Annotated in this window: 48 protein-coding genes, 1 tRNA gene and 3 pseudogenes (1 of these 52 running past the window's edge); 29 read left to right on the top strand and 23 right to left on the bottom strand. The window is 63.8% G+C overall.

Going from position 1 to position 56,450, the window contains the following annotated elements; all coding sequences use genetic code 11:
* Positions 1–231 carry the 3' portion of an acetoacetate--CoA ligase gene (locus tag NKH29_RS19675; protein ID WP_023719391.1) on the top strand. The gene continues 1,728 nt to the left of window position 1, outside the view, so the window shows 231 of its 1,959 coding nt (coding positions 1,729–1,959); its start codon lies off the left edge, out of view; it ends in the stop codon at positions 229–231.
* Positions 232–503: 272 nt separating this feature from the next.
* On the opposite strand, the gene NKH29_RS19670 is transcribed toward NKH29_RS19675, so the two are convergent.
* Complete coding sequence (locus NKH29_RS19670) at positions 504–4,307, bottom strand: PAS domain S-box protein (protein WP_023719390.1); 3,804 nt, start codon at positions 4,305–4,307, stop codon at positions 504–506.
* Between the two features lie 253 nt (positions 4,308–4,560).
* Between NKH29_RS19670 and NKH29_RS19665 the strand changes: the two genes are divergently transcribed.
* Both NKH29_RS19665 and NKH29_RS19660 read left to right on the top strand, forming a co-directional pair.
* Entirely contained in the window at positions 4,561–5,019 is a 459-nt protein-coding gene (locus tag NKH29_RS19665; protein WP_023719389.1) for a phasin, read from the top strand.
* 345 nt (positions 5,020–5,364) lie between these two features.
* Positions 5,365–5,441 (top strand) — tRNA-His (locus tag NKH29_RS19660).
* Between the two features lie 44 nt (positions 5,442–5,485).
* Here NKH29_RS19660 and NKH29_RS19655 read toward each other — a convergent pair.
* Complete coding sequence (locus NKH29_RS19655; protein ID WP_023719388.1) at positions 5,486–6,409, bottom strand: LysR family transcriptional regulator; 924 nt, start codon at positions 6,407–6,409, stop codon at positions 5,486–5,488.
* Positions 6,410–6,546: 137 nt separating this feature from the next.
* On the opposite strand from NKH29_RS19655, the gene NKH29_RS19650 reads away from it, so the two are divergent.
* The 4 genes from NKH29_RS19650 to NKH29_RS19635 all read left to right on the top strand — a co-directional run bounded on the left by NKH29_RS19650 (position 6,547) and on the right by NKH29_RS19635 (position 9,227).
* Positions 6,547–7,299: an SDR family NAD(P)-dependent oxidoreductase gene (locus tag NKH29_RS19650; RefSeq protein WP_023719387.1), complete on the top strand. Its 753-nt coding sequence runs from the start codon at positions 6,547–6,549 to the stop codon at positions 7,297–7,299.
* Positions 7,300–7,389: 90 nt separating this feature from the next.
* Positions 7,390–8,118, top strand: coding sequence for an SDR family oxidoreductase (locus NKH29_RS19645; protein ID WP_023719386.1), 729 nt, complete (start codon positions 7,390–7,392; stop codon positions 8,116–8,118).
* A complete protein-coding gene (locus NKH29_RS19640; RefSeq protein WP_084642712.1) occupies positions 8,118–8,462 on the top strand; it encodes an Atu4866 domain-containing protein in 345 nt (114 codons plus the stop codon). The genes NKH29_RS19645 and NKH29_RS19640 overlap by 1 nt, the downstream gene beginning before the upstream one ends.
* Positions 8,463–8,972: 510 nt before the next feature.
* Positions 8,973–9,227, top strand: a complete 255-nt coding sequence (locus tag NKH29_RS19635) for a DUF768 domain-containing protein (RefSeq protein ID WP_023719384.1) — start codon at positions 8,973–8,975, stop codon at positions 9,225–9,227.
* 61 nt (positions 9,228–9,288) lie between these two features.
* On the opposite strand, the gene NKH29_RS19630 is transcribed toward NKH29_RS19635, so the two are convergent.
* The 3 genes from NKH29_RS19630 to NKH29_RS19620 all read right to left on the bottom strand — a co-directional run bounded on the left by NKH29_RS19630 (position 9,289) and on the right by NKH29_RS19620 (position 12,965).
* The gene (locus NKH29_RS19630; protein WP_023719383.1) at positions 9,289–10,416 is read right to left on the bottom strand and encodes a DmpA family aminopeptidase; all 1,128 of its coding nucleotides are present in this window, start codon (positions 10,414–10,416) and stop codon (positions 9,289–9,291) included.
* Positions 10,417–10,423: 7 nt separating this feature from the next.
* The gene (xseA, locus tag NKH29_RS19625) at positions 10,424–11,989 is read right to left on the bottom strand and encodes an exodeoxyribonuclease VII large subunit (RefSeq protein ID WP_352682817.1); all 1,566 of its coding nucleotides are present in this window, start codon (positions 11,987–11,989) and stop codon (positions 10,424–10,426) included.
* 73 nt (positions 11,990–12,062) lie between these two features.
* A complete protein-coding gene (locus tag NKH29_RS19620) occupies positions 12,063–12,965 on the bottom strand; it encodes a LysR substrate-binding domain-containing protein (RefSeq protein WP_023716457.1) in 903 nt (300 codons plus the stop codon).
* A 133-nt stretch (positions 12,966–13,098) separates the two neighbouring features.
* Between NKH29_RS19620 and NKH29_RS19615 the strand changes: the two genes are divergently transcribed.
* Positions 13,099–14,526 (top strand): MFS transporter, encoded by a 1,428-nt coding sequence (locus tag NKH29_RS19615; RefSeq protein WP_198030444.1) that lies wholly within the window; start codon positions 13,099–13,101, stop codon positions 14,524–14,526.
* A 59-nt stretch (positions 14,527–14,585) separates the two neighbouring features.
* Here NKH29_RS19615 and NKH29_RS19610 read toward each other — a convergent pair whose 3' ends face one another.
* Positions 14,586–15,542 (bottom strand): LysR substrate-binding domain-containing protein, encoded by a 957-nt coding sequence (locus tag NKH29_RS19610; RefSeq protein WP_023716458.1) that lies wholly within the window; start codon positions 15,540–15,542, stop codon positions 14,586–14,588.
* Between the two features lie 178 nt (positions 15,543–15,720).
* On the opposite strand from NKH29_RS19610, the gene NKH29_RS19605 reads away from it, so the two are divergent.
* On the top strand, positions 15,721–16,011 hold the full coding sequence (locus NKH29_RS19605; RefSeq protein ID WP_023716459.1) for a DUF1127 domain-containing protein: 291 nt from the start codon (positions 15,721–15,723) through the stop codon (positions 16,009–16,011).
* Positions 16,012–16,187: 176 nt separating this feature from the next.
* Here NKH29_RS19605 and NKH29_RS19600 read toward each other — a convergent pair whose 3' ends face one another.
* The 4 genes from NKH29_RS19600 to NKH29_RS19585 form a co-directional block, all read right to left on the bottom strand.
* The gene (locus NKH29_RS19600) at positions 16,188–17,237 is read right to left on the bottom strand and encodes a DUF937 domain-containing protein (protein WP_352914708.1); all 1,050 of its coding nucleotides are present in this window, start codon (positions 17,235–17,237) and stop codon (positions 16,188–16,190) included.
* Between the two features lie 103 nt (positions 17,238–17,340).
* A complete protein-coding gene (locus tag NKH29_RS19595; RefSeq protein WP_023716461.1) occupies positions 17,341–18,714 on the bottom strand; it encodes a glutamate--cysteine ligase in 1,374 nt (457 codons plus the stop codon).
* Positions 18,715–18,918: 204 nt separating this feature from the next.
* Positions 18,919–19,653 (bottom strand): 16S rRNA (uracil(1498)-N(3))-methyltransferase, encoded by a 735-nt coding sequence (locus NKH29_RS19590; RefSeq protein ID WP_023716462.1) that lies wholly within the window; start codon positions 19,651–19,653, stop codon positions 18,919–18,921.
* Between the two features lie 31 nt (positions 19,654–19,684).
* Positions 19,685–20,347: a hypothetical protein gene (locus tag NKH29_RS19585; protein WP_023716463.1), complete on the bottom strand. Its 663-nt coding sequence runs from the start codon at positions 20,345–20,347 to the stop codon at positions 19,685–19,687.
* A gap of 74 nt (positions 20,348–20,421) precedes the next feature.
* Here NKH29_RS19585 and NKH29_RS19580 point away from each other — a divergent pair, with 74 nt between their 5' ends.
* Positions 20,422–21,120 carry a type 1 glutamine amidotransferase gene (locus NKH29_RS19580; protein WP_023716464.1) on the top strand — a complete coding sequence of 233 codons (699 nt, stop codon included), beginning with the start codon at positions 20,422–20,424 and terminating at the stop codon, positions 21,118–21,120.
* Positions 21,121–21,411: 291 nt separating this feature from the next.
* Complete coding sequence (locus tag NKH29_RS19575) at positions 21,412–21,552, top strand: hypothetical protein (protein WP_023716466.1); 141 nt, start codon at positions 21,412–21,414, stop codon at positions 21,550–21,552.
* 28 nt (positions 21,553–21,580) lie between these two features.
* Here NKH29_RS19575 and NKH29_RS19570 read toward each other — a convergent pair whose 3' ends face one another.
* Genes NKH29_RS19570 through NKH29_RS19560 form a run of 3 tightly spaced genes read right to left on the bottom strand, consistent with a single transcriptional unit; the run spans position 21,581 to position 24,385 of the window.
* Positions 21,581–22,351, bottom strand: a complete 771-nt coding sequence (locus NKH29_RS19570; protein WP_353000458.1) for a metallophosphoesterase family protein — start codon at positions 22,349–22,351, stop codon at positions 21,581–21,583.
* Between the two features lie 38 nt (positions 22,352–22,389).
* A complete protein-coding gene (locus NKH29_RS19565; RefSeq protein WP_023716468.1) occupies positions 22,390–23,526 on the bottom strand; it encodes an alpha-hydroxy acid oxidase in 1,137 nt (378 codons plus the stop codon).
* Positions 23,527–23,581: 55 nt separating this feature from the next.
* Positions 23,582–24,385 (bottom strand): FadR/GntR family transcriptional regulator, encoded by an 804-nt coding sequence (locus NKH29_RS19560; RefSeq protein WP_023716469.1) that lies wholly within the window; start codon positions 24,383–24,385, stop codon positions 23,582–23,584.
* A 364-nt stretch (positions 24,386–24,749) separates the two neighbouring features.
* Here NKH29_RS19560 and NKH29_RS19555 point away from each other — a divergent pair, with 364 nt between their 5' ends.
* From NKH29_RS19555 to glcF, 5 genes are all read left to right on the top strand, one after another.
* On the top strand, positions 24,750–26,033 hold the full coding sequence (locus NKH29_RS19555) for a DUF3422 family protein (protein ID WP_023716470.1): 1,284 nt from the start codon (positions 24,750–24,752) through the stop codon (positions 26,031–26,033).
* A 138-nt stretch (positions 26,034–26,171) separates the two neighbouring features.
* Entirely contained in the window at positions 26,172–27,668 is a 1,497-nt protein-coding gene (locus NKH29_RS19550) for an FAD-linked oxidase C-terminal domain-containing protein (RefSeq protein WP_352493848.1), read from the top strand.
* A 222-nt stretch (positions 27,669–27,890) separates the two neighbouring features.
* Entirely contained in the window at positions 27,891–29,147 is a 1,257-nt protein-coding gene (locus NKH29_RS19545) for an FAD-binding protein (RefSeq protein WP_023716472.1), read from the top strand.
* On the top strand, positions 29,144–29,527 hold the full coding sequence (locus NKH29_RS19540; protein ID WP_023716473.1) for a DUF4870 family protein: 384 nt from the start codon (positions 29,144–29,146) through the stop codon (positions 29,525–29,527). The genes NKH29_RS19545 and NKH29_RS19540 overlap by 4 nt, the downstream gene beginning before the upstream one ends.
* A gap of 68 nt (positions 29,528–29,595) precedes the next feature.
* Positions 29,596–30,927: a glycolate oxidase subunit GlcF gene (glcF, locus tag NKH29_RS19535; protein WP_023716474.1), complete on the top strand. Its 1,332-nt coding sequence runs from the start codon at positions 29,596–29,598 to the stop codon at positions 30,925–30,927.
* Positions 30,928–30,939: 12 nt separating this feature from the next.
* Here glcF and NKH29_RS19530 read toward each other — a convergent pair.
* Positions 30,940–31,859 (bottom strand): annotated as a pseudogene (locus NKH29_RS19530) (bifunctional 5,10-methylenetetrahydrofolate dehydrogenase/5,10-methenyltetrahydrofolate cyclohydrolase).
* 274 nt (positions 31,860–32,133) lie between these two features.
* Positions 32,134–32,868: a L,D-transpeptidase gene (locus tag NKH29_RS19525; RefSeq protein WP_023716476.1), complete on the bottom strand. Its 735-nt coding sequence runs from the start codon at positions 32,866–32,868 to the stop codon at positions 32,134–32,136.
* Positions 32,869–33,090: 222 nt separating this feature from the next.
* On the opposite strand from NKH29_RS19525, the gene NKH29_RS19520 reads away from it, so the two are divergent.
* Positions 33,091–33,726 carry a DNA-3-methyladenine glycosylase I gene (locus tag NKH29_RS19520; RefSeq protein WP_023716477.1) on the top strand — a complete coding sequence of 212 codons (636 nt, stop codon included), beginning with the start codon at positions 33,091–33,093 and terminating at the stop codon, positions 33,724–33,726.
* Positions 33,727–33,895: 169 nt separating this feature from the next.
* Here NKH29_RS19520 and NKH29_RS19515 read toward each other — a convergent pair whose 3' ends face one another.
* Entirely contained in the window at positions 33,896–34,150 is a 255-nt protein-coding gene (locus tag NKH29_RS19515; RefSeq protein ID WP_023716478.1) for a hypothetical protein, read from the bottom strand.
* Positions 34,151–34,360: 210 nt separating this feature from the next.
* Here NKH29_RS19515 and hisS point away from each other — a divergent pair, with 210 nt between their 5' ends.
* The 5 genes from hisS to NKH29_RS19490 all read left to right on the top strand — a co-directional run bounded on the left by hisS (position 34,361) and on the right by NKH29_RS19490 (position 41,356).
* Positions 34,361–35,920 carry a histidine--tRNA ligase gene (gene hisS / locus NKH29_RS19510; protein WP_352817632.1) on the top strand — a complete coding sequence of 520 codons (1,560 nt, stop codon included), beginning with the start codon at positions 34,361–34,363 and terminating at the stop codon, positions 35,918–35,920.
* Positions 35,921–36,091: 171 nt separating this feature from the next.
* On the top strand, positions 36,092–37,207 hold the full coding sequence (locus NKH29_RS19505; RefSeq protein ID WP_352817634.1) for an ATP phosphoribosyltransferase regulatory subunit: 1,116 nt from the start codon (positions 36,092–36,094) through the stop codon (positions 37,205–37,207).
* Positions 37,204–37,905: an ATP phosphoribosyltransferase gene (gene hisG / locus NKH29_RS19500; protein ID WP_352592594.1), complete on the top strand. Its 702-nt coding sequence runs from the start codon at positions 37,204–37,206 to the stop codon at positions 37,903–37,905. The genes NKH29_RS19505 and hisG overlap by 4 nt, the downstream gene beginning before the upstream one ends.
* Positions 37,906–38,403: 498 nt before the next feature.
* On the top strand, positions 38,404–40,170 hold the full coding sequence (locus NKH29_RS19495) for an AMP-binding protein (RefSeq protein ID WP_352852443.1): 1,767 nt from the start codon (positions 38,404–38,406) through the stop codon (positions 40,168–40,170).
* Between the two features lie 82 nt (positions 40,171–40,252).
* The gene (locus tag NKH29_RS19490; protein WP_352852444.1) at positions 40,253–41,356 is read left to right on the top strand and encodes a calcium:cation antiporter; all 1,104 of its coding nucleotides are present in this window, start codon (positions 40,253–40,255) and stop codon (positions 41,354–41,356) included.
* A 93-nt stretch (positions 41,357–41,449) separates the two neighbouring features.
* Here NKH29_RS19490 and NKH29_RS19485 read toward each other — a convergent pair whose 3' ends face one another.
* The 3 genes and pseudogenes from NKH29_RS19485 to NKH29_RS19475 all read right to left on the bottom strand — a co-directional run bounded on the left by NKH29_RS19485 (position 41,450) and on the right by NKH29_RS19475 (position 43,221).
* Positions 41,450–41,611, bottom strand: coding sequence for a hypothetical protein (locus NKH29_RS19485; RefSeq protein WP_352852445.1), 162 nt, complete (start codon positions 41,609–41,611; stop codon positions 41,450–41,452).
* Positions 41,612–41,833: 222 nt separating this feature from the next.
* Positions 41,834–42,306 (bottom strand): annotated as a pseudogene (locus NKH29_RS19480) (methyltransferase family protein).
* Between the two features lie 21 nt (positions 42,307–42,327).
* Positions 42,328–43,221, bottom strand: coding sequence for an NAD(P)/FAD-dependent oxidoreductase (locus NKH29_RS19475; RefSeq protein WP_023716485.1), 894 nt, complete (start codon positions 43,219–43,221; stop codon positions 42,328–42,330).
* 114 nt (positions 43,222–43,335) lie between these two features.
* Between NKH29_RS19475 and NKH29_RS19470 the strand changes: the two genes are divergently transcribed.
* Both NKH29_RS19470 and NKH29_RS19465 read left to right on the top strand, forming a co-directional pair.
* Positions 43,336–43,983, top strand: a complete 648-nt coding sequence (locus NKH29_RS19470) for a TetR/AcrR family transcriptional regulator (RefSeq protein WP_023716486.1) — start codon at positions 43,336–43,338, stop codon at positions 43,981–43,983.
* Between the two features lie 321 nt (positions 43,984–44,304).
* Positions 44,305–44,907 carry a cupin domain-containing protein gene (locus NKH29_RS19465; protein WP_352592609.1) on the top strand — a complete coding sequence of 201 codons (603 nt, stop codon included), beginning with the start codon at positions 44,305–44,307 and terminating at the stop codon, positions 44,905–44,907.
* 897 nt (positions 44,908–45,804) lie between these two features.
* Here NKH29_RS19465 and NKH29_RS19455 read toward each other — a convergent pair.
* Together NKH29_RS19455 and NKH29_RS19450 are read right to left on the bottom strand one after the other, a co-directional pair.
* The gene (locus tag NKH29_RS19455; RefSeq protein WP_353000433.1) at positions 45,805–46,770 is read right to left on the bottom strand and encodes a coiled-coil domain-containing protein; all 966 of its coding nucleotides are present in this window, start codon (positions 46,768–46,770) and stop codon (positions 45,805–45,807) included.
* Between the two features lie 670 nt (positions 46,771–47,440).
* A complete protein-coding gene (locus NKH29_RS19450; RefSeq protein WP_023716489.1) occupies positions 47,441–48,349 on the bottom strand; it encodes a hydrogen peroxide-inducible genes activator in 909 nt (302 codons plus the stop codon).
* A 148-nt stretch (positions 48,350–48,497) separates the two neighbouring features.
* Here NKH29_RS19450 and katG point away from each other — a divergent pair, with 148 nt between their 5' ends.
* Entirely contained in the window at positions 48,498–50,696 is a 2,199-nt protein-coding gene (gene katG, locus NKH29_RS19445) for a catalase/peroxidase HPI (RefSeq protein ID WP_023716490.1), read from the top strand.
* Positions 50,697–50,773: 77 nt separating this feature from the next.
* Here katG and NKH29_RS19440 read toward each other — a convergent pair whose 3' ends face one another.
* Complete coding sequence (locus NKH29_RS19440) at positions 50,774–51,451, bottom strand: MIP/aquaporin family protein (protein ID WP_023716491.1); 678 nt, start codon at positions 51,449–51,451, stop codon at positions 50,774–50,776.
* A gap of 348 nt (positions 51,452–51,799) precedes the next feature.
* Here NKH29_RS19440 and NKH29_RS19435 point away from each other — a divergent pair, with 348 nt between their 5' ends.
* The 4 genes from NKH29_RS19435 to guaA all read left to right on the top strand — a co-directional run bounded on the left by NKH29_RS19435 (position 51,800) and on the right by guaA (position 56,020).
* Positions 51,800–53,089 (top strand): RsmB/NOP family class I SAM-dependent RNA methyltransferase, encoded by a 1,290-nt coding sequence (locus tag NKH29_RS19435; RefSeq protein ID WP_023716492.1) that lies wholly within the window; start codon positions 51,800–51,802, stop codon positions 53,087–53,089.
* 145 nt (positions 53,090–53,234) lie between these two features.
* The gene (locus NKH29_RS19430) at positions 53,235–53,693 is read left to right on the top strand and encodes a PaaI family thioesterase (protein WP_023716493.1); all 459 of its coding nucleotides are present in this window, start codon (positions 53,235–53,237) and stop codon (positions 53,691–53,693) included.
* Positions 53,694–53,720: 27 nt separating this feature from the next.
* Positions 53,721–54,371 (top strand): 5'-methylthioadenosine/S-adenosylhomocysteine nucleosidase, encoded by a 651-nt coding sequence (locus NKH29_RS19425; RefSeq protein ID WP_023716494.1) that lies wholly within the window; start codon positions 53,721–53,723, stop codon positions 54,369–54,371.
* A gap of 86 nt (positions 54,372–54,457) precedes the next feature.
* Positions 54,458–56,020: a glutamine-hydrolyzing GMP synthase gene (guaA, locus tag NKH29_RS19420; RefSeq protein WP_353000431.1), complete on the top strand. Its 1,563-nt coding sequence runs from the start codon at positions 54,458–54,460 to the stop codon at positions 56,018–56,020.
* A gap of 262 nt (positions 56,021–56,282) precedes the next feature.
* On the opposite strand, the pseudogene NKH29_RS19415 reads toward guaA, so the two are convergent.
* Positions 56,283–56,450, bottom strand: a pseudogene (locus tag NKH29_RS19415) (NADP oxidoreductase coenzyme); the annotation flags it as partial.

Below are 56,450 nucleotides of genomic sequence, written 5' to 3'. Positions count from 1 at the left end.
GATGCCGAGCTGGAAAAACGCATCCGCGCGAAAATCCGCACCGGGGCGAGCCCGCGCCATGTGCCGGCCAAGATCGTCGCCGTCAGCGATATTCCGCGCACCAAATCGGGCAAGATCACCGAGCTCGCGGTCCGCGACATGGTGCATGGCCGCGCCATCAAGAACAAGGAAGCGCTCGCCAATCCCGAAGCGCTCGAGCTGTTCCGCAATCTGCCGCAGCTTGCCGACTGAGCATGAAGCCCGGGCTGGAACCGGGTCATGGTTAACGAAATGTCTCCGCGGAATTTACCTAGATTTCATGAGTGGTACACATTGGTAAATTTTCCGGCGTGCCGGTAAGGATTTGTTAAGGCCCGGCATCGATAGTCGTGCGTAACTTGAGGGAGAAATCCCGTTCCTCTTAGCCCCCAGAGGATCTGATTCGCTCAAGCCCCCGTTGTGACAGCAATTCTATCATTCAAGGCGTCCCATTGGACGCCTTTTTTCTTTGCGCAGCCATAGACCTAACCGGCCAGCACGCGGGTCGAGGGGAAGGCGACTTCGACCAGGGTTCCCTCGCCGGGCGTCGAGTTGATGGTGAACCGGGCACGGTTCGCTTCGACCATCGCCTTCGTCAGCGGCAGCCCGAGACCGGTGCCGTCGCCGCGGCCGCGCTTCAGCGCGTTGATCTGCTTGAACGGCTTCAGCGCCTGCTCGATCTCGGACTGGCTCATGCCGATGCCGGTATCGCGCACGCGCATGACGACGTCGCCGGAGAGCTCATAGGCGGTCGACACGATCACCTGGCCGCCGGCCTGCGTGTAGCGGACGGCGTTCGACAAGATGTTGAGCGCGATCTGCCGCACGCTGCGCAGATCGGCCACCACTTCCGGCAGTCGCGAGGCGAAGCTGGAGCGGATGATGACGCGTTCCCGGTTGGCTTGCGGCTGCATCATCGCCACGGTCTCGGCCAGCGTGTCGTTCAGCGACACCGCCTCATAAGCCATCTCCTGCTGACCGGCCTCGATTTTCGAAATGTCGAGCAGGTCGTTGACCAGATCGAGCACGTGGTTGCCCGAACGGTTGATGTCGCGCAGATAGTCGCGATAGCGGTCATTGGCCACCGGCCCGAATTTCTCGTCCACCATCAGCTCGGAAAAGCCGATGATGGCGTTGAGCGGCGTGCGGATCTCGTGGCTGATGCGGGCCAGGAAATCCGTCTTCTGCGACGAGGCGCGTTCGGCGACCGCGCGCGCCTGGGTCAGGTCCTCTTCGGCGCGCTTCCACTGGGTAATGTCGCGCACCACCGCGCAGAAGCCGCTGTCGTTGGGCAGTCTGCCGATGGTCATGAACAGTGGGATGAAGCGCCCCTGCGCCTCGCGTCCGATCACCTCGCGGCCATCGTTCATCACGCTTGCAACGCCAGGCTCCGACAGCCCCTCGAGATAGTCACGCGCCGCGCGCTGGCTTTCGATCGCAAACAGCGAGATGAACGGTTTGCCGGTCACCTCGTCGCTGTCGAAGCCGAAGAGCGCTTCCGCCGGACGGCTAATTGAACGGATCGTTCCGTTACGGCCGATCAGCACGACGCCGTCGGTGGCGGTATCGATGATGGTGCGCATTTCGGCGATGCGCGCCTTGAGCTCGGAAACATCCGGCCGCGTTTGATCGTCGGCGGCGCCATGTGGAATGGCTGTTGCTTCGTCGTCGCCGGAACGGCGTACGACCAGCATCAGCGTCTTGCCGTTCCCCCAGGGGACGGAGCGTAAAATCGCGTCGATCGGAAATTCCTGACCGTCGCGCGTCTTCAGCCGCAATGCACGATCGCTGCCGTCCGAACTGCCGTCGTCGGCGTAAGGATCGGCAAACAGCGCGCCGAGCCCGCCGGCCTCGTCCAGCGCGTCGAGCGTCGCATAACCGGTCAGGCCGAGGAATTCCTCGTTCGCGTAGTGCAGCTGGTCGCCGGAATGGATAAGCACCGGCACTGGCAGCTTGCCGAGGATCGAGGTGTCCGGACCCTTGTTGCCCTCTCCGGCAAACGCCGACGGCACGAAGCCGTTTAGTTTGAGCGGTGGTGCCTGCGGCCGCCCGATGGGCGGCGCCGAGCCGGCATCGCCGGCTGCGGCTTCGCTGTCATCGGACCAATCTTCGCTGTCCTCGGCGTCGCGGAAATCCTCCGCTGTCATGCTGTCGTCGTCTTCGCCATCCCGCGGCGCTTCGGCGCCGATCGTTCGACGGTTCGTGCTGGGCTCGATGCCTTCCTGGGCTTCGTCGCTGGGTTCGCGGTCGGCATAGTCGAGCAGCGACCCGGAGGCAGGGCGTGCGACGGGTTCGCCGGCTTGCGTCTCTTCTGCCGTCTCGTCGCGCTGCTCGCCGTCGAGCCGGGCGAGGTCCTTCTGGTCCTCGGCATCGGCCTCGGGCGGTTCGGCCGCCTCGCTTTCCGGACCTGGCGCCGGCATTTCACCCTTGTCCGTCGGACCGGCTTTTTTCAGCTTTGGCTCGCCGGCCTTGCCGGCTGCGTCGACTTTGGTCGCGGTCTCCGCAGCCGGCTTCGGCTTTCCGACGCTGGGCTGTTCGTCTACCGGCTTTTCGACCGGGGTGCTGTCCTTCTTGAGACGCTCGCCAATCTCGCGAAACGCGCTGCGTTCCAGCGTCGACAGGCCCTTGTCGTTGGCCGGCTGCCGGTGCTCGGCCAGCCGGATCACCTTGTCGGCAAAGCGCCGCTCGGGCTTTGGCACGATGGTCAACGCCGGCACTTCGCCCCGGAACGGATCGGCGGCTTTCGGTGTCTCGGGGGCAGGTTCAACGGCTTCGGGCCCGACCGCGGCAGGCTTCTCCTCGGCGACAAGGGCCATGCCGGCCGCGTCCGGATCGACCACCGCATCGCCGCCGCGGGCGACGCCGAAACCGCGAAAACCTTCGAAAACGCGGCTGCGGCTGTAGACCGGGAGTGCCGCCAGATCGACGGGTATCTTCAGATCGGTGCCGGCGACCGGCCACAGCACGGAGCGGCCGGACCAGGTGTCGCGCCGTTCGAGCAGGCCGGCGATCTCGCCTGAAGCATCGAGGCCGTAGGCGGCCGAAACGTCGCCGAAGCGGCGGCCGATCACGTCGGCGGCGGGCTTGCCGACGAGTTCGGCAAATTCCGGCGACAGGGCACTGAACCGGCCCTCTGCGTCGGTACGCCAGACGAAACGCATGGGCGCGGCCGTACGATCGATCACGCGGCCGCGGCCCTGGGGCGGGGAAGCGGCTTTGATCGCTTGTGTGGCGCTTTCCTGCGGGGCGTCCAGACCGGCCGGCGAAGCGGCGGGGCTGGCTGGTGTCTCGACTTCGCCGGGCACACCTGCCCCGGGCGGGACCTGCGTGTCATCGCCCGCATTGAAGTACCAATGGTCATGCTGCGTCGGCGTTTCGCCAGCCGTGTGCTGATTGTCGGCCCCCGAAACCTGCTTGGCTGTGTCGGCAGGCTCGTGCTCCGTCGATGCGGAGCTGCCTTCGATCGCGGCAAGGTCGATCTCCGCCGCGCCGGTGTTGGTGATTGGCGGCTCGGCGATTGGCTGCTTGTTGTCCTGGTCCGTTGGCTGGGGAAGACCGCTCGGCGCCGCTGCTGCCTCGCTGCCGGGTTCCGCGACGGCGCGCTCGCCAACAGGGGCCCCGCCGTCAAGCCGGTCCTCGTCGATCACCACCAGCAGGTGCCGCTCGTCTGTCAGACGGGCAAGGCCTGCCGGATAGGAGCTGGATCCGCCCGGAACCAGGCGCTTGACGATGCGGTCGCTGTCGTTCGCCACGTCGGCGACAAGCGCGGCCAGCGTCTCAGGCCGGATGCCGAGCGACGAAAAGCCGTCCGACGCGGCGTCGATATTGCCCTTGGCATCGACAAAGGCGATGTAGTGGCCGTCTTCGGTAAAGCCGCTGATGGCGCGATCGGCGATCTCGGCCGCGCTGCGCGAGCCGGTCTGCGCCGCCGGCAGCGCCAGCATGACTGCTTCCTCGCCATCGGGCATGGTCACCGCGCTGGCCAGGAAACCGACCGCGCGGCTGGTCAGCCCGGTCGCCAGCCGGACCGTGATGGCACGGTCGCGGCCGATCTGCGGAAAACCGCTGGTTGCCATGATCTGGCGCCTGGCGATCAGCGGCAATCCTGCCGAAGCGCCGATGATGGCTCCGATGTCCGGATAGCCGAATACCGCTGCGCCGGGACCGTTGGCCCATATCACCTGCTCGAGATCCGCCGACAGAATGGCGATCGCGTCGCCGGCGGCGAAGCGCAGGCGGACCGCGTCGAGCACGGCAACATCGAGGAAGGAGTAGTTTTCAGCCGGCATGCGCTTGGCGACCCTCACAGAGCGGGCAATTTGCGGTTAACGCTTTGTTAATAAAAGCCGACGGCGCGAAGGTCCACAAGTCATAGCGTGCAACCAGCGGAATCTCTAGGCGCGTGGTTAACGTCGCGAAACAAATAATCAATGGTGCGATGCAACAAACATGTTGCAATGCACAAAATTTGCCTTTATATTGCCACGATAGATGAACGAGACGGCTTTCTGTCAAAGCCGCTGCCGCTGAAAAGGATGGAAAATGTCCAGGACCAAGACCGCCGACACGATCGAAAACGTTGAATTCCCGAGCTTCGACGCTTCCAAGGCCACCGATCAGATCCGCGCCTTCGCCGAAAAGGGCGTCGAGCAGTCGAAAGAGGCCTATGCCAAGCTGAAGACCGGCGCCGAGGAGACCCAGAAGGCTCTGGAGTCGACCTACGAGACCGCCAAGACCGTTTCCAGCGACCTGTCGCTCAAGACCATCGCCGCCCTGCGCGCCAATGCCGAGGCCGGCTTCTCGCATTTCGAAGCCCTGATTGGCGCCAAGTCGCTGTCGGAAGTCGTCGAGCTGCAGACTGCGTTCCTGCGCAAGCGCGTCGAAATGACCGTTGAGCAGGCCAAGGACTTCCAGGCGGTTGCTGCCAAGGCGGCTGAGGACGTATCCAAGCCGATCAAGAGCGCCTTCGAGAAGGCCGTGAAAGAAATTAAGATCGCCTAATATTTGCACACAGTTTGACGATGCATCAAAAGGTCGCATTTCGTCAGACAAATAGATGTGCGATATAGTGGTTTAAGCGAATACCCGGCGGGTGGAACCTCCTCCCTCTGCTCACCGGGATAACCAGCCAGCACCTCCTCCCGCTGGCTCGTAACAGGAAAAGGCCGGCACCTCCTCCCGCCGGCCTTTTCTTTGTCCGGCGAAAAATGACGCTATGCCGGAGCGATCTTTTGCTTTGCCAAAAGCCTTGAATTAAACTCCGATAGCCCGTATGGACGCATCGCCGAACGACAGAGCGGGTCCCGGAGAATGAACGTTCCGTCTGGATATCGCTCGGGCAAGCGTGCCGTTGTAGCTCAGATGGTTAGAGCGCCGGATTGTGGATCCGGAGGTCGCTGGTTCGATCCCAGCCAACGGTACCATTCAGCTTTCAGCCAGGTTTCTGACCAATAGCGCCAAGCGATCTCTACGACCCTGGCACGGTCACCTGCGATCCCGCCTGACGCGCACCGCGCAGGTGATCCACAAGGGCTCTCAGCTTCGGCGCGATATTCCGTCGGCTGGGAAAATAAAGATAGAAGCCCGCAAACGGCGGAAAATAGTCGTCGAGGATTGGCACAAGCTCGCCGCGGTCGATCCAGGGGCGGAATGTGTCCGCCATGCCGAACGTGATTCCGGCGCCTGCAACGGCCAGCCGGATCATCAGCCACATGTCGTTAGTGGTGATCTCGGGCGCAACCGCCACGTCGAACTCGCGCCCGTCCTCGCCAAACTCCCACCGATAGGGCGAAACTCCCGGCGCCGGCCGCCAGCCGATACAACGATGAGCCACAAGCTCGCGCGGATGGGCGGGTGCTCCGAACTTTTCGAGATAGCGCGGGGCGCAGACGGCCATCTGTCGCTGATCGCCCGATACCGGCACGGCAATCATGTCCTGCTCGATCACTTCGCCGAGCCTCACGCCCGCATCATAACCTTCGGCAACGATGTCGAATTCCTCGTCGGTGACCACGATATCCAGATGCACCTCGGGAAATCTTTCTGCAAAGGACGCCAGCAACGGCCCTGACAGAAACGTCTCCGCGATCGACGAAACCGCGATCCGCAGCCGGCCGCGTGGGCGGTCCAGAAACTCCGTGGTGGCTTCGATTGCCGCGTTCACGTCGGCGATCGCCGGTGCGACGCTCGCCAGCAGGCGCTCGCCCGCCTCGGTCAGATTTACGCTGCGTGTCGTGCGCTGCAGCAATGCGATGCCAAGGCGCTGTTCAAGCCTGAGGACGCTCTGGCTGACCGCCGAGCGCGTCACGCCCAGCCGGTCTGCCGCAGCGCGGAAATTGCGTTCCTCGGCCACTGTGACGAAGACGGCAATTGCATTGAGATCGATGTCCATTGGTTAGCTAAACTTACCATCGAGGTTACCAGCGGGCGGGTTATCGCGACAATGCCATGGCTCTATCTCTGTCGCAATGGCAAGAAAGGCTTGATCCTCCCGATCAAGCCGATGCCGGATGACCAAGGAGATAACCCATGACATCACTGCCTTCCTCCTGGAACCTGGATGGAAAAGTCGCCCTCGTGACGGGCGCGGCACGCGGCATCGGCCGCTGCACGGCGGAGCTGCTGCGTGCCAGGGGTGCCCGGATCGTGGCAAGCGATCTCAGCGACACTGTACGTGAATTGGAAGCCGAGGATGTGGCAACCCTGGTCGGTGATGTCGCTGACGAGGCTCTGGCCAGACGCTCGGTCGAACTCGCGGCGAAGCGCTTCGGACGACTGGACATCGTCGTGAACAATGCCGGTCGCACGCTCAACAAACGCCTGACGGAGACCTCGGTCGACGACTATGACCGCATCCTGCAGATCAATGCGCGCGGCAGTTTTGTCACCGCCCGGGCTGCGGTGGAGTTGATGGCCGCCGGCGGTGGTGGCGCGATCGTCAATGTCTCGTCGATCTCGGCCGTCGCGGCCTTCGAGACGCAGGCGGCCTATGCATCCTCCAAGGCGGCAGTCGCACAGCTGACCAAGGTGATAGCGATCGAATACGGGCGCATGGGCATTCGCTGCAACGCCGTTGCCCCTGGCGTGATCGAAACCGACATCATGGAAGGCGTGGTGGAGAATGGCCGGGAGATGCTGCGCAGCTTCGGCGATGCGCATCCAATCGGCCGGATCGGCCAGCCGCAAGAAGTTGCCGAGGCCATCGCCTTTCTTGCCTCGCCGGCGTCCAGCTTCATCACCGGGGCCCTGCTTCTGGTCGATGGCGGCTACACCGCCCAGTGACCCCCAATAAAGCTAGCGCACTGCGGGAGCTCACCCGCACGCCATACTTCACATCGTGAAAATAATCACAGAACCAAAAGGATTATCTCGATGGCCATGAACAAAGTTGTTCTGATCACCGGTGCCTCCAGCGGCATCGGTGCTGGCATCGCCCGCGAACTTGGCGCGGCAGGTGCAAAGCTGATGCTTGGCGCACGGCGCACCGACCGCCTTGAAGTCCTCGCAGCCGAAATCGAGGCAGCTGGTGGAATCGTTCGCGTACGAGCGCTCGACGTCACCAAAAGGGCGGATGTCGCAGCATTCGCCGATGCTGCGCGGGCCGAATGGGGCCAGGTCGACGTCATCGTCAACAATGCGGGCATCATGCCGCTCTCGGCCATGGCAGCCATGAAGGTCGACGAGTGGGAGCTGATGGTGGACGTCAACATCAAAGGTGTTCTGTACGGCGTCGCGGCGGTGCTGCCGGAGATGACGGCACGCGGCTCCGGGCATATCATCAGTATCGGTTCCATCGGCGCACTGGCCGTCTCGCCCACGGCTGCCGTTTATTGCGCAACGAAATACGCTGTCCGCGCGATTTCCGATGGGCTCCGCCAGGAGAGTGACGATATCCGCGTAACCTGCATTCATCCTGGCGTGGTGGAAAGCGAGCTGGCCAACACGATCTCCGACGAAGCCGCTGCCGCCGCCATGAAAACCTGGCGTGCTATTGCCCTGCAACCCGATTCCATCGCCAGGGCAGTGCGCTACGCAATCGAACAGCCCGACGATGTCGATGTCAACGAGATCGTCGTGCGTCCGACGAAGGCGGCGCATTGATGCGATCCACTTTGGCCGCAGTGCTTACGGGTATTGCCGTTGCTGTAGCCCCAACCGGCCTGACCCTTCCTTCAACTCCAATCCTTGCGGAGGAATCAATGACGCGCCAAGATCACCCCTATGTCGGAATGTGGGTCACCGAGGATCGCCATATCAGGCACGAACTCCTGCCGAACGGCCGTTATGACGAAGCGCGCGGTGACCGCGAGAGCGCCTATCGGGGACGCTATGAAGTGCAGGGCAACCACATAGAATACTGGGACGATACGGGCTTCACCGCGGACGGAGAGTTCGTCGAAGGCGTTCTCTATCATGCCGGCATGATCCTTTATCGCCAGCGGTAGAGAGCCACCCTGAGACAAGCAATTCAGGGTTCCACAAGACGCTATTGCATGCCTTGCATGAGGCGCTCGGCAGTTTGCACCACAAGGCCCGCCACACCACATATCTCCCAGCAAGCGCGGCGGAAAGAAGCAGGATCGCGGGCAGAGTCGACATTGCAAATGGTTGTCACTATATAGCGGCGGCTTTGACGGCTCGCCTTTTACGTGGTGCCGGCGAGTGCGCGGTAAATGTGCTAGCTATTGTGTTATCTATTGTGATCTAAAACGGCTTGAAAACCGAAAAAAAGCAAATAGAAACAATAGCGCGGGTCGAACGAGTTTCGTCGAGAGAATCAGTCCTCAAGAACCAGAACGTGCTCCTTGAACCCACCATTCCCTTCAGCTCTGTGGACCTCGGACAAGTTCGGCTTGCCGGGCGAAGCCGACTCGGCTCGAATGGCAGCACGCATCTTTTCGAAGATGCCGACGTTTATGATTACCAATCGGCATAGCCGCTAGGGAAACAGCAGTATGAGTGAACACGCGATCGAGTTCTTGCGCGGGTGGATTGGCGAAAAAGTCCATTGCCAGCCCTCGCCAGCCAGAATCGAGAAGCAGGCCGAGACCCTCGCCAGGGAATGTGCGGCCAAAGCTGCCGAAGCCGGCATACCCCTGGAGGATATCCAGGAAGAGGTCGGCGACATTCAGGAGCTCATTGCTTCGAGGCTCGAAGAGGCGGCCGAGGCCGATCAGGACGAGCAGAATTCCAACAAGCCTGCCGGCTGACGGATCGCCCCCGGCAAAACCTGCCGGGCGATTATTGCCTGTCTGATGCAGTTGCGCGGTCTTATCGCCGCGCAGCCTTGCCAAATCTCTCCTCGAGCCATGCTTTCGGCAACGCCGGCACGAAATTGCCGTCGCGCCCGGTCATGTCATCATTGGCGACCAGCGCGTTGAGGATGGCTTCCTCCACGCTCTGAACGACGGCGTCGAAGAACGGGTTGATGTCGGCATCCGGTATGTAGCCGGCGCTGACCAGCTTGCCGGCGGCGCCGCGCGCCGCATCGGCATTGGCCGTGCTGACGGCGAGAAAAATATCGCCGGATGAATTGTATCCATAGCCGCCGGTCAGCGCGACGCCGAGCGGCACGCGTTTCGCCAGTCTTTTCAACTGATGCGGCATGAATGGCGCATCGGTGGCGACGATCGCGATGATCGAGCTCTTTTCCGCTCGCGGCGTGTTGTCCCGGATCGCCGGTTCGGCGAGTTCCGCTCCGGCCCTGACGCCACGCACGACAAGGTTCCGCCGCGCACCGAAATTCGACTGGACGAAGCAGCCGATCGTGAAACGCTCTCCGTTCCAGTCGACGCTGCGCGAGGATGTGCCCGATCCCGCCTTGAAGCCAAAGGTGATCATGCCGGTGCCGCCGCCGACGCTGCCCTCTTCGATCGGCCCGCTTTCAGCCGTCTCGAGCGCCGAAAATACATGCTCGAAGCTCACATGGTGGCCGTTGATGTCGTTTAGAAAGCCGTCATAAGTCTCGCCCGCTACCGGCAGTGCCCAGGCGCTGTCGAGCGATTGCGGCAGCACCTTCTGCATCCAGCGCAGCGTTGCGTCGCGGCTGACGCCGCAGGAATGCGTGTTGGTGATGGTGATGGGAAGATTGAACGCTCCGAGTTCCTCTATCAGATGCGAGCCGGTCAGTTCGCCATTGCCATTGGCGCTGAACACGCCGGCGAACGCCGGTACGGCCAGTTCGCCCCTGGGCCGTGGCAGGATCGCGGTCACGCCGGTGCGTACTGGACCCTTGCCGACAACGAGCGGCCCGTCCCCTGAGATCAGCGTGGTATAGCCGACCGTCACGCCAGGCACATCGGTGATGGCGTTGAAGCGGCCCGGCGTGCCATCGAATGGGATCGCGAAGGCGCGGGCGCGCGGTTTGCCCGAGGGCGTCGCAAGATGAGGGTCGGTCATTTCTTCCTCAGAAAAGCGAACCTTGGCCGCCCGGCGCCTTGAGCTTGGCCGCGGGCTTGGCAACCGTCTTCGGCCGCGCCGTGCCACTGATGGCGACTGCATCCGCGGTGCCGTCGGCGAACTCCAGCGAAAGCGCCATTCCCGACACCACGTCCGCCGCATGCTTGACCACCGCGCCGTCCACATCCTTGACCAGTGCGAAGCCCCGCGCCAGCACGGCCTTGTGCGAGAGCGTCGCCAGCAACCGATCGGCCTGCGTCAGTTTTCCACGCAGACGGTCCAGTCGTCTCGAAATCGCGTGGTCCTGCCGTCGCGTCAGGGCCAGCAGGGCATCGCCTTGCAGTTTCTGCCGCCTCGCGATCGGCGCCGGTGACAGTCTGGCCGCCGTGCGCGAAAACCGCGCCCGACGCTCGCGCACGATGGCAAGGAACGCCGCTTGCGCACGGGCGAGGTCGCGGCGGATCAGCGTGCGGGCTTCGTTCATGCGCCGCGACAAGGTGGCCGGCGTCAGCCGCTGCCCCAGAAGCCTGGCCCGCTTGCGCTCGACGCTGACCGACAGCGCCCGGCCAAGCCGGCTCGTCGCCTCGTCGAAGCGCCGCCGCGGCAGCGCCAGCAACTGGTCGGGCGAGGGCAGCGCACGGGCGGCCGCGCGCGCCGCTTGCCGCTTGCGTTCGAAATTGCGCGACACCGCGGTCTTCAACCGTGCGCTGAGACCGGCAAGCGTCGCTTCGAGGTCGACCTTGACCGGCACGGCGATTTCGGCGGCGCCCGTCGGCGTCGGCGCCCGCACATCCGCCGCCAGATCGACCAGCGTCCAGTCGGTCTCGTGGCCGACGGCGGAAATCAACGGAATGGCCGAAGCGGCGACGGCCCGGGCGAGCGCTTCGTCGTTGAAGCCCCACAGATCCTCCAGGCTGCCGCCGCCGCGTGCCACGATCAACAGGTCGGGCCGCGGGATGGCGCCGTCCCATGGCAGTGCGTTGAAGCCGTTGACGGCAGCGGTCACCTCCGCTCCTGCCATTTCGCCCTGCACCCGCACCGGCCAGACGAGCACATGCAGCGGAAAGCGGTCCTTGATGCGGTGGATGATGTCGCGGATGACGGCGCCTGTCGGCGAGGTGACGACGCCGATGACGCGCGGCATGAAGGGCAGCAGGCGCTTGCGGCCGGCGTCGAACAGGCCTTCGGCCTGCAGCCGGCGCTTGCGCTCTTCCAGCAGCGCCATCAGCGCGCCGGCACCGGCCGGCTCAAGATTGTCGATGACGATCTGGTAGTTGGACTTTCCGGGATAGGTGGTCAGCCTGCCGGTGGCGATCACCTCCATGCCTTCCTCTGGACGGAATTTCAGCCGGCTCATCGTGGTCTTCCACACCACGGCGTCGAGCCGCGCGCGATCGTCCTTCAGGCAGAAATAGGCATGGCCGGAGGAATGCGGCCCGCGATAGCCGGAAATCTCGCCGCGCACCCGTACATTGCCGAAGACGTCCTCGACCGTGCGCTTCAGCGCGCCGGAAATCTCGCTCACCGTATACTCGGTGGCGTTGGTGCGTGATTCGGATGCTGTGTCGCTCATCGGCCGATTGGGGGACGGTTGTTGGCCGCCGTCAAGGCGCCTGTATCCGGCCGCGTGTCATAACGCGATCCCATCATCTCGCTACGGCCAAAAATTCGGCAGCCAGATAATCGCTGAACGCTCGAACTGCCGGCAACAGGCTGCGCCCCGAAGGCGACAGCAAAGTGATCCCAGCTTCTCCCGCCGTCCATTGCGGCAGGATGCGTTGCAATATGCCATTGCCTGTTTCGGCCTGGCAGAAATAGGCCGGCAGCGCCACGATCCCCAGGCCCGCAATGGCAGCCTGTTTCAGTGTTCCCAGATCGTCGCTGCGCAAGCGCGCCGTGAGCGGCATCAGGACAGTCTCGCCGCCGATATTGCGCAGATTCCAGACCGCCCCGCCGGTCAGCCCGTTCAGTGCGAGGCCGCCATGGTCGGCAAGGTCCTGTGGGCTTGTCGGTGTGCCTGCGCCGGCAAGATAGATGGGTGCGGCGAAAAGATGCCAGGGCGTCGGCGCGAACCGACGCTGGATCAGGCTGGAATCGGGCAGCGGCTCGACATGGCCGCGAAGCGCAAGGTCAAACCCCTCGTCGACAAGATCCACATACCTGTTGGTCGCGTGCTGGATGATGTTTACCTTGGGAAACGTTAAAAGGAACCGGGGTAGCAATTCCGCCAGGAACGACTGCGCCATGCCGATCGAGCAGGTGAAGCGGACCGTACCGCTGGGCTCGGCCAGTCGTCGCGCCGCGGCGCCTTCGGCCGATTCCGCCTCGACCAGCATTCCCACAGCAAACTGATAGACCTCCTGGCCGATATCAGTGACGGCGAAGCTGCGGGAGGTTCGCTGGATAAGACAGACGCCCAGCTGTTTCTCGAGCTCGATGATGCGCCGGCTGATGTTGGACTTTGATCGTCCAAGCGCGTGGCTTGCGGCAGTGAAGCTCTGTTTCTCGACCACCTTCGCAAAATAATAAAGATCGTTCAGATCCAGCACAGTCGCACATCGTTGCCAATAGAGGACGATGCTTCCAGTTCTATGCCATTTTGGCTGTTTCGTCCAGATATTACCTTGCCAATTGCCGCGCTGATCAGCGGGTGCTGGGCTCCATTTGGAAAAAGGAATAGGCATGACCGACCAGTTGAATATGAGCCACCACTCGAGCGTGGCTGACGTATCGGCCCGACCACGGTTTGGTCTGGTTTTGACATTGCTGGCTTTTGCCCAGCTTATTATTTCGATCGACTACAATATCGTTTTTGTCGCTTTGCCCGAGATCGGCCTGGGCCTCGGCTTCTCGGCGCAGACCCTGCAATGGGTCGTGAGTGCGTATGCGGTTGCGTTTGGCGGTTTCCTCTTGCTTGGAGGCAGGGCATCCGACCTGCTTGGGCGTCGGCGAATGTTCGTTTTCGGGCTTGTCCTCTACGCAGTGTCTTCGCTGGTCGGCGGTTTCGCCACGACGCCTCAGATCCTGATTGCCGCGCGCGCCGTGCAGGGCTTGGGCGGCGCTTTTCTTTTCCCGGCCACCCTGTCGCTGGTCAACACCACCTTCAGCGAAGGTCGCGAACGCAATATCGCTTTGTCCGTATGGGCCGGCTCTGGTGCCGGGGGCATGGTTCTGGGCTCGTTGCTTGGCGGCGTGCTGACCCAGGCATTCGGCTGGGAGGCGGTGTTCTTCGTCAACGTGCCTTTGGCCGGCATCGCGATCGTGGCGGCCTTTCCGGTGATTCTAGGAGACAGCGGGTACCAGTCAGGCGGCAAGTTCGATCTGCCGGGCGCATTGACGGCGACGGTCGGTACCACCCTGCTCGTTTTCACGCTCGTCCAGGGTCCAGAGTACGGCTGGGCCTCACAGGGTATTCTGGTCAGCGCTGCCGTTGGGATCCTGTTGCTGGCGCTCTTCGTGGCCATAGAGGCGCATAGCCGCGACCCGTTGCTGCCGCTGCGGCTGCTGGCCAACCGCAACCTCAGCACCGGCGTCGTCACCACATTCCTGTTCACCGCCACGTTCGGTTCTTTGCTCTATTTCCTGTCTTTCTACTTCCAGACAGTGCAGGGCTTCGGCGTTCTGCAGACTGGTTTCGCCTTCATGGTCCCGATGTTGGCCGTCTTGTCGGGCAATGCGCTGAGCGGTCGGATGGCGACCCGTCTGGGTACACGAAACACACTCGTCGTCAGCCTTGCGATCGGCGCGATTGGTACGGCGGGCCTGGGCATGGCCATGTCGGCGGACAGCACTTATGCCGACCTGGTCCCCGGACTGATTGTCTTCAGCCTCGGCGGCGGCATCACCTTTCCAACAATGTTCGCAGCCGCAGCCAAGGGCGTTGCCGCGCATGAGCAAGGCATCGCCTCAGGCATTGCATCCACGGGTCAGCAGGTCGGTAGCGCGGTGGGGCTGGCTGTCCTGGTAGCCGTTGCAAACGCCGGCACCGGCGGTTTGACAGGAGAAGCGCTGCGCGTCGCTACCGCTGAGGGTGTGCGGATGGCCGTCTATCTCGCCGCTGCCGGTACCGCGGCGATGATCCTCGTCGCACTGAATTTCCGTCGTCATTGAGCCCTAACTTGCATCGGCTCCGCGGTGGCAGGCCCCATGGCGCTATGAGACACGAAGCCCTACCAGCCCGGCAGGATCTGGTTCGGCTTGGTCCGCTTCATCTTCGCGAAGGCGAGGGCGGCGAAATCGAACGTGCCGGTCTCCTCGCCGAGCGGCACGGAAATATTGTCGAGGCTTTCCGAAATATGGCGGGCGAGCGCGTCGACGATCTCCGGCCGCGAGGTCTGGCCGCGCATGATGCCGATGCGGCAATCGGGCAGGGCGCCGAAACCGTCGGCCTCGCCCAGCACCCGCATGCCGGGCCGCAGCGCGCATTCCGGCAGCACCGAGATCGCCAGGCCGGAAAGCACCGCCGCGGCGATAACGGTGGCCGAGAAGCTGGTGAACAGGATGCGGTAGTCGCGGTTCTGCTGGTCGAGCACGTCGGCGGCGGCCCGCCGCCAGATGCAGTTCGGCCGGCCGAAGGCCATCGGCAGGATCGGCTGCTCATGCGTCGCATGATTGGCCGAGGTAACCCACAGCAGCGGTTCGCGCCGCACCACTTCCGATTGGCCGCGCGCGTCATTGTGCGTCACCAGCGCCAGGTCGAGATTGCCGCGCTTGATGTGTTCGACCAGTCCCGGCGTCGGTTCGCAGATAACGGTCAGTTCGACATGCGGGTTGGAACGGGCAAACCGCGCCATGATCTCGGGCAGGAAGCGATCGGCATAGTCGTCCGGCGTGCCGATGCGGATGGTGCCTTCGAGCCGGCGGTCGTCGAAGGCGGCCAGTGTTTCCTTGTTGAGATAGAGCAGCCGCCTTGCGTAGGAGAGCAGTCTGTCGCCTTCCTCGGTCAGCCGGTTGGTGCGGCCGTCTTTTTCGAACAGCGGCTTGCCGATCCGCTCTTCGAGCCGCCGCATCTGCATCGACACCGCAGACTGGGTGCGATGCACGGCTTCCGCCGCGCGGGTAAAGCTGCCGGTGTCGACAATCGAGATGAAGGTCTGCAACTGATCGAGATCGAGCGGCGCTTTCATCGGTCTAATCCATCATTGATGTTGATGCTAAAGATTAGAAACATTCGTTGGATTAATCAATCGCGCCGTGGCAAATTCCGACTGTCCACATGAAGGCATGTGAATCGAAGCCGGAACGGCCGCTGTCGCCAGCGCCCGATCGACTGGTTTCGCTCGTTCGAATGTGAAGGAGACCGACATGGCTACGTTTGATTTCGCTACCGAGACCTCGCGCATCACCTCGCGTCCGGCCGTTGCGACGCGCGTGGCCAATGCCGCTGCCAATGTTTACCGCGCCTGGAAAAACCGTCGCGCCTTTTATCGCCTCGGCGAGATGTCGGATGCCGAGCTCGCCGACATCGGTCTGACCCGCGCCGACCTGCACGTCGCTGTCGGTGTGCCCTTTGGCCGCGATCCGACCGAGAGGCTTCGCGTCATCGCGGTCGAGCGCGCCGAAACGATCGAGGATATTGCCCGCAAGGTGGCCTGATCGCACAAATTCGCGATTTTGGTCGCATTGAACCTTTTTGAGGCACGAAGCCACCAAGTTACGCAGGCTCCCCACTCCCTGCCGGATCCCCCCGGCCAGCCTGCGCGCTGCCCGGTCCTCCCAGGACCGGGCTTTCTTTTTTGGGCGGCACTGATGATTGGATGCCGGTGTCTAGTCTACCGCCGGCCCATACCCTGCTTGAACTGGTCGAAGATCGACTCCATGCCTTTCTGGTAGTCGTCGCGCTGCTGGGCACCCGTCTCGAACATCTTGCCGAACAGGTCGTCGAACGGATTTCTCGGCCTGCCGCTCGGATTGGCCTGCGGCTGCGGCGCCTGGGGCTGCGGTTGTTGCGCACCACCGCCGAACATGTCCTGCAGTACTTTGCCGAGCGGATTGTCACCATAAGGGTTCTGTGTCTGCTGGGGCTGGTTCTGCGGCTGCTGCGGCTGTTGCGCGCCGCCGCCGAACATGTCCTGCAGCACCTTGCCGAGCGGATTGTCACCATAAGGGTTCTGTGTCTGCTGCGGCTGGCTTTGCGGCTGCTGCCCGCCGCCGAACATGTCCTGCAATACCTTGCCGAGCGGGTTGTCGCCGTAAGGGCTCTGCGTCTGTTGCGGCTGCTGTGCGCCGCCGAACATATCCTGCAGCACCTTGCCGAGCGGATTGTCCGCTGGGCCTGCAGGCTGAGGGGCCGGCGCCTGGCTGCCGCCGCCCGCTTGCCGCATCATCTGCTCGATGAGTTCGCCGAGCGGATTGCCGCCGCCGGGCCCACCCCCTGCCGCATGCATCTGTCCGCCTAGCTGGTTGGTGGTCTGCTTGAACAGCCCGCCCATCATCATCGAGGCGATTGCCGGCAGCATCTGCTGCAGGACCTGCTGGCTGACACCGCTCGCTTGCGCGGCCTGGCTGGCGACGGCGCGTGACAGATCCTTCGAGCCGAACAAATGCCCCAGAATTCCGTTGCCTTCATCGAGACCCTGCGGTGAGAAGGCCCGGCTTGCATCCTCGAAATATTTGGCGTGCTGGCCGCTGGCCATCGCCGTCATGAAGGAGCCGAGCCCGTAAGGGTCCGCTGTGTTGCGCTTCAGCCCCTGCGAAAAGGCCGGCAGCAGCGCCGCGACCGCCGCCTGCGTCTGCTGCTGCGAAAGCCCGAACTGCTGGGCCAGCGCCTGCATGCCGTTGCCGTTCTGGGCCTGTGCCAGAATATCGAACAAGGAAGGCATTGTTTTCTCCTCCGGGAAAATCCTCGTTTGGAGAAGCCTAGTTCGTTTCCATCACTGATTGAAGCGAATTTGCCGGACCGTGGCTCATGCGGATAGCGAAGCGTTAATACGCGTATTCCATGAACACCGGCTCGATCGAGCCGCCCCAGCGTGTGTGGTAGGCCGACAGCATCTCTTCGGCGCTGGTCGTGCCGCGCGCGACGACCTCGTCCAGCGTGTTGAGGAACGAGGTCTCGTCATAGCCGTCGCGGTTCTTGCGGTCGCGGTTCTTCAGTCCCATGCGCGAGATGACGAGCACGTCGCGGGCGATCTCGCGCAACGTCGTGTTACGGAAGGGCGCCGAAATGCCCTGTTCCGGCACTGCGTTGCGCATTGCCAGCACTTCGTCATAGCTCCAGCTCGAGGTCAGCGCCTCGGCCGCGTCGAGCGCAGCCGCATCGTAGAGCAGCCCGACCCAGAAGGCCGGCAGCGCGCAGATGCGCCGCCACGGCCCGCCATCGGCGCCGCGCATTTCAAGAAAGCGCTTCAGCCGCACGTCGGGGAACAGCGTCGACAGATGGTTCGCCCAGTCGCCCATCGTCGGCAGCCCGTCCGGCAGTTCGTTACGGGCAGCACCTGCCATGAACTGGCGGAAGGTGATGTGCGTCATGTCATGGTACTGGCCGTCGCGGATGACGAAATACATCGGCACGTCGAGCGCCCATTCGACGTAATCGGCAAAGCCGAAATCGGGAGAGAAACAGAATTCGAGCAGGCCGGAGCGCTGGTTGTCGGTGTCTCGCCAGATCTCACCGCGCCAGCTCTGCAAGCCGTTCGGCCGGCTTTCGGTGAAGGGCGAGTTGGCAAACAGCGCCGTCGACAGTGGCTGCAGCTTCAGCGACACCTGCATCTTGCGGCGCATGTCGGCTTCGCTCTCGAAGTCGAGGTTCACCTGGATGGTGCAGGTCCGATACATCATGTCGAGACCCTTGGTGCCGACCTTGGGCATGTAGCGGGTCATGATCTCGTAGCGCGACTTCGGCATTTTCGGCGTCTCGGCCAGCGACCATTTCGGGCTGCCGCCAAGGCCGAGAAAACGAATGCCCATGGGTTCGGCGATCTCGCGTACCTGCGCCAGATGCGCATTGCCTTCCCGGCAGGTCTGGTGGATCGTCTCCAGCGGCGCGCCGGAAAGTTCGAACTGGCCGCCGGGTTCCAGCGAGATCGCGCCCTGGCCGGTCGGCTCGACCAGGCCGATGATGCGGCCGGCATCCATGATCGGGTCCCAGCCGAGTTTGTCCTGCATGCCTTCGAGGATGGCGCGGATACCGCGCTCGCCGCCATACGGCACCGGCGCATTGCCGTCGATATAGAACGGGAATTTCTCGTGCTCGGTGCCGATCCGCCATTTGTCGCGCGGCTTGTTGCCTTCGGCCAGATGCTCGACGAGTTCGTCGACGCTTTCTATCGGCCGGAAATCGGTAGTATCGCGCGCCATAACAGCCCTCCGCACATGACCCCGAAAATCGGCTTCGATTTTCGGAAAGGATCATGTGCCCAATCAATATGCTACAGCGTCCTTTGCGCGCCCGAAAGGACGCGCTGCGCTGCAGAGCGGCCGGACGACCGCCGGCGCTAGATGGACGAAATGTCAGTAGCCGATCAAGCGAAAAATCCTGAGCCAGAGGGTAACGGGAATTGATCACCAATCGCCGATTGTCGCCTGGATCAGCGCCAGTGCCGCCACCGCCGCCGTATCCGCTCGCAGGATGCGCGGCCCGAGCGGAATGGCGGTAACGAAGGGCAGCGCTCTCAGCATCCCGCGTTCCTCGTCGGAAAAGCCGCCCTCCGGCCCGACCAGCAGCGCGAGCTTGTTCTCCCGCACCGCCTGCAATGCCGGCAGGGGATTGTTGGTGGCGGCATCCTCGTCGCAGAAGATCAGCCGCCGCTCCTTGTCCCAGCCTGCCAGCAGACGCTCGAATTTCTCCGCTTCGCGCACATCAGGTACCGCCAATATGCCGCATTGTTCGGCCGCCTCGACGACATTGGCGCGGAGGCGCTCGATGCCGGGTTTTGCCACTTGCGTATGCTGGGTGATGACCGGCTGCAGGGTGCCAGCGCCCATCTCCACCGCCTTCTGCACCAGATAATCGAGCCGTCCTTGCTTCAGCGGCGCGAAGCAATAGACGAGATCGGGCAGTGGCGGCTGCGGCCGCTGCAGCGCCATCACCTTCAGGCGCAACGCCTTCTTCGATTTCGCGGCGATCGCCGCCGACCATTCGCCGTCGCGGCCGTTGAACACCAGAACCTCGGCGCCTTCGCCGAGCCGCAGCACACGCGAGAGATAATGGCTCTGCTGCGGGCCGACGTCGAACTCGGTATCCGGTCCAAGCTCGTCCGGCACGAACAGCCGCTGCATCTTGTAATTGGCGCGCATCGCCGAGGAATGCGCAACGTCACCCTCGGCGTCAAGCCTCGGCGGAAGGATGCCAGACAGGCTCGTAGCCTTGCTGCAGCACCGAAACAGTTGTCGCCGGCGTGAGCATGCGGATTGGACCGTCGGAAAAACCGCCGAACCCCACCGGTTCGCGATAGCCGCCGAAACTCCAGGGCAGCGCGGCGCCGTCAAACAGGGCGTACGCCCTGTTTCCTGACGAGATCATCGTGCCGTCCGGCAAGTCCGCAAGCGCCTCCGGTTCCAGTCTCGGCGCCGGTCCGCCCGATGCCAGGCGCTCCTTGTGCAGGCGCTTGTCGAGTTGCGGCGCGCGCGGCTCGGCAATGCCGAAGGCGTCGCCGAAGCGCTGGACAAAATCCCTGGCTCGCTCGCGCCGGCAGAAAAAGCACGGCCGGTGCCCGGCCGCCAGCGCCGTCACCTCGTCGAGGAAAAACAGTTCGGTCCAGCCGGCCTTGCCGCCCAATTGGTCGTCGCTTTGCCGGTTGCGACCCATCGGCTCGCGCCGCACATTGCGGAATTCGCAGACGCAGATGATCCAGGCTTGCAGCGCCCAGCGCTTCTTCAACAGCGTTCTCGTCTCGGCGTCGTGAATGATGCCGCGATTGCCCATGAACAGGCCGCGCTCCGGCACGGCATGGATGGCGCCGAACGGATCGACCCGGTTTTGCAGTGGCATAGGCGTTCCCTGTTGGCTGCAATGCTGGCGCCATGATATCCCTCGCCGCATCAATTTCATGTCAGCAGGTTTCGATGCGGGTCTTGGTCGTCCAGAACTTCGACAATGAGGGCCTTGGCCAGATCGGCGCGGCGCTTGTCGAGGCCGGCGCCGATATCGATCTGCGCCGGCCCTATCGCGGCGACGCGCTGCCGCAAGATAGCGGCGGGCATGACGCCATGGTGGTGCTCGGCGGCGCCCAGAATGCACTGGACGACGAGCTCTGTCCTTATTTTCCGGGCCTGCTCGACCTGACGCGCGATTTTGCCGAGAGGGATCGCGCGGTGCTCGGCATCTGCCTTGGCGGCCAGTTGGTCGCGCGCGCCTTTGGCGGCGAGAACCAGATCGGCGGTGCCTCGGAGTTCGGCTGGCACGAGGTAGCGCTCACCGCGGCCGCGAACGCCGATCCGGTGCTCGCCGCCTTGCCCGAAAAATTCCCGATCTTCGAATGGCACGACGACACCTTTGTCTTGCCTGAGAGGGCCGTGCGGCTGGCCGGCAACGCCGTCGCCGAGAACCAGGCGTTCCGCATCGGCCGCGCCGTCTATGGCTTCCAGTTCCATTTCGAGGCCGACCGGCCGATGGTTCGCGACTGGAGCACCTCCTTCGCACCGCTGATTGCCGAGCGGCATCCTGAATGGGCAGGTCGGCTCGACGATGAAATGGCCCGCAACGGACCGCAAGCCGATGCCGCCGGCCTGGCCATCGCCCGCGCCTGGGTGGCGACGATCTGACGACTCATACAGCCAACGTTGCCTATTTGGCGACGTTGCATATTTGGCACGCGGCGCCAAATCCGCCGGGGATAACGCGTTTCATCCTTGGCCTGTGTCAATCCGCTAGCCTAAAAGGCGCCGCTCTGCATCTTCCGTGCAACCGCGATGAACCTATCCTGTGACCCGCGCGACACACCGCCGATACAGAACATGCCTAGAAGCGCGAAACCGTCAGACATTTGCGACGAATTTTGCGTTTCAACGCATTGGTAACCCGCTCGTGCATAGATGCAGGAAGCTCAACAAGAGATGACGTCCGTGAAAGCAGCCTTTTTGTCCTTTGCCATGTTGTCGGCCATTGTCTTGTGCGGCCTCGGCATTTATTCCGCCGACGCAGCCAACAACCACAATGCCGTCGACGGCTACGGCGTCACCGCCGCGCTTCGCTAGACCCTCTGCTCATAACCCCACGCCTTCCCTAAGCCCGCTCACCCGTGACTGTCAGGATATGCTTGTCCGCGCCGTCCACGACGAGCGCGGTGAGGTTTCCCGACTGCCAGGCGAGGGTGTCGACATTGACGCGGTTGCCTGTGATCTCGGGCTTGGGCACCGGCGTATGGCCGTGCACCACGATCTTGGGATGAAGACCGGTGTGATCGTGGAAGACCTCGCGGATCCAGATCAGGTCCTGCGGGCTCTGGCTTTCCAGCCCAATGCCGGGCCGGATGCCGGCATGGCAGAAGAAGAAATCGCCGAACGTCACTGAAAAGGGCAGCGAGCGCAGGAATTCGACATGGTTCTGCGGCACCGCCTCGACCAGTGCGGCGTGCCCTTGCCGCAATGCCGCATCGGCGCGGCCAAACCAGGCGCTGCTCCCACCGAGTGACACACCATACGACAGCGCCGTCTGGATGCCGCCATAGCGCATGAACAGCCCGTCCTGATCGGGGACATCGAGAAAATCGAGAAAGCCGAGATCATGATTCCCGGCCAGCATCAGGTGACGCGGATCGCGTTTTTGCGCGTCGATCAGGAAATCGATGACGCCTTTGGAGTCCGGGCCGCGGTCGACATAGTCGCCGAGATGGATCACGCGCCAATCGGCCGACGGCCTTTGACCGAGCTCCGCCTCGATCCGCCGGTGCATGGCGGCCAGCAGGTCGAGCCGGCCGTGCACATCGCCGATCGCATAAAGGCGCATGCCTTGCGGTCCGCGCGCCTCGTAAAAATTGATGCCGGGCTCCGTCAATGCCTGCGTCGCCTCCGTGATCATGCTGTCACGGGACTTTAGCGCCGAAGCTGATCCTTGCCCATGTCGGTGACCAGACGCTTTCCGCACAGTGCCAGCGTTATGTCCATCTCCTTGCGGATGATTTCCAGCGCCTTGGTAACCCCTTCCTTGCCGAGTGCGCCGAGGCCGTACAAGAAAGGCCGGCCGATATAGGTGCCCTTGGCGCCGAGGCACAGTGCTTTGAGCACGTCCTGGCCGGAACGGATGCCGCCGTCCATATGCACCTCGATCGTGTCGCCGACGGCATCGGCGATCTCTTCGAGCGCCATGATCGATGACGAGGCGCCGTCGAGCTGGCGGCCGCCATGGTTGGAAACGATGATCGCATCGGCACCCGACCTGGCCGCCATCATCGCATCTTCCTTGTCGAGAATGCCTTTCAGGATCAGCTTGCCGCCCCAGCGCTCCTTGATCCAGGCGACGTCCTTCCACGACAGATGCGGATCGAACTGCTCCTTCGTCCACGACGAAAGCGAGGCGAGGTCGCCGACGCCCTTGGCATGGCCGACGATGTTGCGGAAGCTCCGGCGCTTGGTCCCGGCCATGCCGACGCACCAGCGCGGCCTTGTCGCCATCTGCCAGAGGTGCTTCGGCGTCATCCGCGGCGGCGCCGAAAGCCCGTTGCGGATATCCTTGTGGCGCTGGCCCAGGATCTGCAGGTCGAGCGTCAGCACCAGCGCCGAACATTTCGCCGCCTTTGCCCGGTCGATCAAATCGAAGACGAAATCCTTGTCGCGCAGCACATAGAGCTGGAACCAGAACGGCTTCCTGGTCACCGACGCGACATCCTCGATCGAGCAGATGCTCATCGTCGACAGCGTGAACGGCACGCCGAATTCTTCCGCCGCCTGCGCCGCCAGCATCTCGCCGTCCGGATGCTGCATGCCGGTCATGCCGGTCGGCGCCAGCGCCACCGGCATCGCCACCTTCTCGCCGATCATGGTCGATTCCAGCGAGCGGTTGTCCATGTCGACCAGCACGCGCTGGCGGAACTTGATCTTTTGGAAATCCTCTTCGTTGGCTCGGTAGGTGCTTTCGGTCCAGGCGCCGGAATCGGCGTAGTCGAAGAACATCTTCGGCACACGGCGGCGCGCCAGGTCCTTGAGGTCGGCGATGGTGAGGATGCTGCTCATGGATCTTTTTCCGCTGGTTCTTCGCTGGTTCGTCGTTGAATTTTCTGGCCGCGGCCTACGGCTGTTTTCTTGCCGGCTCGCCATCACCGGGCTCGGAGCGCTGCCTGAGCCTCAGCCGCGACACGCGCTGCCAGTCGCCGCTGCGCTCGGCCTCGGCCATCGACCGTTCGACATAGGAGATGTGGTCCATCGCCGCCTGCCGCGCCGCGGCCGGATCGCCGGCCTTGACCGCGGTGTAGATTGCCCGGTGCTGCGAAAGCAGCGCCTCGCGCGCACCCGGCACGCTGAACACCAGCCGCCGGTTCTGGAACACGCCTTCCGACAGCAGCCGGTAACAGGCGCGCAGCGTGTGCAGCAGGATGATGTTGTGCGCGCATTCGCAGATCGCGTGATGGAACTCAACGTCGATTTCCGCCTCGTCGTCGAAATTGCCGGTCCGGTGCGCCTCGTCCATCCGTGCCATGATGCGGTCGAGCAGCGCCAGATCGTCCGATGTGGCGCGCCGCGCCGCATATTCCGCCGCCACCGCCTCGATCTCGCGGCGGTACTCCAGATAGTCGGTCACCGCCTTGCGATGCATCGAGATCAGGTCGGCCACCGGCTTCGTGAACAGCTGGCCGATGACGTCGGCGACATGGGTGCCGCCGCCTGGCCGTGTCGTCAATAGCCCGCGCCCTTCCAAGGCTTTCAAGGCATCGCGCAGGATCGGCCGCGACACCTCGAACTGGCGCGCCAGCTCGCGCTCGCCCGGCAGCCGGTCGCTGGTGCGCAGCACGCCTTCGAGGATCAGGCTCTCGATCTGCTGCACCACCTCGTCGGCAGTGCGCGAATGCTCGATCCGGGAGAAAATGTCGCTCAAACGGGGTGCCTGGGGGTTGAACCGATGTCGCGCAAGATAAAGCCAGCGTCGCCAACTGGTCAAATTATTTATCCAATTCGCCCGGCCGGGTCGGTTTCACAGCCGCGGCTTCATATCACCTTCTGCTAAACTGGCTGTTTGCGTCCCCTGGCGATTGCCTCTAGAGCAATTCCAGGAAAAGTGTGAAACGGTTTTCCGTCCGGAATTGCGCAGAATCAAAGGGATAGAGCGGTTCGGCGTTTCCGTGAAACGATAAAACCGCTCTAGAGGGACATCATTGCCAAAGGGCTCAGAGAAGCCCGGGGGACCAGCCGTGCCAGACGCCGACCCGTCCAATCTCGAATTCCAGCTGCGCGCCAAAGCCATGGGCGGCAGCGTCATGGGCTTTCCGGCGCATGAAGGTCGGCCCGGCGCGCTCGGCGAGGTCCACGCCCGACCGCATCCGCTGGTCGAAAAGCCGCGCGTGCTGGTGCAGCTTTCCTTCATGACCGAAGGCGGCTCGAGCGTCGATCTGGCAGTGCTTTCGGAACTGTCGCAGCGCCTTGGTATTGCCGCGCCCGACCGCCATGCCCGCCATCACGCGATGAAGTGGGGCAAGGGCTCGCTGCGCTGGGAACGGCACACGGAGTTCTCGACCTATCTCTGGGAAGGGCCGCTCGCCGAAAACGGCAGGGGGCAAGAAGATACCCCCTTCGGCAACGGGTTTTCGCCGCCGGGCACGGTGATTTCCGGCATCAGGCTCGAAATCCGCAAATGGACACCGGCGAACGAGCGGCTGATCGCCGGCTTCGACCCGACCAGCCTGTGCTATTCGCTGGTCGAGCGCGGCAACGCGGCCATCGTCACCGATTTCCGCCAGGATGGCGACGGCTTGACCCGCATGCTGGTGCTCGATCGCGGGCTGACACCGGCGCGCACCGGGGCGCTGTCGCAGCGGCTGATCGATATCGAGACCTACCGCACGCTGGCCATGCTTGGGCTGCCGCTGGCGCTGATGCTTTCGGGGCGTGCCCGCCGCATCGAGGACAGGCTGGCCCAGACCACGCTGGAAATGAAGGTCGCCGAAACCCGCGACAGCCAGACCTTGCTGGCCGACCTGACCGAACTTGCCGCCGAACTGGAGGCGGATGCCGCCTCCAGCCTCTACCGGTTCGGCGCCAGCCGTGCCTATGACGGCATCGTCGGCGAGCGGCTGGAGGCGCTCGAGGAAGAAGCCGTGCCCGGCTACGACACCTGGGGCGGGTTCCTGCAGCGGCGCGTCGCGCCGGCCATGCGCACCTGCCGTTCGGTCGAGGAGCGCCAGGCCAATCTGTCGCGCAAGCTGACCCGTGCCACCACGCTGCTGCGCACCTGGGTCGACGTCGAGGTCGAGAAGCAGAACCGCGATCTCTTGGCATCGATGAACAATCGCGCCCGCCTGCAATTGCGCCTGCAGCAGACGGTGGAAGGGCTGTCGGTCGCCGCCGTTTCCTACTATGTCGTCGGCCTCATCGGCTACGTCGCCAAGGGCGCCTCGATCTTCGGCCATGCCTTTGCGCCGGAAATGGTCACCGCCGCCTCGGTGCCGCTCGCCGTCCTGCTCGTCTGGTGGGGCGTGCGCCGTGTCCGCCGCATGCACTCCGAACCGGGCAAGCAGCCGGGCGAGTAGTGTGGGGCGCGCAGCGGCAGATTGCCGCTGCGAAAGGCTGTCCCGGCCATAGGCCCGCGATCCCGGCCAAAGCGGCATTTGCAACCGATAGCCGTCGCTGGTAAAAGATTTTTACCAGTCGGTCGAAGGAGGCTGTCGATGTCCGGTCTTGCGATGCCGAAACCAGACGACGCCACGCTGCGCCGGCGCGATGAGATCGTCGCCGATATGCGCATCATCGTGCCGGGCGAGGGCGTCGTCGACGCAGCCAATGCGATGCGCGCCTTCGAGAGCGATGGGCTCACCGCCTACCGGCAATTGCCGCTGGTCGTGGTGCTGCCGCAAACCGTGGCGCAGGTCTCGCGCGTGCTGAAATATTGCAGTGACCGCAATATCCGCGTCGTGCCGCGCGGCTCCGGCACCTCGCTCTCCGGCGGCGCGCTGCCGCTGGAAGACGCGGTGCTGCTGGTGATGAGCCGCTTCAACCGCATCCTCGAGATCGATTTCCAGAACCGCATCGTCGTCGCTCAGCCCGGCGTCACCAATCTCGGCATCACCACCGCCGTCGAGCAGGAGGGCTTCTATTACGCCCCCGATCCATCCTCCCAGATCGCCTGCTCGATCGGCGGCAATGTCGCGGAAAATTCCGGCGGCGTGCACTGCCTAAAATACGGTCTCACCGCCAATAATGTGCTTGGTATCGAGATGGTGCTGATGAATGGCGAGGTGGTGCGCCTCGGCGGCAGCCATCTCGACGCGGAAGGCTACGACCTGCTCGGCGTGATGACCGGCTCCGAAGGATTGCTCGGTGTCGTCACCGAGGTCACCGTCCGCATTTTGAAGAAGCCCGAGACGGCGCGTGCCCTGCTGATCGGCTTCCCGACCAGCGAGCAAGCCGGCCAATGTGTCGCCGACATCATCGGCGCCGGCATCATCCCGGGCGGCATGGAGATGATGGACCGCCCGGCCATCCACGCCGCCGAGGATTTCGTCCAGGCCGGCTATCCCCTGGATGTCGAGGCGCTGCTGATCGTCGAGCTGGACGGGCCGGGTGTCGAGGTCGACCATCTGATCGGCCTGGTCGAAGCCATTGCCTATAGGAACGGCTCGACCACATGCCGCATTTCGCAATCGGAGCAGGAGCGGCTGAGTTTCTGGGCCGGCCGCAAGGCAGCCTTCCCGGCGGTCGGCCGCATCTCGCCCGACTATTACTGCATGGACGGCACCATCCCGCGCAAGGAATTGCCGCGCGTCCTCGCCGGCATGCGCGAACTGTCGGAGAAATACGGGCTCGGCGTCGCAAATGTCTTCCACGCCGGCGACGGCAATCTGCATCCGCTGATCCTCTACGACGCCAACGTGCCGGGCGAGCTCGACAAGGCGGAGAGTTTCGGCGCCGACATATTGCGGCTCTGCGTCAAGGTCGGCGGCGTGCTGACCGGTGAGCACGGGGTCGGCGTCGAGAAGCGCGACCTGATGCCGGAAATGTTCAACCAGATCGATCTCGACCAGCAGATGCGCGTCAAATGCGCCTTCGACCCCAATCACCTGCTCAACCCGGGCAAGGTATTTCCGCAGCTGAGGCGATGCGCGGAGCTCGGGCGGATGCACGTGCATCGCGGGCAGCTGGCATTTCCGGACATTCCGAGGTTTTGAGTGTATGTTGGCGCTTGGACACCCCCCTCTGTCCTGCCGGACATCTCCCCCGCGAGGGGGGAGATTGGCTGCTTCAACGTCCTGCTCGCCTTCAAGCGTTGATGGTTGGCGAAAGCCTAAGCGACATCCGATCTCCCCCCTTGCGGGGGAGATGTCCGGCAGGACAGAGGGGGGTGGGAAGGATCGCGGCTTCTCGTCATTTACGACTGGTGGTTCTGCCGCATGACCACCTTCACCCCGACCACATCAGCGGAAACCCTCTCCACCATCGCCTGGGCCGCAGCGGAAGACTCGCCGCTCGAGATCCTCGGCCATGGTTCCAAGCGCGGCATCGGCCGGCCGCAGCAGAGCGAGCATACGCTCGACCTGTCGAACCTGTCCGGCGTCACGCTCTATGAGCCGGCCGAACTGGTGCTGTCGGCGAAAGCCGGCACGCCGCTGGCCGCGATCGAAAGCCTGCTTGCCGAAAACGGCCAGCAACTGGCCTTCGAGCCGATGGACTACGGCCCGCTGCTCGGCGGTGAACCAGGACGAGGCACGATCGGCGGCGTGCTGGCCGCGAACCTTTCCGGCCCGCGGCGGCTGAAGGCCGGGGCTGCGCGCGATCACATCCTTGGCATCGCGGCCGTTTCCGGCCGTGGCGAGGCCTTCAAGTCGGGCGGCCGTGTGGTCAAGAATGTCACCGGCTATGATCTGTCCAAGCTGATGGCCAACAGCTGGGGCACGCTGGCGGTGTTCACCGACGTCACCTTCAAGGTGCTTCCCGCTGCCGAGACCGAAGTCACGCTCGCCATCCGTGGCCTGCTCGACGATCATGCCACCGCCGCCATGGCGCTGGCACTGGGTTCCAGCGCGGAGGTGTCGAGTGCGGCCCATCTTCCTGAACGGGTCGCCGCGCGGGTCGCCGGCGGCAGTCTCGGCAGCGATGCGGCGACGCTGCTGCGCATCGAGGGTTTCGGCCCGTCGGTCGCCTACCGCATCGCGGCGCTGAAAGACCTGCTGAAAAACGCCGGTCCGCTGCAGGAGATTTCCGGTTCGGTCTCGTATTCTGTCTGGCGTGACATCCGCGATTGCGCGCCGTTCGCCGATGGCAGCGAAAGGCCGGTGTGGCGCGTCTCGATGGCGCCGTCGCAGGGCCACCTTATGGTGCTGGCGCTGCGCATGCAGGCCGCGGTCGATGCCTTCTACGATTGGCAGGGCGGGCTGATCTGGCTGCGCATGCAGCAGGACGATCCAGAGGCCGGCCTGTTGCGCGGGCTGATCAGAAAGCATGGCGGCGGCCATGCCACGCTGGCTCGCGCAACCCCTGCGCATCGCGCGGCGATACCCGTGTTCGAACCGCAAGCGCCGCCTCTTGCAGCACTGTCGGCGCGGCTGAAGGCCGAATTCGACCCGAAGAATATCCTCAATCCCGGGCGTATGGCGCCGGGCGCAGGCTCTGCTACTCTCGCCCCAGCAACCGAGGGAGGAGCGCAATGAGCGATGCAGGCCAAAACGGTACGTCACGCCAGACCGACCGCTGGCTGGAGCCCGGTCCGACCAACGCGCTGGTCATCTATATCCTCTATCTCGCCGGCCTCGTTATCGGCGTCAGCGGCATTGTCGGCATCGTCCTGGCCTATATCAACCGCGGCAAGGCCGGCGGCTTCGTTGAAAGCCATTACGCATTCCTGATCCGCACCTTCTGGATCGGCCTGCTCTATGCACTGATCTCGGCGCTGCTGATGGTCGTGGTCGTCGGCGTCGTGCTGATGGTCGCCGTCGCGGTCTGGTTCATCGCCCGCTGCATTCTCGGCCTGCAGGCGCTGCAGCGCGGCGAGGCGGTCAAGAACCCGGAAAGCTGGTTCCTGGGATTATGAGCATGATCCCCAAAAGTGGGTACCGGTTTTGGGAAAAGATCATGTTCAAACGGTAAGGATTCTTTTGCGTGCAGACTTCCTTCTCGCTTGCCCAGCTTGCCGATCCGCATGTCGCGGAATCGGAGAAGATCCTGCGCAAATGCGTGCATTGCGGCTTCTGCACGGCCACCTGCCCGACCTATGTGACGCTCGGCAACGAGCTGGATTCGCCGCGCGGCCGGATCTACCTGATCAAGGACATGCTGGAGAACGGACGGCCGGCCGACAAGGAGATCGTCACCCATATCGACCGCTGCCTGTCCTGCCTCGCCTGCATGACCACCTGCCCGTCGGGCGTCAACTACATGCATCTGGTCGACCACGCCCGCGCCCATATCGAGGAGACCTACAGGCGGCCGCTGGCCGATCGCCTGACGCGCGCCATGCTGGCGTTCGTGCTGCCTTATCCCTCGCGCTTTCGCGCGGCGCTCAAGCTGGCGAAGCTCGGCCAGCCATTCGCCGGCCTGTTCGAGAAAATCTCGGCATTGAAGCCGCTGGCGGCGATGCTGAAGCTCGCTCCAACGCACATCCCCGCTGCATCGCCGATGGCTTCGCCGGGCATCCATGCGGGGCAGGGCGCAAAGAAAAATGGCCGCGTCGCCATCCTCGCCGGCTGCGCGCAATCGGTGCTCGATCCCGGCATCAACGACTCGGCGATTTCGCTGCTGACCCGGCTTGGTGTCGAGGTCGTCGTCCCGCAGGGCGAGGGCTGCTGCGGCGCATTGGTGCATCATATGGGACGCGAGGACGCTGCCCTGGCGTCGGCCCAACGGAATGTCGACGCCTGGACGCGCGCCATCGAGCAAGGCGGACTCGACGCCATCATCATCACCGCATCCGGCTGCGGCACCACCATCAAGGATTATGGCTTCATGCTGCGCCTCGATCCTGCCTACGCCGACAAGGCCGCGCGCGTCTCGGCGCTGGCCAGGGACATCACCGAATATCTGGCAAGCCTCGACCTGCCTCAGCCGGTGCGTAGACCGGGCATCATCGTCGCCTATCACTCGGCCTGCTCGATGCAGCACGGCCAGAAGATCACCCGCCAGCCGAAGGAGCTTCTGGTCCGTGCCGGCTTCGTCGTGCGCGAGCCGCGCGAAGGGCATCTCTGCTGCGGTTCGGCCGGCACCTACAATATCCTGCAGCCCGGCATTTCGGCGACGCTGCGCGACCGCAAGGTCAGGAATATCGAGGCGACCGGCGCTGAAATCGTCGCCACCGGCAATATCGGCTGCATCACCCAGATCGCCTCCGCCGCCAAGCTGCCGGTGGTGCACACGATAAAGCTGCTCGACTGGGCCTATGGCGGGCCGAAGCCCGAAGGCGTTCGCGAAGAGAGGGCGGTCATCGCGGCCGAGTGATGCAGCGGTGGTTTACTCCGCCGCCAGTCTGTCCGCCGTGCCGTAGGTTGCCTGGTAGCGGGCGCGCTGGCGGCTGAGCGCCACCATGGTGTTGCGCAGCAGGATCGCCACGGTGATCGGGCCGACGCCGCCCGGCACCGGCGTGATCCACGACGCGACGTGCCTGACGCTCTCGGCATCGACGTCGCCGACGATGCGGCTTTCGCCGTCCGGTCCGATTTCGAATTGATGCCGATATCAATCACGGCGGCGCCCGGCTTGACCATGTCGGCCTTGATCAGCCGCGGCTTGCCGACGGCCACGAACAGCGCGTCGGCGCGGCGTGCGTGTGCCGCCACCGAGCGTGTCATGTGATGGCAGACGGTTACCGTCGCGCCTTCGCTCATCAAAAGGAAGGCGATCGGCTTGCCGACAATCTCGGAGTGGCCGACGACCACCACTTCGAGCCCCTTGAGGTCGAGGCCGGTTTCCCTGAGCAGTTCGACCGAGGCAGCGGCAGTGCAGGGCGCCAGGTCGAGCTGGTTGTAGACGATGTTGCCGATCGACGCCGGATGCATGCCCTCGACGTCCTTGAGTGGATGCACCGCCGCCTGCAGCGTCTTGATCGGGATATGCACCGGCACCGGTCGCTGGATGATGATGCCGGTGACGCGCGGGTCGGCGTTGAGGCCGTGGATCGCAGCTTCGAGTTCGCCGGCAGTGATGTCGGCGCGAAAGCGCCTCTCCTCGAAGCCGATTCCGGCCAGCCCCGCCTTGGCGCGCTGGTTGCGGACATAGATGTCGACCGCCGCTGTGTCGCCGACGGTGATCGACACCAGCTTGGGCGGAAAGCCTTCGGCGGTGGCGATCGCCGCGTCCTCGCGCACGCTGGCGATGATGCGTTGGGCAACCGGGCCGCCCTTGAGATAGCGGCTGTCATCGGAGAGGGACATCGAGATAGGGCCTTTGTCTGGAATTTTGGCTGCCACATAGCAAAGGGACGGCGAAAAGGCAGCGCGAAAAGCGAACCGCTATGCCTGTCGCGCGACGTGCCGGCGAAATCTTCGTCAATTCTCGCTGGCGGAAACAAAAAGGGCAGCACGGCTTGCCGCGCTGCCCTTTCGTGACTGGCCGCATCCCCACACGGCCCGTCCCCCGTTGTTTATTCATCTGGCCTCAGAAAGCCAAAGCTAATGTCTTTCTAGACCAGATGATTCGTCGCGGCAACTATATCACCACCACCGTTGTTCCGATATTCACGCGTTCGTAAAGATCGACCACATCCTCGTTGCGCATGCGGATGCAGCCCGACGACACCGCGCCGCCGATGGTCCAGGGCTGGTTGGTGCCGTGGATGCGGTATTCGGTCGAGCCGAGATAGAGCGCGCGTGCGCCGAGCGGGTTTTCCATGCCGCCGGCGAGATAGGTTGGCAGATAACGGCCCTTTGCGGCTTCGCGGGCGATCATCACCGCCGGCGGCCGCCAGTCCGGCCAGACCCGCTTGTTGGTGATCTTGTGAGTGCCGGACCATTCGAAGCCCGGCTTGCCGGTGCCGACGCCGTAGCGCCGCGCCTTGCCGTTCTTCTCGACCAGATAGAGGAAATTCTCTCTCGTATCGATGACGATCGTGCCCGGCTTCTGCGGGCCGTCATAGGCGACTTCCTGCGGCAAATAGACGGGATCGATCTGCGGCCGCATCACCATGCGTTTGGCCGGCGCCTGCACCGCTGCGGTGCGCAACTGATCGGGTTCAGCTTGCCGCCGGTAGCGCCGTAGCGACTGCGCTTCCTGCCGGCTCTGCCGCACGATGCCCGGCGCATGGCCGAGCTGCAGCACCCAGGGCGCCGAAAGATCGGGGCTGACTACCACCGGCGGCCTCTCGGCATAGCGGTCGTTGGCATTGGCGGCGCCGACGGCAAGCACGGCCGCGGCGCCGAACAGTGGGAACAAGAATATCTTCATCGGATCGCACCTTGATCGTCGAACATGCCGGGGCGCAAAGCCTCCCCGATTTCCGCGACATTGGGCGCGAAGCGGCAACCGAAACATGAATCGGAATGCGTAAAATGCCTGTCTGTCAGTAAACCTTTTGGTGTGGTTACCGCCCGGTTCAGGAATCTGGTAAAGCCGCGGTAAAGGCCGCTTCAAAACGCGTTAACGCCAAGACACGAACGGAATTCCGCCATGGACGAAAAGACAGGTCTGATTGCTGGTCCCGACGGCATCGCCCGCTGCTTCTGGCACGGCAACCTGCCGGATTATCTGCACTACCACGACCACGAATGGGGCCGGCCGGTCGCCGACGATCGCCGGCTGTTCGAAAAGATCTGCCTCGAAGGCTTTCAGTCGGGCCTGTCCTGGCTGACCATATTGCGCAAGCGCGACAATTTCCGCGAGGCCTTCGCCGGCTTCGATGTCGACAAGATCGCCGCCTTCACCGACGCCGATGTCGAGCGCCTGCTCGGCAATGCCGGCATCATCCGTCACCGCGGCAAGATCGTTTCGACCATCAACAACGCCAAACGCGCCCGCGAACTCATCGACGAGGCCGGCTCGCTGGCCGCCTGGTTCTGGAAGTTCGAGCCCGGCCCGGACGAGCGCCCCGAGATCGTCGACCTCGCCCATCTGCGCGCCAATCCGACGACGGCAGTTTCGGTTCGCATTTCGAAGGAGCTGAAGAAGCGCGGCTGGAGCTTTGTCGGCCCGACCACCGTCTACGCTTTCATGCAGGCGATGGGGCTGGTCAACGACCATCTCGAGGGCTGCGTCTGCCGGGAACCGGTCGAGGCGGAGCGGAAAGCGTTCAAACGGCCGAAGTGAGCGACCTTTTGCCTTCTCCCCTTGTTGTGGGAGAAGGTGGATCGGCGCGCAGCGCCGAGACGGTTGAGGGGTGTTGGAAGAAATGAGGCGTCGCGTTCCCTGGAACACCCCTCATCCGATCGAGCTTCGCTCGGCCACCTTCTCCCACAGGGGGAGAAGGAAGAGCCGCTCAGGCGCCGCCGGCGCCGGCGAGGAAAAACCCGGCCAGGATGGCCGCCAGCGCGGCGAACACCGGATAGATCACCAGCAGGCCGGTCATCAGCACGTCGCGCATGGTCGGCCCGCTGCGCTGTTGCGCCGCGATCTCGAACGGTCCCGCGATTTGCTTCGTCGTTTTTGGCGCATGGTTGTCGGCCGGCCGCAGCCGGACCGGGGCGTCGCCTGCGCCGCTATCGATGATGTCGAACTTCTGTAGCGTGGCCATGGCCCCGAACCCCTTGTTTCGGCGCGCTTATCGGCCCGGATTGTGTCGGCACGATGCCGCGCGCATGGCGCAATTGTTTCAGCTTCTTTTTCTTGCCTTCTCGCGCAGGGGGAGCAAGGAGAAGCGCAAACCCTTGCCTTCTCCGGGCTGCATCGGTAGGACACGCCGACCCGAAATAAGTCACCAATTGCTTAGCAAAGTACCCATCCCATGGCCGACAAATCCGAAAAGATGAAAGCGCGGCTGCCGCGCGGCTTTGTCGACCGCGGCGCCGACGATCTGCGCGCCGTCGAGAAGATGATGGCGACGATCCGCTCGGTCTTTGAGCTTTACGGTTTCGAGCCGGTCGACCAGCCGCTGATCGAATACACCGATGCGCTCGGCAAATTCCTGCCCGACCAGGACCGGCCGAACGAGGGCGTGTTCTCGTTCCAGGACGACGACGACCAGTGGCTGTCGCTGCGCTACGACCTGACCGCGCCAATGGCGCGCTTTGTCGCCGAAAATTTCGAGCGCCTGCCGAAGCCCTATCGCAGCTATCGCTCCGGCTGGGTGTTCCGCAACGAGAAGCCCGGTCCCGGCCGTTTTCGCCAGTTCATGCAGTTCGATGCCGACACGGTCGGCACGCCGGGCGTCGCCGCCGACGCCGAGATGGCGATGATGATGGCCGATGTGATGGAGGCGCTCGGCATCAAGCGCGGCGACTACGTCATCCGCGTCAACAATCGCAAGGTGCTCGACGGCGTGCTGGAGGCGATCGGCCTTGGCGGCGAGGAGAATGCCGGCCGCCGGCTGCAGGTGCTGCGCGCGATCGACAAGCTGGACAAGTTGGGCGTCGAGGGCGTGCGCCTGCTTTTGGGTGCAGGGCGCAAGGACGAGAGCGGTGATTTCACCAAAGGTGCCGGGCTGGATAATGCGCAAATCGACGTTGTGATCAGCTATTTCACAGTCATGGCGCAGCACGATCCCGAAAAAATTGTCCAGACACTGGGATCCATCAACCCCGGACTCAGCAATCTTGTCGAGGAAAGGAAACTCGAACATCTGGGCATAACGAATGCGCCGTTTGTCGAGGGCCTTGCAGAGCTGGAGCAGATAAGAACCATGGTCGCACAAAGCGGCTACGGTGAAGACCGCATCCGCATCGACCCCTCCGTCGTGCGTGGCCTCGAATATTACACCGGCCCGGTCTACGAGGCTGAGCTGCTGGCCGAGATCCCCAATGAGGACGGCCAGATCGTGCGCTTCGGCTCGGTCGGCGGCGGCGGCCGTTATGACGGTCTGGTCTCGCGTTTCCGCGGCGAGCCGGTGCCGGCGACCGGTTTTTCGATCGGCGTCTCCCGCTTGATGACGGCGCTGAAGAACCTCGGCAAGCTCGACATTTCGGATGTGATCGCGCCGGTCGTCGTGCTGACCATGGACAAGGATACGGAAAGCCTCGGCCGCTACCAGAAGATGGTCGCCGAGCTGCGCGCCGCCGGCATCCGCTCCGAAATGTATCTCGGCGGCGCCGGCATGAAGGCGCAGCTGAAATATGCCGACCGCCGCGGCAGCCCGGTCGCCATCATTCAGGGCGGCGACGAGCGCGCCAAGGGCGAGCTGCAGATCAAGGACCTGATCGAAGGCGCCAAGATGTCGGCCGAGATCGCCGACAACGCCGAATGGCGCGCCGCACGGCCGGCGCAGGTGACCGTGGCGGAAGGCGATCTGGTCGCCGAGGTGAAGAAGATACTGGCGGCGCAGGCCGAGGAGCGGGCGCGTGGCAAGTAGGGCGCCGCTCCCTTCTCCCCTTGTGGGAGAAGGTGGCCGAGCGAAGCTCGGACGGATGAGGGGTGTTCCAGGGAACGCCGACGCCTCATTTCTTCCGGCACCCCTCATCCGTCTTGGCGCTCCGCGCCAATCCACCTTCTCCCACAAGAGGAGAAGGGAAGGGCGCCTGCCATGACCTCCCCCGCCATCGCATCCGATATCGCGACGCTCTTCGCCGCGCGCAACACCCATGCGGTCGAGGTCGCCGTGCTTCAGCCGGCCGATCCGTTCCTCGACATGGCGGGCGAGGATTTGCGCCGGCGGATTTTTCTCACCGAAAGCGAGACCGGGCAGACGCTTTGCCTGCGGCCGGAATTCACCATTCCGGTCTGCCTCGACCACATTGCCAGCCAGGCCGGCACGCCGCGCCGCTATTCCTATCTCGGCGAGGTGTTTCGCCAGCGCCGCGAGGGCGGCAACGAATTCTTCCAGGCCGGCATCGAGGACCTCGGCGACCGCGACACGGCCGCCGCCGACGCGCGTTCGCTGGCCGACGCGCATGCGCTGCTTTCGCTGGTGCTGCCCGGCCGGGACCTGGCGGTGACGCTTGGCGACCAGACCATTTTCGAGGCGGTGCTGGCAGCGCTTGGCCTGCCGCGCGGCTGGCGCATGCGGCTGGCCCGCGCCTTCGGCTCGGCGCCAATGCTGGAAGCGGCGCTTGCCGACCTCGCCAATCCGCCGCGCAACAGCCAGATCGCCGGCGCGGTGGCAGCGCTTGTCCTCGACGGCGATCTGGAGGCTCTTTCGGCGCATATCGCCGGCGGCATGGAAGAGGCCGGCCTGTCGGCAACGGCCGGGCGTTCGCCGTCCGAGATTGCGCGGCGGCTGATCGAGAAAGCCGAACTGCGCAGCGTCCGGCTGTCGAACGAGGCATTTGCGGCTTTGAAGGGTTTCCTGGCGATCGACGTGCCGCTAGATAGCGCCGCCGGGGCGCTCGCAAGTTTTGCCGCCGATGCCGGGCTTTCGCTGGGAACTGCGCTGGAGAATTTTGCCGCCCGCGCCGCGGCAATCGAAAGCCTCGGTCTGCCGATGTCTGAAATCAGCTACGATGCCGCCTTCGGCCGCCCGCTCGATTATTACACTGGCCTCGTCTTCGAGGTCGCGGCGCAAGGCGGCGACCGGCCGCTGGCCGGTGGTGGCCGCTACGACCGGCTGCTGACGCTGCTCGGCGCCAAGACGCCGATCCCCGGCGTCGGTTTTTCTGTCTGGCTCGACCGCATCGAGGCGCTGCGGGAGACAGCGCCATGATCACGCTGGCGATCCCATCGAAGGGCCGGCTCAAGGAGCAGGCGCTGGAGGTGCTGGCCAAGGCCGGGCTTGCCGTCAGCCTGCCCGGCGACGAGCGCAAATACCGCGCCCGCATCGATGGCCTGGACAGCGTCGAGATAGCCTTCCTGTCGGCTTCCGAGATCGCAGGCGAAATCGGCCAGGGCTCGGTCGATCTCGGCATCACCGGCGAGGACCTGCTGCGCGAAAACCTCGCCGACTGCGAGGCACGCGCCGAAATCATCGCCCGCCTCGGTTTCGGCAATGCCGACGTCGTCGTCGCCGTGCCCGACATCTGGCTCGACGTCGACACCATGGCCGACCTCGACGACGTCGCCGCCGATTTTCGCCAGCGCCATGGCCGGCGGCTCAGGATCGCCACCAAATACTGGCGCCTGACCCAGCAATTCTTTTCGCAAAAGCACGGCATCCAGGTCTACCGCATCGTCGAAAGCCTCGGCGCCACCGAAGGCGCGCCGGCGGCCGGATTGGCCGACATCGTCGTCGACATCACCACGTCAGGCGCGACGCTGCGCGCCAACCATCTCAAGGTGCTCGCCGACGGCGTGATCCTGCGCTCGCAGGCCTGTCTCGTGGCGTCGCGGAAGATGCGCGCTCCGGCCGACGAGGCGATCTTGCGCGATATTGCGGCCAGGATGGCGTTGGTGAACTCGAGTTGACGATTGCGGAGCAGGCGCCGTCGGCCAAGCTGCCAATCTCCCTCCTTGCGGGGGAGATGGCCGGCAGGCCAGAGGGGGGTGCTGTCCCGCCGACCTGTCAGCCAATCAGAGCCTCATCCGTTCCCGGTTGGGGGTGCTGAAGTCGAACTTGGCGATCCTTCGCCCCCCCTCTGCCCTGCCGGGCATCTCACCCGCAAGGGGGGAGATCGGATATCGCCTCGGCCTTTGCCAACCACTAACGTTGGATCCAGCGGTCTAGCCGCGGCACCGACCCGAAGCGATTTTCCTGATGTACAGCAATTTTGTTCTTGCTTTGTGCCGGCAGCTATGCTACTAATCTCGCTATGGTGCCAATTGGCCCCGAACACCCGCCCGCCGTGGCGGGTTTTTTTGTTTTCGGCCCTGACAGGGCGAGTTCCAACCCCAGCCCTACCATCGACGGGATTTCCACCACCCCGCCGGGCTGATAGGCTCGTTCTGTCTGCGGAGGACACGGCGATGCCGATCAATCTCGACGAGTTGAAGAATGCAACCAACCTGCGCGGCAAGCGCGATGGCGGTTCGTTCATTGCGCCGGTTGACGGCACGGCGCATGTCTCCGGTGACCGCAGCGTGCCGTTGCTCAACCTGACCATCCCGGCGCTGTTTGCCGATACGGTCGGCAGATACGGCACGCTCGATGCCGCCGTCTTCGTCGAGCAGGACAAGCGCTTTACCTGGGAGGAACTGTCGGACACCGTCGATGCGCTCGCCGCCGGCTTCCTGGTGCTCGGCCTCGAGAAAGGCGACCGCGTCGGCATCTGGTCGCCGAACCGCTGGGAATGGCTGGTGACGCAATTCGCCACCGCCCGCATCGGCCTGATCCTGGTCAACATCAACCCGGCCTACCGGCTGGTCGAGCTGGAATATGCCTTGAACAAGGTCGGTTGCCGAGCGCTGGTCACCGCCGCCAAGTTCAAGAGCTCCGACTATCTCGGCATGATCGAGACGCTGGCGCCGGAGATCGCCAAGGCGGCGCCGGGCAAGCTCGACGCCAACAGACTGCCGGCGCTGAAGACCGTCATCCGCATGGACGAGGAGAATTCGCCGGGCATGTTCAATTTCGCCGACGTGCTGGCAATGGCCGGGCGCGACGAGCATGACAAGCTGGACCGCATCTCCGACGGGCTGAAACCGGACGACGCCATCAACATCCAGTTCACCAGCGGCACGACCGGCGCGCCGAAGGGCGCGACGCTGACTCACAACAACATCGTCAACAACGGCAATTTCGTCACCGCGGCGATCCGGCTCACCGTCGACGACCTGCTGTGCATCCCGGTGCCGCTCTACCACTGCTTCGGCATGTCGATGGGAACGATGGGCTGCGTCACCAAAGGCGCGACCATGGTTTTCCCGAGCGAGGGTTTCGATGCCGGCGCCACGCTGAAGGCGGTGGCAACGGAACGCTGCACCGCGCTCTACGGCGTGCCGACAATGTTCGTCGGCCTGCTCGATCATCCGGAGTTCGCCTCCTTCGATCTCACCAGCCTGCGCACCGGCATCATGGCCGGCTCGCCATGCCCGATCGAGGTGATGAAGAAGGTGGTGTCGCTGATGCATATGGCCGAGGTGACGATCGCCTATGGCATGACCGAGACCAGCCCGGTGTCGTTCCAGAGCAGCGTCGACGACCCCCTGGAAAAGCGCGTATCGACCGTCGGCCGCGTCCATCCGCATGTCGAGGTCAAGGCCATCGACGCGGAAGGTGCCACCGTCGCCGTTGGCGCGCCGGGCGAGCTCTGCACGCGCGGCTATTCCGTGATGAAGGGCTATTGGGACGACGAGCAGAAGACCCGCGAGGCGGTCGACGCCGACGGCTGGATGCACACCGGCGACCTCGCCACAATCGATGCCGAGGGCTATTGCAACATCGTCGGCCGGGTCAAGGACATGGTCATCCGCGGCGGCGAGAACGTCTATCCGCGCGAGGTCGAGGAATTCCTCTATCGCCACCCCAAGGTCAAGGAGGTGCAGGTGTTCGGCATTCCCGACCCGAAATACGGCGAGGAGCTGTGCGCCTGGATCGTGCTCAAGCCGGGCCAGATCGCCACGGAGCAGGACATCAAGGCCTTCTGCGCCGGCCAGATCGCCCACTTCAAGATCCCGCGCTACATCCGCTTCCGCACCGAATTGCCGATGACGGTGACCGGCAAGCCGCAGAAATACCTGATGCGCCAGGCGATGATCGATGAACTGGGATTGGTGACGCAGAAGACGGCTTGAGCGCGCTTCAGGCTTTCGCAGGGTTCGCAGAAGGGGCTTGCCCAGAAGGGACCTGCAACACGGCTTGCGGAAGGGGCTTGGAATGAGTGGTTTCGCAAGATCGGCGGTTTCCTACGGCATGCCGTTGGCCGCCCTGGCGATGGCTGTCGCGGTCAGGGCCAGCGGGGTGTCGGTGGACGAAGGGTCGCTTGGCACCAGGATATTTATCGGCGCGCTTTCGAGCGCGATGATGTTCACCACCATTTTCGTCGTGCTCGAACACGCCGAGGCGGTGGCTCGGCGTGTTGGCGAGCCGTACGGCACGTTGGTGCTGACCATCGCCGTAACGGCAATCGAAGTGTCGATCATCGTTTCCATCATGCTGCATGGAGCCAACAACCCGACGCTGGCACGCGAGTCCGTCTTCTCGACGGTGATGATCACCTCGACCGGCGTTGTCGGCATGTGTCTGACGTTTGGCGGCTGGCGCCATCGCAAGCAGGCGATCGTCCGCCAAGGGACCAGCGCCTATCTGGCGGTGCTGGTCGCGCTGAGCGTCATGACGCTTATCCTGCCGACCTACACGCGAACCACCGATCCCGGCACGTTTTCGGCGGCGCAACTTGGCTTCGTCAGCGTGCTTTCAGTGCTGCTTTATGCCGGTTTTCTGTTCGCGCAGACTGTCCGCCACCGCGACGATTTCATCGACGGACAAGCACATGGCGCCGCGGCGCAAACCGAGGCCCACGAAAGCATTGCCGCTAGCGCTGTGCTCCTGCTGATCGGGCTGATCGGCATCGTCATGCTGGCCGAACAGGTCGCCGCCAGCGTCGAAGATGCGCTCGTCGCCTATCAGGTGCCCCAGGCCGACGCCATTGTCGGCGCAATGATCGCCGGGCTGGTCTTGATGCCGGAAGCCATCTCGGCGGTTCGCGCCGCACTCAACAACGAGCTGCAGCGCGGCCTGAACGTCGCCATGGGTTCGGCCTGCGCCACGATCGGCCTGACAATACCAGGCATCGCCGCCGCCAGCCTGCTGACCGGAAGAGGGCTGACCCTGGGGCTGCCGGCGACCGACGTGGTGCTTTTGGTCTTGGCGCTTTTCATCTGCAATGTGAGCTTTAGCACCGAGAGGACGACGTTCCTGACCGGCTTGGTGCATCTGGTGGTGTTTTGCACGTATGTGTTTTTGATATTTGTGCCGTGAGGGGGTGGGGGAGGTGGGCGGTCAGAGGCGGATAGGTTAGGAAAACTGCTTGAACGTCTCAATATGGGCCGGTGGCGGTCTGTCCGCTCTTGGTCACCGCTTCTCGAAAGCAGACATCGGTGTGCGGTGCGTCGACGGCTCATTTTGTGGCGGCAAGCCGTGCAAGACGAGCGTCGGTTGACCATCGGGATCACCACCCTGCAGCGCGTGAAAGGTGCAGTGTGGCAGGTCGAAGGTGACGTGTTCGAACTCCATGTGTGTCAGGCTTCTCCAAGAGCGGTCGGACGAGCGATCCTGATGCTGGCCTCGGTGTCTCTGGTTTTGGACATGTGCGTCTCCTCAGGTGCCGGGTGTACTGCGTCAGCCGGCAGTCGGTTTCCGTGACACCGGCCCGCAACCTTCAGAATATGATAGCTCGCGGCAAGGAAGCCGGTGCTGGTTTATCAGAAGGCCCCGCAGGCGGCAGCGGCGGAATGGTCAGAGCCAGCGGCGAACCTCGGCCTTGTAGCGGCGGTAGTCGTCGCCGAACTTCGCTTCGAGATAGCGCTCCTCGCGGGCGATCACCTGCGTCTGGATCGCGATCAGCACCAACGGGAGCAAGGCGAAGGCGATCGGCCCGTCGAAGCCGATCGCAAGGCCGGAATAGATAAGCGCCATGCCGAGATACATGGGATTGCGGGTCCACCGATAAGGACCGGTCGTTGCGATGAGGTCGTTGGCTGCGACGGCGGAACGTTGGTGCCTAGCCGCCGGAACAGCCCCGCCGCCGCAAGCATCATCGCCGCGCCGGCAACGAACAGCAGCGCGCCCGTCGCGACCAGCAACCGCCAGTCGATGCCGAAAGAGCGCAGGGTGACGAACCGCTCCGCCGCCAGCCCCAACAGCAGCGCTCCTAGATAGACGAAGGGCGGAGGGAAGCGCACACCCGCGCTGTCCGGTTCGACGGCCATGCTCATCTCCAATCTGTGCTCTCAAACAAGCATCGACTGCTGGGCTGAGATACCCGCCGTCGCGCCCTGCGATATTGCTGTGGTGACCGAAGCCATGGCTGGGTTTGCAAGATCGCCGGCGGCGTACATTCCGGGTATGCTGGTTTCGCGGCGCTCGTCGGCCTTCAGGGCGATGCCGAGGGGCGTATTGACCGTGGCGAGTCCCAGTGATTCATGCAGGCTTGCGGACGGCTTGTTGCGCGGATGCGCGAACAAGATATCGACTGCGACATCGGGGGCGGTATCGAGCTTGACGGTGGCATTGTGGCCCCTGTGGCGGGCGATTTCGGTGATCCGGCCATCAACGACAGGTATGTTGCGGCGCGCCAGATCGGCCCGGATATCGGGTGCAATGTCGTGACCATCGGCGAAGACCGTCAACGTGTCGGTCCAGTCGTGGTACAGCCTGACATAATTGTGCGACGGCGGGCCGGACCAGACGAGGCCCCAATGCTGGCCGGCGACTTCAAAGCCATCGCAATAGGGGCAGGGTACGATGGACGTGCCCCAGCCTTCGGCAAAGCCCGGAACATCAGGCATCTGGTCGGCAACGCCATAGCTCAGGATCAGTCGCAGCGCCCCAAGGCTTTCGCCAGCGCCAGTGAGGACAGAGAAATCGTCGATGGCGCCGGAGACCCTGTCGGCCCGGGCATTGACCAGCCTGATCGTGGGATAGCGCGCCAGCTGCTGCCGCGCTTCGGCCAGGATGTCCAGCGGTGGCTTGTGATCGTGGCCGAGCAGACCATGCGAGTGGCCGGCGAAGCGGTTGCGCGGCAGGCCGGTATCGAGAACGGTGACCTTGCGGCGGGCACGGCCGAGCTGCAGGGCGGCGGCGAGACCGGCAAAGCTGCCGCCGATGATGATGACGTCATCCATGGTGATGGGCTCCGTATGTGGATGAGGGGTTGGCTTGGGCCTGGCTTGCACATTTTTGACACTGCGTGGTATCGTAATTCAAGAATTATGATACTGTCAAGGACTGGAATTGTCGTGACCGAAAACAGCCAGGGCCGGCGCGGCCGGCCCGCCAATGAGGCGCTTGGCCAAACGATAGTCGACGCCGCGTGCGAACTCTTTGAGGAATTGGGTTTTCATGCGACGACATTGGACAAGGTCGCCCAGCGAGCGAAGATATCCAAGCTCAGCATCTATCGGCACTTCGAGAACAAGGAGGCGCTGTTCAGCGCGGCCATCGCGGCCCGCTGCCATCAGTTTGCACCACAGGCCCTTTTTGAAGGCGTCGACGGTTCGGCCGAAGATCAGCTCATGGCGGTGGGATCATCCCTGCTTCGCACGCTGTTGAACCCGGACGTCCGCAGTGTCGAAGCCATGATCATGGCCGACAAGACGAATCAAAAGTCGTTAAGCAAGCTCCATTACGAAGCCGGCCCCGCCCATGTCATCGCCCAAATCGAGGCCCTGTTGCGTCAGTTGCACGCGAAGGCGGTTCTGAACGTGACCGACCCTCTCCGGTCCGCCCGCTTGTTTGCCGCGCTTATCAAAGGATCCGATCTCCTGATTATCGCACGCTTCGATGAGGCGAGAGCAGAGGACGACAACGAAATCGAATCCTATTGCCGGTCGGCCGTCGCCATGTTCATCGCCGCGCACGGTGGCAACGACCACCCGGGCGGATAGACTAGGAGTACTTGCATGATATTTGGGATGCTCGCATTGACATCAACGCGACTATTATCGTTGGGCAGCGGGCTGACCGGCGGAGTAACCGCTACCACCCCATTCGAGGCCTTAGTGCCGGCTTAGCAGACCGTCAGCTTTCGGGAAGCTGCAATGGTGGTCTGAACGGCAAAAATGCGGCGCAAAGCAGCCATTCAGGATTTGCCGGACCTTGTTGCGGAGCCGCCATGGTGCAGATCGCGGAACTCTAACCCTAGCGGAACCAACCGCCACGCAGCCGATTAACCGGCATGGAGCTCCAAACCACCCAAGGGCCACCCCATGAGCATTCTGCAAACCACGAAGAAGGCCGTCGAGCAGGTCACCGGCATCGCCAGGCCAGACAGGCGAGAGGTCGCCGACCTCCTGAGGCCGCGCAAAGCGAATGCATTTCGGTTCAGGGATGACGGGCTGGTGCCCAACCATCCGTTCTGGCCGCTGGTCGTCTATCGCGGCGCCGTGACGCTGCCCGAAGACTTCGATCCGGCGGCTGTCATGGAGGCGCTTTTTGAAGCCAATGGCTGGGGCGATAGCTGGCGCAACGGCATCTACAACTACGTTCACTACCATTCGCGCATACATGAGGTGCTGGGCGTCGCGCGCGGCACGGCCAAGGTCCGCTTTGGCGGCAGCAAGGGACGAACGCTGTCGCTGAAGGCCGGCGACGTCGCGGTGCTTCCGGCCGGCACCGGACACCAGCGTCTTTCCGCATCCGACGACCTTCTGGTCGTCGGCGCCTATCCTCCTTCCGGCACCTATGACGAATGCACGACCGCCGCCGACCATGCCAAGGCGGTCGCGACGATCCCCAGGGTCGACCGCCCGCGGAAGGACCCTGTCTACGGAAGCAAAGGCCCGTTGCTCGCAGCCTGGAAAAGGGACTGAAGTCGTTCCTTTCGAAGGGGCTTGCGGGTTGGCTTCGGGGCTCAAACCGAACCGTTGACCAACACCTACGGCGCCACCGACGAAGAAGGCCGCCTTGTAGATAGCGAAGCGGATCGTGCCGCTGTCGGCGTGCACAGGGCAGGCAATCAGGCTTGGTACTATATTATTGCAGTGACCCTGCCCGACGCATCGAGGCGGCAACTGACTTGCGCCTGTCGGACTTCGATGCCGCCTTTTCTTGCGTAGTCTATTCGCACCTCGATCGGCGCCGTGAGTGCACCCCGAAGTTGACGCAAGGCGCCTGCGCTTGCCGCGTGGACACGGACGGCGCCCAGCGGCGTTGCAGCGGCTATGATCGCCGCGCGGCAGGCTCGCACGACCGCAATCGGCGTACCGGGTTTCGGTGTCAGTGGCCCCAGAGATCCAAACGGATACCCCTTGGTGAAGTCACCCTCACCGGCTTTGGAAGGCCTGAGGACGGGTGGCAGCACGATGAATTGCCTGGCGGTCTTGGCAGAGGCAGGGGCCGTCGCTGCAGTCGAACTGTCGGGTGCGGTAGCCGCCTCGTTTTCGGCGGACGGATCGTCGCCCACACTGGCACTTGTGCTTGTGTCACCAACGTTGCCGCTGGCACCAACGCCTGCGTCGACTGATCCGTCATCTGCACCGACCGAAGCTCCAACATTTGCTCCGCCTACGCCCTCGACGCTCGTGCCCGCCCCCACAGATACGCCTTGCGAACCGGCGCTCACTCCAGCACTGACCCCGACACCGCCGGCCCTACCGCCCACACCTGCTTCAAGAGCGGAGGCAGGCCCAATTGTGATCCCGATCGTCAACGCGGCTGCGACATACTTCTTCATTGTCATCTCCCCTGCGGCTTTCGCTCCCTAGTCTTCACTGGCGCGGCTCGCCGTTTTTGGATGGCCGTATTGGAAGCAATGCGGCGGGAAGAGGTATGGTTGCCAGCAGAGCAGTTTGCGGCGACTTTTGGACCTTCACTTTCTGTTTTTTCGGCAAGTCCGGTTTACGGGCTGGTTGGGCGCCCGAACGCGATAACCTACTTGCAAGTGCACTCGCGGGGGTACGTGCTTTCGGCGCGCGCTCCACAGCCGCAGTGCGACGCTTACCCTTGACAATATCAATTGCCTCGCGCGCGGTACTGAGGCGGCGGGCTAGACCGATAGCCTTTTCACGCTCCTGGTCCAGCGCGGCACTCAAATCTACCGAGTTCTGCTTTAAAACATCGCGTTCCCGGCGAACAATATCGAGGTCACGTACAGCTGAATCTGCTCGTTCGCGTCCCCGTTCGAGTGTTTCTCGAGCCTGCTTTAGAGCGGCCTCGGCCACCTGTCGGTCCCTTATGGCGTTGGCCTGCTCGACGGCTGCCAGATTTGCGCCTTTCTTAAGAGCATCGATAGTTTGGCGAGCCGTGGTAAGTTCTTGTTCCAAGAGCTCAACCTTGTGCCGCTCCTCATCAAGCGTTCGCTTCGCAGCAAGCTGGGATGCGTCCATAGAGGGGTGCGCTCCAAGCGCGGCAGTCTTCTCGCTGTTCCAGAGACTGGCTTCGGCCCTGTAGCTTTCGATAACGCGCTGCGCCGCCTCCAGATCGAGCGCGAGCGCTTCGTCTGTTCGCTGCTGCTCATTTAGGGCTTGTGCTTGCTGAGCCACCGTGTCTGCCAGTACGTGCGCCTGGGCGCTTAGCTCACGTGCGCCGCGCTGCATAACGTCCAGCTCCGCTCGTGCTGCGGCCAATTCGCGGCGTAAAGCCTCCTCATGCTCGCCGAGCGGCGTTTGCGCGCCCTCCTTGAGTGCCCGTGCCTTGAGTGCCCGTGCCTTGAGTGCCCGTGTTTCGCTGAGCACCAGCTCTCTAGATATAGGGGATCGGAGCGCGCTCGGTTGTGGCTTGCCCGGTTCTTTGCCGACCTCGGTGTGTTCGGAAACCGCGACCGACGAGCTGTCGTTAGCTGTGGTAACCGCTGACGCTTCGGGCGCCAACTGACCATTTGCCGGAGATACCAACGCCAGAACGAGGCATAACGGAATGAGGGATGGTATGGCGTTGCACCCCCTGCCGCGTATCCCGTGAAGTAAAATCAAGGGCCGTGGTTTAATAAAGGTGAAGTCACAGCGGAGACATTTTGACCTGGTACTCTGCGCATGATTCATCACTGAACCTCACCGATCGCGGCCCTCACCGCTATTGTATTCTCCACTTACTGCACGCCGCGGATGCCGCACCAAAAAGATCAATGCTAGTGAAGCACCCTCGGCAACGCCAAAGCACGGAATTGCGCGCAAAGGCTGTTTCCTATTTCCTTAGTTGTCATCATTCGAACAAACGGAACTTTCGGCTTTCGGGATGACCATCTTCCCTACCCAACGGCTGTGATGCGGCGCAAAGCAGCCATTCAGGTCTGCGAAGGTCGATTTCGAGTCAACACCAGACTAAAAAGGTTGAAGTCGTTCCTTTAGAAGGGGCTTGCGGTCCGCTTCGGCCTAAACCAGACCATTGACCGACACCCCCCGCCGCTCACGCCGCAAGCACCGCCGCATCCAGCCCGCGGATGATCTTGGCCAGTTCGACGCATTCGTCGTGGCGGACCTTGTTGCGCCGCCAGGCGAGGCAGATCGTGCGTTGCGGCATTGGTTCCTGGAACGGCACGATCTTCAGATCGGGGATAGTGCTGGCCGGTCCCGCCGCCATTTCCGGGATGAGCGTCACGCCGAGCCCGTGCGCCACCATCTGTAAGAGCGTCGTCAGGCTGGTCGCGCCATAGCTTGCCATCGCCACCGGCCGCACGCTGCCGCAGACGGCGAGCGCCTGTTCGCGCAGGCAATGGCCTTCCTCCAGCAGCATCAGCCGCTCCAGTGCCGGGCTTTCCGGCGCCACCGGCGGCGAGGCGAAGGCGGGGTCGCCGGCCGGCACGGCCAGGAAGAACCGGTCGGAGAACAGCGCCTCGGTGACCAGGCCTGGGTAATCGAGGGGTAGTGCCGCGACGAAGGCGTCGAGCTTTCCCGAAGCCGTGTCCTCGACCAGCGAAGCGGTCACCGCCTCGCGCAATTCGAGTTGCAATGCCGGGAAATGCCGTTTCAGCTTCGGCAGCACATGCGGCAAGAGATAGGGCGCCACCGTCGGGATGATGCCGAGCCGGAAGCGGCCCTCTAGCGCCGGGCGGCCGCGCCGGGCCGTCGCCTCGACGTCGCGGACGTCGGCAAGAATGCGCTCGATGCGCGGCAGTAGGGCCTGCGCCTCGTCGGTCATCCGCACCGCCTTGCCGCCGCGCTCGAACAACCGGCAATTGAGCCGCAGCTCCATCTCGGCGATCTGCGAAGAAAGCGCCGGCTGGCTGACGCCGGCGAGTTTTGCCGCACGGCCGAAATGCAGCGTTTGCGCCAGCGCTTCGAAATAATGCATCTGCCGGACGGTCAAGCCAATCATAAGGAAAACCTATCAGAATAAACAGCAAAGGCAATTTGTCTTTATCGGCTGGGCAGGCTAGTCTGGAACCATTCCAGAATGGCGCGGCTGCTGGCCCTGCCCGGAAAATCAACAAAATCCCGGAAAATCAACAAAATCGGAGGCAAAGATGGACGCGAAAACCGACGACAACAGCGCCGGCAAATGCCCGGTCCCACATGGATCGGCCAGGAGGAGCAATCGTGACTGGTGGCCGAACCAGCTTGACCTTGCCGTCCTCCACCAGCAGTCCAGCCTCTCGGACCCGATGGACGAGGACTTCGACTACGCCAAGGAATTCAAGAGCCTCGATCTCGATACGGTGATCAGGGATCTGCACCAGGTGATGACCGATTCGCAGGATTGGTGGCCGGCCGATTTTGGCCATTACGGCCCGCTCTTCATCCGCATGGCCTGGCACAGCGCCGGCACCTATCGCATCGGCGATGGCCGTGGCGGCGCCGGCGCCGGCCAGCAGCGTTTCGCGCCGCTCAACAGCTGGCCGGACAACGCCAATCTCGACAAGGCGCGCCGGCTGCTGTGGCCGATCAAGCAGAAATATGGCAGGAAAATCTCCTGGGCCGACCTGTTGATCCTCACCGGCAACGTCGCGCTGGAATCGATGGGCTTCAAGACCTTCGGCTTCGCCGGCGGCCGCGCCGATGTCTGGGAGCCCGAGCAGGACGTCGACTGGGGGTCGGAAACCAAGTGGCTCGACGACGAGCGCTATTCCGGCGACCGCGAACTTCAGGGCCATCTCGGCGCCGTGCAGATGGGGCTGATCTACGTCAACCCGGAAGGACCGAACGGCACGCCCGATCCATTGGCCTCGGCACGCGACATCCGCGAAACCTTCGCCCGCATGGCCATGAACGATGAGGAAACCGTGGCGCTCATCGCCGGCGGTCACACCTTCGGCAAGACCCACGGCGCCGGCGATGCGTCGCTGGTCGGGGCGGAGCCGGAAGGCGCAGGCATCGAAGCGCAGGGCCTCGGGTGGTCGAGCAAGCATGCCACCGGCATTGCCGGCGATGCCATCACCTCGGGCCTCGAGGTGACGTGGACCACGACGCCGACCAAATGGAGCAACAACTTCTTCGACAATCTGTTCAACTACGAATGGGAACTGACCAAGAGCCCGGCCGGCGCCCATCAGTGGACACCGAAGGGCGGCGCCGGTGCAGGCACCGTGCCGGATGCGCACGATGCCTCGAAGCGCCGCGCCCCGGCGATGCTGACCACCGACCTCGCGCTACGCGTCGACCCGGCCTACGAGAAGATCTCGCGGCGGTTCCACCAGAATCCGGATCAGTTCGCCGATGCCTTCGCGCGCGCCTGGTTCAAGCTGACCCATCGCGACATGGGTCCCGTCGTCCGCTATCTCGGCCCGCTCGTGCCGAAGGAAGAGCTGATCTGGCAGGATCCGATACCGGCAGTCGACCACGAACTGGTCGGCGAACAGGATATCGCCTCGCTGAAGGCGAAGATCCTGGCCTCCGGCCTGTCCGTTTCCGAACTGGTCTCGACCGCCTGGGCCTCAGCCTCGACTTTCCGCGGCTCCGACAAGCGCGGCGGCGCCAACGGCGCACGCGTCCGGCTGGCGCCGCAGAAGGATTGGGAGGTCAACCAGCCGGCGCAGCTGGCCAAGGTGCTCGAAAAGCTTGAAAGCATCCAGAGCGAGTTCAACGCCTCGCAGGCAGGCGACAAGAAGGTCTCGCTTGCCGACCTCATCGTTCTCGGCGGCGTCGCCGCGGTCGAGAAGGCGGCCAAGGACGGCGGCCATGACGTCAAGGTGCCGTTCACGCCAGGCCGCATGGACGCCTCGCAGGAACAGACCGACGTCCAGTCCTTCGCCGCGCTCGAGCCGAAAGTCGATGGCTTCCGCAACTACGTCAGGGGCAAGCCGCCGATGTCGGTCGAAGCGATGCTGGTCGACCGGGCGCAGCTGCTGACCTTGACGGCGCCGGAGATGACGGTGCTTGTCGGCGGGCTGCGGGTGCTCGGCGCCAACACCGGCCAGTCGAAGCACGGGGTGTTCACCGACAGGCCGGGCACGTTGACCAATGATTTCTTCGTCAACCTGCTCAGCATGAATACGGTCTGGGATCCGGCCGCCGGCTCCGATGAAGTCTACCAAGCGCGCGACCGCAAGACCAAGGCGGTCAAGTGGACCGGCACCCGCGCCGACCTGATCTTCGGCTCGCACGCGCAGTTGCGTGCACTTGCCGAGGTTTACGGCTCGGCCGACGCCGGGCAGAAGTTCGTCAGGGATTTCGCCGCGGCCTGGACCAAGGTGATGAACGCCGACCGTTTTGACCTCGCGGCCTGATCCAGCACACGAAGTTCTCGACGCAACAAAAAAGGCGCGGGCCTCGACCCGCGCCTTTTCGTTGGGCCTCCGAAAAGTCAGTCCTTCTCGAAGATACCGGCCTTGGCAACCACGCCGGCAATGGCGCCGCCGATCAGCGGCGCGACGATGAACAGCCACAGCTGGCCGATCGCCGCAGTTCCCGAAAACAGCGCCGGTCCGATCGAACGGGCCGGGTTGAGCGATGTGCCGGTCACCGGGATGATGGCGAAATGCAGGCCGGCCAGCGTCAGGCCGATTACGAGGCCGGCGAAGGCCGTGGTGTGCTTGGCGTTGGTGACGCCGAGGATCACCGTGACGAAGGTGAAGGTTCCGATCAGCTCCCACAGGAAGGCCGAGCTGACGCCCCATTTCGTCACGTCCCAGCCATTGGCGCCGAAGCCGCCGGTGTGGCCGCCGACCTGTCCGGAGACGATGATCCACAGTGCCAGCGATGCGATGATGGCGCCGATGACCTGCGCGATCCAGTAGGGAATGACGTCCCTGGCCGGCATCCGCCCGGCGAGGAACACACCGAGCGTCACCGCCGGATTGAGGTGCGCGCCGGAAATCGGGCCGATCGCATAGGCCGCCGCAATCAGGCCGATGCCGAATGCCAGACCGATACCTTCCTGGCCAAGCGGCAGCGCGCCGCCGAAGCCGCCCGTCACCACCGAAGCCGTGCCGATGAACACCAATAGAAACGTGCCTAGAACTTCCGCCAGATAAGCTTTCATTGCCCTCTCCTCGTGTCGACCCGCGGCTCCGCCTTTTTCTGCGACGCGAATCACCGCGCAAAGAGTATTCGCAACCGCAAAAGTTGCAAAGCAGAGCAGTTGCACCAGCCGGCGTGCTTGCGCCCACCAGACAAGAACATTAGAAGCTTGTAATATATTGATCGAATTATTTGGTTCCGCATGCCGACGCCCGCTTGGTGGCGGCGGCTCGCGATGCACGAACCCACATTCGTCACCCGCCTTGCATGGATTGTCTCGCCGTCGGGGAAACAGAACTGTTTCAATCAGGACACGAAAAGCTCTAAGAGCAGGGCCGGATTTTATTTTGCTGAGTAATGGAAGACGACAATGAGACTGGGCGGGCGGCTGGCGGCAGCCATCGAAGTGCTTGACGACATTGGCCGGCGCCACCGGCCGGTGGCCGATGCGCTGAAGGACTGGGGCCTGTCGCACCGCTTCGCCGGTGGCGGCGACCGCGCCGCGATCGGCAACATCGTCTACGACGCGCTGCGCCGCAAACGCTCCGCCGGCTGGCTGCTCGGCGAGGAGACGCCGCGCGCCATCGGCTTCGGCGCGCTGCTGCTCGAATGGGGCCAGACGGCGCAGTCGCTGAACGAGGCGCTCGAGGGCGACAAGTTCGCGCCGCCGCTGCTGAGCGCCGACGAATTGAAAACCCTCGCCGCTCGCCGGCTCACCGACGCGCCGCCGGCTGTCAGGGCAGACATCCCCGACTGGTGCATGCCGCTGTTCGAGCGGGCGTTCGGCACGGCCTGGGTGGAAGAGGGTGCCGCGCTTGGCACTCGCCCGCCGCTCGACCTCAGGGTCAACACGCTCAAGGCCGATCGTGGCAAGGTGCTGGCGGAATTGGCGGAGACCGGCGCCAAGCCTGCGCGGATCGCGCCGCACGGCATCCGCATCCCGCCGATCGACGGCGACGGCAGGCACCCGAACGTGCAGGCCGAACCGGCCTTCCAGAAAGGCTGGTTCGAGGTTCAGGACGAAGGTTCGCAGATTGCAGCCGAACTGGCCGGCGCCGAGCCTGGCATGCAGGTGCTCGACTTTTGTGCCGGCGCCGGCGGCAAGACGCTGGCGCTGTCCGCGGCAATGGACAATCGCGGCCAGATCTTCGCCCACGATGCCGAGAAGGCAAGGCTGGCGCCGATATTCGACCGCATCCGCCGCTCGGAAAACCGCAATGTGCAGATCGTCACCAAGCCGGCCGAGCTTGCGCCGCTCGGCAAGCACATGGATATCGTCCTGATCGATGCGCCCTGCACCGGCAGCGGCACGTGGCGGCGCCGGCCGGATGCCAAATGGCGGCTGACGCAAAGGCAGCTCGACGCCCGCAAGGGCGAGCAGGAGACGATACTCGATGCCGCCAAGGACTTCGTCAAACCCGGCGGCCTGCTGGTCTACATCACCTGTTCGGTGTTCGACGAGGAGAATGGCGACCAGGTTTCGGCCTTCCGGGACCGCCATCCCGGCTTTGTCCCGGTCGATCACCGCCAGCTTTGGGACAGCCGTTTTGCGGGCCACGAAGCGGCAGTGCGTATTGGCGCCGCGGGCGGCATTTCGCTGTCGCCGTTGCTGAGCGGCACCGACGGCTTTTATTTCTGCGCGCTGCGGCGGGCTGGCTGAACGGTTGCCGGATGTCGCCGATCTCGCTTCTTATCAGCAGGTTTAGCCAATTGCTGCAGTGCAGCATTTGCGATTGCCTGCCGCCCACCCCTCTGCGATAAATGCCTCTACAATAAGATTTGTCGAGAAACGAAGGGCGACGGCCATGGCAGCAAAGATCGTTCCTGCTCCCGATTATGAGGACCGCGTCAGGACGTCCTTCGCGCGCCAGAACGCGATGATGACGATTGGCGCCGAGCTGACGCTGGTGACGCCCGGTATCATCGAGATCGAAATGCCCTATTCGTCGGCACTGACCCAGCAGCACGGCTTTCTTCATGCCGGCGTCATTTCGACGGCTCTCGATTCGGCCTGTGGCTATGCGGCATTCTCGCTGATGCCGGAAAATTCCGGCGTGCTGACCATCGAGTTCAAGGTCAATCTGCTGGCGCCCGGCCGGGGCGAGCGCTTCCTGTTCCGCGGCTCGGTGACCAAGCCCGGTCGCACCATTATCGTCGCCGATGGCCAGGCCTATGCGTTCGCCACCGACGGCGAGGCCAAGTTGATCGCCACGATGACCGGAACGATGATGACGGTGCTCGGCCGCGACGATATCGAGGGCTGAGGAACGGGCAGGGGAGGACAGACGATCATGGCCGGCAAGACACCTGGTGAGCTCACCCTGATTTCCGGCAAGTCCGTTCTCTTCGTCATGGCGGCCGAAGCCGAATACGGCCCACACTTGCAGCGGCTGTTCACGCCGCTGATGACCGGCGTCGGGCCGGTCGAGGCCGGCGTCGGGCTCAGCGCCGAACTGTCCCGGCTGCACGCCGGGAAGGCGCTGCCGGATCTGGTCGTGTCGCTCGGTTCGGCGGGCAGCCGGATGCTGGAGCAGACGGAAATCTACCAGGCCGTTTCGGTCGCCTACCGCGACATGGACGCTTCGCCCTTGGGTTTCGAGAAGGGCGCCACGCCGTTTCTCGACCTGCCTGTCGGTGTGCCGCTACCGTTCAGGATACCGGGCATCAGGCCGGCGACGCTGTCCACCGGCGCGGCAATCGTCTCCGGCGCCGCCTACGACGCGGTCGCCGCTGATATGGTCGACATGGAGACCTTCGCCTGCCTGCGCGCCTGTCAGCTGTTCGACGTGCCGCTTATCGGCCTGCGCGGCATTTCCGACGGGGCGGCCGATCTGAGACACGTCGGCGACTGGACGGAATACCTGCATGTCATCGACGAGAAGCTGGCCGGGGCGGTGCAACTGCTGGAACAGGCGATCGCGTCTGACACGCTGCAGTTTTGACCTGTCCCATTAAGATGCGGATTCGGAGTGAGAGAGACGCCCCGCAACCCATTGCGCCGACTCGTTTCTTTCTTTAAACGCTCGCCATGAAAACAGCCAATCATCCCGACACCGTCCTGATTGTCGATTTCGGCAGCCAGTTCACTCAGCTGATTGCCCGCCGCATTCGCGAGGCCGGCGTCTTTTCCGAGATCGTGCCCTTCCAGTCGGCTGAGGCGGCGTTCAAGCGCATCAATCCAAAGGCGGTGATCCTGTCCGGCGGTCCGGCCTCGACCAGCGACATCGGCAGTCCGCGCGCGCCACAGATCGTCTTCGACGCCGGCGTGCCGGTGCTCGGCATCTGCTATGGCCAGATGGCGATGTGCGTGCAGATGGGCGGCGTCGCCGAAAGCTCCGACCATCGCGAGTTCGGCCGCGCCTTCGTCGAGATCGCCAAGGACAGCCCGTTGTTCGAGGGCCTGTGGGCGCCCGGCCAGCGCCACCAGGTGTGGATGAGCCATGGCGACCGTGTCATCTCCCTGCCGAAGGGATTCGAGGTGCTCGGAAAATCGGAGGGCTCGCCCTTCGCCATCTTCGGCAATGTCGAGCGCAAGATGTACGGCCTCATGTTCCACCCCGAAGTGGTGCACACGCCGGACGGCGCCAAGCTGCTCCAAAACTTCGTCCACAACATCGCCGGCATCGAAGGCGACTGGACGATGCGGGCCTACCGTGAGCACGCGGTCGAGACGATCCGCAAGCAGGTCGGCAAGGGCAAGGTGATCTGCGCGCTTTCGGGCGGCGTCGATTCCTCGGTCGCGGCCCTGCTGATCCACGAGGCGGTCGGCGATCAGCTGACCTGCATCCTCGTCGACCACGGGCTGATGCGCAAGGACGAGGCGGCCGGCGTGGTGGAGATGTTTCGCCAGCACTACAATCTGCCGCTGATCCTGGTCGATGCTTCGGACCGTTTTATCGGCGCGCTCGAGGGCGAGTCGGATCCGGAGAAGAAGCGCAAGACCATCGGCCGGCTGTTCATTGAAGTGTTCGAGGAGGAGGCCGAGAAGCTGGGCGGCGCCGACTTCCTGGCGCAAGGCACGCTCTATCCCGACGTCATCGAAAGCGTCTCTTTCACCGGCGGACCGTCGGTGACGATCAAGTCGCACCACAATGTCGGAGGCCTACCCGCGCGCATGAACATGCAGCTGGTCGAGCCGCTGCGCGAATTGTTCAAGGACGAGGTGAGGGCGCTCGGCAAGGAGCTCAGCCTGCCCGACAGCTTCATCGGCCGGCATCCGTTCCCCGGCCCCGGTCTCGCCATCCGCTGCCCGGGCGGCATCACCCGCGAAAAGCTGGAGATACTGCGCGAGGCCGACGCCATCTATCTGGATGAGATCCGCAAGGCCGGCCTCTACGACGCCATCTGGCAGGCCTTCGCCGTGCTGCTGCCGGTGCAGACCGTCGGCGTGATGGGTGACGGCCGCACCTACGAATTCGTCTGCGCGCTGCGCGCCGTCACCTCGGTCGACGGCATGACGGCCGACTTCTACCATTACGACATGGCATTCCTGGGCGCCGCCGCCACCCGCATCATCAACGAGGTGCGCGGCATCAACCGCGTCGTCTACGACGTGACGAGCAAACCGCCAGGCACGATCGAGTGGGAGTGAGGAGGGAGTGCGGTGGAGTAGTATCGGATAGCAGAGGACACTCGAGCGAATCCTAGGCCATCGATAGCAGCCGATAGGTTCTAGGCGACCGGCAGATCTGCCGCTGTGTCGGGCGTCTCCCCGCTCTTCGAACGGCGCCCATACTCCGTCGGGCCCACCCCAACCTTCGCGACTTTGTGGCCTTCAAATATTCGGTCGCGCGCTGCTCGAAGAAGTTAGCGCGCGACCAGTTCTCGGCGTCGACCACACGGTCGTAGATCGATTACTGCTCCTTCTTGAACAGGTCCTGGAAGATGAGCTGGCCCCACGTGCGGCCGCGTGCGTGAACCAGCGCGCCACCCTCGCTGAGCTTTCCCAGCTTGACGGGTGCGAACCCGAGTTGTTTGGCCAAGGCCGCCACCGGAGCGGTCGCGTCCTCGTCGTCGCTCGA

Origin of the sequence: Mesorhizobium sp. M1295, from assembly GCF_040318135.1 — a bacterium.
GTDB lineage: Bacteria > Pseudomonadota > Alphaproteobacteria > Rhizobiales > Rhizobiaceae > Mesorhizobium.
Note: the sequence above shows the minus strand (reverse complement) of the source record. Positions and strands in the feature narration are given on the sequence as shown.

What these genes read in the sequence shown, in the direction of transcription:
- NKH29_RS19670 (WP_023719390.1), bottom strand. Translation starts at nt 4,307, where the DNA reads ATGCCGGCTGAAAACTACTCCTTCCTCGATGTTGCCGTGCTCGACGCG.
- NKH29_RS19665 (WP_023719389.1), top strand. Translation starts at nt 4,561, where the DNA reads ATGTCCAGGACCAAGACCGCCGACACGATCGAAAACGTTGAATTCCCG.
- NKH29_RS19655 (WP_023719388.1), bottom strand. Translation starts at nt 6,409, where the DNA reads ATGGACATCGATCTCAATGCAATTGCCGTCTTCGTCACAGTGGCCGAG.
- NKH29_RS19650 (WP_023719387.1), top strand. Translation starts at nt 6,547, where the DNA reads ATGACATCACTGCCTTCCTCCTGGAACCTGGATGGAAAAGTCGCCCTC.
- NKH29_RS19645 (WP_023719386.1), top strand. Translation starts at nt 7,390, where the DNA reads ATGGCCATGAACAAAGTTGTTCTGATCACCGGTGCCTCCAGCGGCATC.
- NKH29_RS19640 (WP_084642712.1), top strand. Translation starts at nt 8,118, where the DNA reads ATGCGATCCACTTTGGCCGCAGTGCTTACGGGTATTGCCGTTGCTGTA.
- NKH29_RS19635 (WP_023719384.1), top strand. Translation starts at nt 8,973, where the DNA reads ATGAGTGAACACGCGATCGAGTTCTTGCGCGGGTGGATTGGCGAAAAA.
- NKH29_RS19630 (WP_023719383.1), bottom strand. Translation starts at nt 10,416, where the DNA reads ATGACCGACCCTCATCTTGCGACGCCCTCGGGCAAACCGCGCGCCCGC.
- xseA (WP_352682817.1), bottom strand. Translation starts at nt 11,989, where the DNA reads ATGAGCGACACAGCATCCGAATCACGCACCAACGCCACCGAGTATACG.
- NKH29_RS19615 (WP_198030444.1), top strand. Translation starts at nt 13,099, where the DNA reads ATGACCGACCAGTTGAATATGAGCCACCACTCGAGCGTGGCTGACGTA.
- NKH29_RS19610 (WP_023716458.1), bottom strand. Translation starts at nt 15,542, where the DNA reads ATGAAAGCGCCGCTCGATCTCGATCAGTTGCAGACCTTCATCTCGATT.
- NKH29_RS19605 (WP_023716459.1), top strand. Translation starts at nt 15,721, where the DNA reads ATGGCTACGTTTGATTTCGCTACCGAGACCTCGCGCATCACCTCGCGT.
- NKH29_RS19600 (WP_352914708.1), bottom strand. Translation starts at nt 17,237, where the DNA reads ATGCCTTCCTTGTTCGATATTCTGGCACAGGCCCAGAACGGCAACGGC.
- NKH29_RS19595 (WP_023716461.1), bottom strand. Translation starts at nt 18,714, where the DNA reads ATGGCGCGCGATACTACCGATTTCCGGCCGATAGAAAGCGTCGACGAA.
- NKH29_RS19590 (WP_023716462.1), bottom strand. Translation starts at nt 19,653, where the DNA reads ATGCGCGCCAATTACAAGATGCAGCGGCTGTTCGTGCCGGACGAGCTT.
- NKH29_RS19585 (WP_023716463.1), bottom strand. Translation starts at nt 20,347, where the DNA reads ATGCCACTGCAAAACCGGGTCGATCCGTTCGGCGCCATCCATGCCGTG.
- NKH29_RS19580 (WP_023716464.1), top strand. Translation starts at nt 20,422, where the DNA reads ATGCGGGTCTTGGTCGTCCAGAACTTCGACAATGAGGGCCTTGGCCAG.
- NKH29_RS19575 (WP_023716466.1), top strand. Translation starts at nt 21,412, where the DNA reads ATGACGTCCGTGAAAGCAGCCTTTTTGTCCTTTGCCATGTTGTCGGCC.
- NKH29_RS19565 (WP_023716468.1), bottom strand. Translation starts at nt 23,526, where the DNA reads ATGAGCAGCATCCTCACCATCGCCGACCTCAAGGACCTGGCGCGCCGC.
- NKH29_RS19555 (WP_023716470.1), top strand. Translation starts at nt 24,750, where the DNA reads ATGGGCGGCAGCGTCATGGGCTTTCCGGCGCATGAAGGTCGGCCCGGC.
- NKH29_RS19550 (WP_352493848.1), top strand. Translation starts at nt 26,172, where the DNA reads ATGTCCGGTCTTGCGATGCCGAAACCAGACGACGCCACGCTGCGCCGG.
- NKH29_RS19545 (WP_023716472.1), top strand. Translation starts at nt 27,891, where the DNA reads ATGACCACCTTCACCCCGACCACATCAGCGGAAACCCTCTCCACCATC.
- NKH29_RS19540 (WP_023716473.1), top strand. Translation starts at nt 29,144, where the DNA reads ATGAGCGATGCAGGCCAAAACGGTACGTCACGCCAGACCGACCGCTGG.
- NKH29_RS19525 (WP_023716476.1), bottom strand. Translation starts at nt 32,868, where the DNA reads ATGAAGATATTCTTGTTCCCACTGTTCGGCGCCGCGGCCGTGCTTGCC.
- NKH29_RS19520 (WP_023716477.1), top strand. Translation starts at nt 33,091, where the DNA reads ATGGACGAAAAGACAGGTCTGATTGCTGGTCCCGACGGCATCGCCCGC.
- NKH29_RS19515 (WP_023716478.1), bottom strand. Translation starts at nt 34,150, where the DNA reads ATGGCCACGCTACAGAAGTTCGACATCATCGATAGCGGCGCAGGCGAC.
- hisS (WP_352817632.1), top strand. Translation starts at nt 34,361, where the DNA reads ATGGCCGACAAATCCGAAAAGATGAAAGCGCGGCTGCCGCGCGGCTTT.
- NKH29_RS19505 (WP_352817634.1), top strand. Translation starts at nt 36,092, where the DNA reads ATGACCTCCCCCGCCATCGCATCCGATATCGCGACGCTCTTCGCCGCG.
- hisG (WP_352592594.1), top strand. Translation starts at nt 37,204, where the DNA reads ATGATCACGCTGGCGATCCCATCGAAGGGCCGGCTCAAGGAGCAGGCG.
- NKH29_RS19495 (WP_352852443.1), top strand. Translation starts at nt 38,404, where the DNA reads ATGCCGATCAATCTCGACGAGTTGAAGAATGCAACCAACCTGCGCGGC.
- NKH29_RS19490 (WP_352852444.1), top strand. Translation starts at nt 40,253, where the DNA reads ATGAGTGGTTTCGCAAGATCGGCGGTTTCCTACGGCATGCCGTTGGCC.
- NKH29_RS19485 (WP_352852445.1), bottom strand. Translation starts at nt 41,611, where the DNA reads ATGGAGTTCGAACACGTCACCTTCGACCTGCCACACTGCACCTTTCAC.
- NKH29_RS19475 (WP_023716485.1), bottom strand. Translation starts at nt 43,221, where the DNA reads ATGGATGACGTCATCATCATCGGCGGCAGCTTTGCCGGTCTCGCCGCC.
- NKH29_RS19465 (WP_352592609.1), top strand. Translation starts at nt 44,305, where the DNA reads ATGAGCATTCTGCAAACCACGAAGAAGGCCGTCGAGCAGGTCACCGGC.
- NKH29_RS19450 (WP_023716489.1), bottom strand. Translation starts at nt 48,349, where the DNA reads ATGATTGGCTTGACCGTCCGGCAGATGCATTATTTCGAAGCGCTGGCG.
- katG (WP_023716490.1), top strand. Translation starts at nt 48,498, where the DNA reads ATGGACGCGAAAACCGACGACAACAGCGCCGGCAAATGCCCGGTCCCA.
- NKH29_RS19440 (WP_023716491.1), bottom strand. Translation starts at nt 51,451, where the DNA reads ATGAAAGCTTATCTGGCGGAAGTTCTAGGCACGTTTCTATTGGTGTTC.
- NKH29_RS19435 (WP_023716492.1), top strand. Translation starts at nt 51,800, where the DNA reads ATGAGACTGGGCGGGCGGCTGGCGGCAGCCATCGAAGTGCTTGACGAC.
- NKH29_RS19430 (WP_023716493.1), top strand. Translation starts at nt 53,235, where the DNA reads ATGGCAGCAAAGATCGTTCCTGCTCCCGATTATGAGGACCGCGTCAGG.
- NKH29_RS19425 (WP_023716494.1), top strand. Translation starts at nt 53,721, where the DNA reads ATGGCCGGCAAGACACCTGGTGAGCTCACCCTGATTTCCGGCAAGTCC.
- guaA (WP_353000431.1), top strand. Translation starts at nt 54,458, where the DNA reads ATGAAAACAGCCAATCATCCCGACACCGTCCTGATTGTCGATTTCGGC.